The 56753-nt window shown below is 62.6% G+C and carries 53 protein-coding genes, 3 tRNA genes and 1 pseudogene (1 of these 57 running past the window's edge); 26 read left to right on the forward strand and 31 right to left on the reverse strand.

What is annotated here, in order from left to right:
* Positions 1-150 precede the first annotated feature (150 nt).
* Both CKO25_RS21765 and CKO25_RS02485 read left to right on the forward strand, forming a co-directional pair.
* Positions 151-2658 (forward strand): mechanosensitive ion channel domain-containing protein, encoded by a 2508-nt coding sequence (locus CKO25_RS21765; RefSeq protein ID WP_200386355.1) that lies wholly within the window; start codon positions 151-153, stop codon positions 2656-2658.
* Positions 2655-3581: an alpha/beta fold hydrolase gene (locus tag CKO25_RS02485; protein WP_200386356.1), complete on the forward strand. Its 927-nt coding sequence runs from the start codon at positions 2655-2657 to the stop codon at positions 3579-3581. Before CKO25_RS21765 ends, CKO25_RS02485 begins: the two co-directional genes overlap by 4 nt.
* Before the next feature lie 121 nt (positions 3582-3702).
* On the opposite strand, the gene CKO25_RS02490 is transcribed toward CKO25_RS02485, so the two are convergent.
* Complete coding sequence (locus tag CKO25_RS02490) at positions 3703-4185, reverse strand: hotdog family protein (RefSeq protein WP_200386357.1); 483 nt, start codon at positions 4183-4185, stop codon at positions 3703-3705.
* Positions 4186-4213: 28 nt separating this feature from the next.
* The gene (locus CKO25_RS02495) at positions 4214-4555 is read right to left on the reverse strand and encodes a hypothetical protein (RefSeq protein ID WP_200386358.1); all 342 of its coding nucleotides are present in this window, start codon (positions 4553-4555) and stop codon (positions 4214-4216) included.
* 209 nt (positions 4556-4764) lie between these two features.
* On the opposite strand from CKO25_RS02495, the gene CKO25_RS02500 reads away from it, so the two are divergent.
* From CKO25_RS02500 to CKO25_RS02525, 6 genes are all read left to right on the forward strand, one after another.
* On the forward strand, positions 4765-5526 hold the full coding sequence (locus CKO25_RS02500; RefSeq protein WP_200386359.1) for an MlaC/ttg2D family ABC transporter substrate-binding protein: 762 nt from the start codon (positions 4765-4767) through the stop codon (positions 5524-5526).
* A 239-nt stretch (positions 5527-5765) separates the two neighbouring features.
* Positions 5766-6305 carry a retropepsin-like aspartic protease family protein gene (locus CKO25_RS02505; RefSeq protein ID WP_200386360.1) on the forward strand — a complete coding sequence of 180 codons (540 nt, stop codon included), beginning with the start codon at positions 5766-5768 and terminating at the stop codon, positions 6303-6305.
* Between the two features lie 144 nt (positions 6306-6449).
* Complete coding sequence (locus CKO25_RS02510; RefSeq protein ID WP_200386361.1) at positions 6450-6983, forward strand: retropepsin-like aspartic protease family protein; 534 nt, start codon at positions 6450-6452, stop codon at positions 6981-6983.
* Positions 6984-7000: 17 nt separating this feature from the next.
* Positions 7001-8398, forward strand: coding sequence for a formylglycine-generating enzyme family protein (locus CKO25_RS02515; RefSeq protein ID WP_200386362.1), 1398 nt, complete (start codon positions 7001-7003; stop codon positions 8396-8398).
* Complete coding sequence (locus CKO25_RS02520; protein ID WP_242467354.1) at positions 8385-9308, forward strand: PfkB family carbohydrate kinase; 924 nt, start codon at positions 8385-8387, stop codon at positions 9306-9308. Before CKO25_RS02515 ends, CKO25_RS02520 begins: the two co-directional genes overlap by 14 nt.
* A 126-nt stretch (positions 9309-9434) precedes the next feature.
* On the forward strand, positions 9435-10457 hold the full coding sequence (locus CKO25_RS02525; protein ID WP_200386364.1) for an alpha/beta hydrolase: 1023 nt from the start codon (positions 9435-9437) through the stop codon (positions 10455-10457).
* Between the two features lie 131 nt (positions 10458-10588).
* On the opposite strand, the gene CKO25_RS20965 is transcribed toward CKO25_RS02525, so the two are convergent.
* The 3 genes and pseudogenes from CKO25_RS20965 to CKO25_RS02535 all read right to left on the reverse strand — a co-directional run bounded on the left by CKO25_RS20965 (position 10589) and on the right by CKO25_RS02535 (position 13166).
* Positions 10589-11431: a hypothetical protein gene (locus CKO25_RS20965; protein WP_242467403.1), complete on the reverse strand. Its 843-nt coding sequence runs from the start codon at positions 11429-11431 to the stop codon at positions 10589-10591.
* 191 nt (positions 11432-11622) lie between these two features.
* Positions 11623-11697: pseudogene (locus CKO25_RS21770) on the reverse strand (ATP-binding domain-containing protein); the annotation flags it as partial.
* A gap of 2 nt (positions 11698-11699) precedes the next feature.
* Positions 11700-13166: a GntP family permease gene (locus CKO25_RS02535; protein WP_200386365.1), complete on the reverse strand. Its 1467-nt coding sequence runs from the start codon at positions 13164-13166 to the stop codon at positions 11700-11702.
* A 1862-nt stretch (positions 13167-15028) separates the two neighbouring features.
* On the opposite strand from CKO25_RS02535, the gene CKO25_RS02540 reads away from it, so the two are divergent.
* A complete protein-coding gene (locus tag CKO25_RS02540; RefSeq protein WP_338115054.1) occupies positions 15029-16099 on the forward strand; it encodes a patatin-like phospholipase family protein in 1071 nt (356 codons plus the stop codon).
* On the opposite strand, the gene CKO25_RS02545 is transcribed toward CKO25_RS02540, so the two are convergent.
* From CKO25_RS02545 to CKO25_RS02565, 5 genes are all read right to left on the reverse strand, one after another.
* On the reverse strand, positions 16096-16269 hold the full coding sequence (locus tag CKO25_RS02545; RefSeq protein WP_200386367.1) for a hypothetical protein: 174 nt from the start codon (positions 16267-16269) through the stop codon (positions 16096-16098). The two genes, CKO25_RS02540 and CKO25_RS02545, sit on opposite strands and share 4 nt — an antisense overlap.
* 531 nt (positions 16270-16800) lie before the next feature.
* Positions 16801-17028 (reverse strand): DUF433 domain-containing protein, encoded by a 228-nt coding sequence (locus tag CKO25_RS02550; protein WP_200386368.1) that lies wholly within the window; start codon positions 17026-17028, stop codon positions 16801-16803.
* A 91-nt stretch (positions 17029-17119) separates the two neighbouring features.
* Complete coding sequence (locus CKO25_RS02555; protein ID WP_200386369.1) at positions 17120-17497, reverse strand: type II toxin-antitoxin system VapC family toxin; 378 nt, start codon at positions 17495-17497, stop codon at positions 17120-17122.
* On the reverse strand, positions 17481-17735 hold the full coding sequence (locus CKO25_RS02560) for a type II toxin-antitoxin system Phd/YefM family antitoxin (RefSeq protein WP_200386370.1): 255 nt from the start codon (positions 17733-17735) through the stop codon (positions 17481-17483). The genes CKO25_RS02555 and CKO25_RS02560 overlap by 17 nt, the downstream gene beginning before the upstream one ends.
* Before the next feature lie 163 nt (positions 17736-17898).
* Positions 17899-18093 carry a hypothetical protein gene (locus CKO25_RS02565; RefSeq protein ID WP_200386371.1) on the reverse strand — a complete coding sequence of 65 codons (195 nt, stop codon included), beginning with the start codon at positions 18091-18093 and terminating at the stop codon, positions 17899-17901.
* A gap of 205 nt (positions 18094-18298) precedes the next feature.
* On the opposite strand from CKO25_RS02565, the gene CKO25_RS02570 reads away from it, so the two are divergent.
* The gene (locus CKO25_RS02570; protein WP_200386372.1) at positions 18299-18442 is read left to right on the forward strand and encodes a hypothetical protein; all 144 of its coding nucleotides are present in this window, start codon (positions 18299-18301) and stop codon (positions 18440-18442) included.
* A gap of 34 nt (positions 18443-18476) precedes the next feature.
* On the opposite strand, the gene CKO25_RS02575 is transcribed toward CKO25_RS02570, so the two are convergent.
* Together CKO25_RS02575 and CKO25_RS02580 are read right to left on the reverse strand one after the other, a co-directional pair.
* Positions 18477-18552 (reverse strand) — tRNA-Glu (locus CKO25_RS02575).
* Positions 18553-18721: 169 nt separating this feature from the next.
* Positions 18722-18797: transfer RNA gene (locus CKO25_RS02580), tRNA-Ala, on the reverse strand.
* A gap of 193 nt (positions 18798-18990) precedes the next feature.
* Here CKO25_RS02580 and htpX point away from each other — a divergent pair.
* Positions 18991-19878: a protease HtpX gene (gene htpX / locus CKO25_RS02585; protein ID WP_200386373.1), complete on the forward strand. Its 888-nt coding sequence runs from the start codon at positions 18991-18993 to the stop codon at positions 19876-19878.
* A gap of 170 nt (positions 19879-20048) precedes the next feature.
* Here htpX and CKO25_RS02590 read toward each other — a convergent pair whose 3' ends face one another.
* From CKO25_RS02590 to CKO25_RS02610, 5 genes are all read right to left on the reverse strand, one after another.
* Positions 20049-20306 (reverse strand): hypothetical protein, encoded by a 258-nt coding sequence (locus tag CKO25_RS02590; RefSeq protein WP_200386374.1) that lies wholly within the window; start codon positions 20304-20306, stop codon positions 20049-20051.
* Between the two features lie 141 nt (positions 20307-20447).
* A complete protein-coding gene (locus CKO25_RS02595) occupies positions 20448-21281 on the reverse strand; it encodes an HAD-IIA family hydrolase (RefSeq protein ID WP_200386375.1) in 834 nt (277 codons plus the stop codon).
* Complete coding sequence (locus tag CKO25_RS02600; protein ID WP_200386376.1) at positions 21282-21863, reverse strand: DUF3501 family protein; 582 nt, start codon at positions 21861-21863, stop codon at positions 21282-21284.
* Complete coding sequence (locus CKO25_RS02605) at positions 21854-23227, reverse strand: heterodisulfide reductase-related iron-sulfur binding cluster (RefSeq protein WP_200386377.1); 1374 nt, start codon at positions 23225-23227, stop codon at positions 21854-21856. Before CKO25_RS02605 ends, CKO25_RS02600 begins: the two co-directional genes overlap by 10 nt.
* Before the next feature lie 191 nt (positions 23228-23418).
* Entirely contained in the window at positions 23419-23928 is a 510-nt protein-coding gene (locus CKO25_RS02610) for a glutathione peroxidase (RefSeq protein ID WP_200386378.1), read from the reverse strand.
* Between the two features lie 341 nt (positions 23929-24269).
* Between CKO25_RS02610 and CKO25_RS02615 the strand changes: the two genes are divergently transcribed.
* The 6 genes from CKO25_RS02615 (at position 24270) to CKO25_RS02640 (ending at position 31448) form a co-directional block, all read left to right on the forward strand.
* Positions 24270-25013 carry a ferredoxin--NADP reductase gene (locus tag CKO25_RS02615; RefSeq protein ID WP_200386379.1) on the forward strand — a complete coding sequence of 248 codons (744 nt, stop codon included), beginning with the start codon at positions 24270-24272 and terminating at the stop codon, positions 25011-25013.
* A gap of 233 nt (positions 25014-25246) precedes the next feature.
* Positions 25247-26830 carry an ATP-dependent DNA ligase gene (locus CKO25_RS02620; RefSeq protein ID WP_200386380.1) on the forward strand — a complete coding sequence of 528 codons (1584 nt, stop codon included), beginning with the start codon at positions 25247-25249 and terminating at the stop codon, positions 26828-26830.
* 136 nt (positions 26831-26966) lie between these two features.
* The gene (locus CKO25_RS02625) at positions 26967-28517 is read left to right on the forward strand and encodes a cryptochrome/photolyase family protein (RefSeq protein ID WP_200386381.1); all 1551 of its coding nucleotides are present in this window, start codon (positions 26967-26969) and stop codon (positions 28515-28517) included.
* A 235-nt stretch (positions 28518-28752) separates the two neighbouring features.
* A complete protein-coding gene (locus tag CKO25_RS02630; protein WP_200386382.1) occupies positions 28753-30072 on the forward strand; it encodes a protoporphyrinogen/coproporphyrinogen oxidase in 1320 nt (439 codons plus the stop codon).
* A 153-nt stretch (positions 30073-30225) separates the two neighbouring features.
* Positions 30226-30882 carry a c-type cytochrome gene (locus CKO25_RS02635; protein WP_200386383.1) on the forward strand — a complete coding sequence of 219 codons (657 nt, stop codon included), beginning with the start codon at positions 30226-30228 and terminating at the stop codon, positions 30880-30882.
* 62 nt (positions 30883-30944) lie between these two features.
* Complete coding sequence (locus tag CKO25_RS02640; protein WP_200386384.1) at positions 30945-31448, forward strand: DUF302 domain-containing protein; 504 nt, start codon at positions 30945-30947, stop codon at positions 31446-31448.
* 165 nt (positions 31449-31613) lie between these two features.
* Here the strand turns inward: CKO25_RS02640 and CKO25_RS02645 are convergent, their stop codons facing one another.
* From CKO25_RS02645 to CKO25_RS02675, 7 genes are all read right to left on the reverse strand, one after another.
* On the reverse strand, positions 31614-32471 hold the full coding sequence (locus CKO25_RS02645; protein ID WP_200386385.1) for a phosphatase PAP2 family protein: 858 nt from the start codon (positions 32469-32471) through the stop codon (positions 31614-31616).
* A gap of 121 nt (positions 32472-32592) precedes the next feature.
* Positions 32593-34212 carry an ArnT family glycosyltransferase gene (locus CKO25_RS02650; protein WP_200386386.1) on the reverse strand — a complete coding sequence of 540 codons (1620 nt, stop codon included), beginning with the start codon at positions 34210-34212 and terminating at the stop codon, positions 32593-32595.
* Positions 34209-35222 (reverse strand): glycosyltransferase family 2 protein, encoded by a 1014-nt coding sequence (locus CKO25_RS02655; RefSeq protein WP_200386629.1) that lies wholly within the window; start codon positions 35220-35222, stop codon positions 34209-34211. Before CKO25_RS02655 ends, CKO25_RS02650 begins: the two co-directional genes overlap by 4 nt.
* Before the next feature lie 172 nt (positions 35223-35394).
* Positions 35395-35985: a ribosome biogenesis factor YjgA gene (gene yjgA / locus CKO25_RS02660; protein WP_200386387.1), complete on the reverse strand. Its 591-nt coding sequence runs from the start codon at positions 35983-35985 to the stop codon at positions 35395-35397.
* Positions 35986-36213: 228 nt separating this feature from the next.
* Complete coding sequence (gene recJ / locus CKO25_RS02665; protein WP_200386388.1) at positions 36214-37965, reverse strand: single-stranded-DNA-specific exonuclease RecJ; 1752 nt, start codon at positions 37963-37965, stop codon at positions 36214-36216.
* On the reverse strand, positions 37965-39893 hold the full coding sequence (locus CKO25_RS02670; RefSeq protein WP_200386389.1) for a M48 family metallopeptidase: 1929 nt from the start codon (positions 39891-39893) through the stop codon (positions 37965-37967). Before CKO25_RS02670 ends, recJ begins: the two co-directional genes overlap by 1 nt.
* A 78-nt stretch (positions 39894-39971) precedes the next feature.
* A complete protein-coding gene (locus CKO25_RS02675) occupies positions 39972-40565 on the reverse strand; it encodes a LemA family protein (protein ID WP_200386390.1) in 594 nt (197 codons plus the stop codon).
* Between the two features lie 431 nt (positions 40566-40996).
* Between CKO25_RS02675 and CKO25_RS02680 the strand changes: the two genes are divergently transcribed.
* Positions 40997-42238, forward strand: coding sequence for a bifunctional alpha/beta hydrolase/OsmC family protein (locus CKO25_RS02680; RefSeq protein ID WP_200386391.1), 1242 nt, complete (start codon positions 40997-40999; stop codon positions 42236-42238).
* An 85-nt stretch (positions 42239-42323) separates the two neighbouring features.
* On the opposite strand, the gene CKO25_RS02685 is transcribed toward CKO25_RS02680, so the two are convergent.
* Positions 42324-43916: a glycosyltransferase family 39 protein gene (locus CKO25_RS02685; protein ID WP_371829694.1), complete on the reverse strand. Its 1593-nt coding sequence runs from the start codon at positions 43914-43916 to the stop codon at positions 42324-42326.
* Between the two features lie 444 nt (positions 43917-44360).
* On the opposite strand from CKO25_RS02685, the gene CKO25_RS02690 reads away from it, so the two are divergent.
* Together CKO25_RS02690 and CKO25_RS02695 are read left to right on the forward strand one after the other, a co-directional pair.
* Positions 44361-45485 (forward strand): glycosyltransferase family 2 protein, encoded by a 1125-nt coding sequence (locus tag CKO25_RS02690; protein WP_200386393.1) that lies wholly within the window; start codon positions 44361-44363, stop codon positions 45483-45485.
* Between the two features lie 246 nt (positions 45486-45731).
* Positions 45732-46274 (forward strand): glutathione peroxidase, encoded by a 543-nt coding sequence (locus CKO25_RS02695; RefSeq protein ID WP_200386394.1) that lies wholly within the window; start codon positions 45732-45734, stop codon positions 46272-46274.
* Between the two features lie 30 nt (positions 46275-46304).
* Here CKO25_RS02695 and ybiA read toward each other — a convergent pair whose 3' ends face one another.
* Entirely contained in the window at positions 46305-46766 is a 462-nt protein-coding gene (gene ybiA / locus CKO25_RS02700) for a riboflavin biosynthesis intermediates N-glycosidase (RefSeq protein WP_200386395.1), read from the reverse strand.
* Between the two features lie 297 nt (positions 46767-47063).
* Between ybiA and CKO25_RS02705 the strand changes: the two genes are divergently transcribed.
* A complete protein-coding gene (locus CKO25_RS02705) occupies positions 47064-50126 on the forward strand; it encodes an ATP-binding protein (protein WP_200386396.1) in 3063 nt (1020 codons plus the stop codon).
* 121 nt (positions 50127-50247) lie between these two features.
* Here the strand turns inward: CKO25_RS02705 and CKO25_RS02710 are convergent, their stop codons facing one another.
* Positions 50248-50742 (reverse strand): HdeA/HdeB family chaperone, encoded by a 495-nt coding sequence (locus CKO25_RS02710; RefSeq protein WP_200386397.1) that lies wholly within the window; start codon positions 50740-50742, stop codon positions 50248-50250.
* 139 nt (positions 50743-50881) lie between these two features.
* Positions 50882-51424: a hypothetical protein gene (locus CKO25_RS20975; RefSeq protein ID WP_242467356.1), complete on the reverse strand. Its 543-nt coding sequence runs from the start codon at positions 51422-51424 to the stop codon at positions 50882-50884.
* Between the two features lie 567 nt (positions 51425-51991).
* On the opposite strand from CKO25_RS20975, the gene CKO25_RS02720 reads away from it, so the two are divergent.
* From CKO25_RS02720 to CKO25_RS02740, 5 genes are all read left to right on the forward strand, one after another.
* A complete protein-coding gene (locus CKO25_RS02720) occupies positions 51992-53236 on the forward strand; it encodes a tyrosine-type recombinase/integrase (protein WP_200386398.1) in 1245 nt (414 codons plus the stop codon).
* Between the two features lie 120 nt (positions 53237-53356).
* Positions 53357-53557 carry a helix-turn-helix transcriptional regulator gene (locus CKO25_RS02725; protein WP_200386399.1) on the forward strand — a complete coding sequence of 67 codons (201 nt, stop codon included), beginning with the start codon at positions 53357-53359 and terminating at the stop codon, positions 53555-53557.
* Between the two features lie 9 nt (positions 53558-53566).
* Positions 53567-53878: a helix-turn-helix domain-containing protein gene (locus CKO25_RS02730; protein ID WP_200386400.1), complete on the forward strand. Its 312-nt coding sequence runs from the start codon at positions 53567-53569 to the stop codon at positions 53876-53878.
* Entirely contained in the window at positions 53871-54413 is a 543-nt protein-coding gene (locus tag CKO25_RS02735) for a hypothetical protein (RefSeq protein WP_200386401.1), read from the forward strand. Before CKO25_RS02730 ends, CKO25_RS02735 begins: the two co-directional genes overlap by 8 nt.
* A 395-nt stretch (positions 54414-54808) precedes the next feature.
* Complete coding sequence (locus CKO25_RS02740; protein ID WP_200386402.1) at positions 54809-55198, forward strand: helix-turn-helix domain-containing protein; 390 nt, start codon at positions 54809-54811, stop codon at positions 55196-55198.
* A gap of 162 nt (positions 55199-55360) precedes the next feature.
* Here the strand turns inward: CKO25_RS02740 and CKO25_RS02745 are convergent, their stop codons facing one another.
* The 3 genes from CKO25_RS02745 to tadA form a co-directional block, all read right to left on the reverse strand.
* A complete protein-coding gene (locus CKO25_RS02745; protein WP_200386403.1) occupies positions 55361-56008 on the reverse strand; it encodes a hypothetical protein in 648 nt (215 codons plus the stop codon).
* 375 nt (positions 56009-56383) lie between these two features.
* A tRNA-Ser gene (locus CKO25_RS02750) sits at positions 56384-56473 on the reverse strand.
* 121 nt (positions 56474-56594) lie between these two features.
* Positions 56595-56753, reverse strand: partial view of a tRNA adenosine(34) deaminase TadA gene (tadA, locus tag CKO25_RS02755; RefSeq protein ID WP_200386404.1) — the 3' portion only. The gene runs 294 nt beyond the window's last position; the window shows 159 of its 453 coding nt (coding positions 295-453); the start codon falls outside the window, past its right edge; it ends in the stop codon at positions 56595-56597.

Below are 56753 nucleotides of genomic sequence, written 5' to 3' on the forward strand. Positions count from 1 at the left end.
CTTGCGCCGCGCCGATCCCCGAGCCCATCAGCAGGATGACGCGTTCCGCGTCGGGTGCGCCGACATAGTCGAACAGTTGGTACTGACGCCCGGTCAGGCTGGCGAAGCGGTCCATCGTGCGCTGCTGCAACGGCGGCATCCGAGATCGCCGTGGACGTGCAGGACGATGCGTCCGGGCCGGAGTCCGACTCGCCGATCGCTTTCGACCCCGGTGAGGTCGGCTTACCCGGTTTCATCGCCGCGCGCACCAGCGCGGAGGATTATGGTGTGCTCTTCGCACTGATCGACGCGCGGATCGCCGAGATCGAAGACCTGGTTGAGGAGCGATATACACGAAGGGATGATCTTCGCCTCGCCGCTTTGTCAGAACTGAGAACCTCGTTGCAACGTGAATCGGTGCTCGCCGCGCGTCTTCGCGAACTTGACGAGAGTTTGGCGCAACTCCAGTCGGCGGTAGCAACCGACGGCGCGGCCGCAGATGGCGCGGGCCTGACGATGGACCCACCCTATCCGTTGCGCATCCTCGATGAGCTGCGGACCGAGCGCACCTTAGCCGTGCAGACCCGCGAGGATGCCAGGCGCCTGCGTCGTCAAGCGGAGCGGCGGGTCGAGTTGGCTGAACGGGCGCACGCCGCCGCAGTGCGCGAACGTCGTCAAGTGCGTGACCGGCTTGTTCAGGCGCAGTCCGATGCGACCGCGGCAGAGCTGATCGAGGCGGTCGAGCTGGAGCTGGAGATCGCACGACTGCGCGTGCTGGTGACCCTCCAGGAACGTGAATCGGCGCAGGTCGGCGTCGAGTTGGCAAAGCGGGAGGAGTCTCTCGCCGTGGCACAGCTTGAGCGCCTGGACGTGCGGACCTTGGTGGTGGCGTCCGACATCATCTTCACCCAGGAGGCCCTGGAGGAGCGGTTGGCTGATATTCGCGAGCGTGAGGAGGCAGCGCACGCTCGCATTCAGGCGGCGATCGCGGCTGGCGATGCCGCCGAGGTAACGCTGTTCGAGGCGCGTCGCCGCCTGGCGGCTGCCGATGCGGAGGAGGCTGAATACGATCTGTTGCAGGAACAGGTCTTGGCGCGCGAGGCGGAGCTGACCGCCGCGCGCAAAGGAGCCGAGTATCTGCACCAGGCCGTGCGTCTCGCCGGCGTCGCCGGCATGCTCTATGAGCGGCGTTATGACGTGCTGCAAGCGCAAGAGACGCAACAGTGGCCGAGCTGGTTGCGGGAGACCGAGGCCTTGCGTCGCGAACTGGCGGAGGAGAACGCCTTCGCACAGGCGGAACTCGATGGCTTGCGTTCGATCCAGCTCACCCTGGCGGGGCGTCTGGCCCTGCCGGATGTGAATCCGGCCGTCCGTGTCGCGATCCGCGAGCGGATCGCGGCGCTCGAGCACCAAGAGGAACATGCGCGCTTTATGTTGCTCGTGAAGGATCAAGTGCGCACTCTCGCCGCGCGGCTGCAGGAACAACTGGACCCATTGGTGAGCGAACGCACGCTGGCGCAGCGCTGGGAGTCGGCCAAGCTGGATCTCCAGTCATGGTGGGGGATGGAGCTGTTCGTGATTCAGGATCATGGGATCCAAGTCCGCGACCTGGTGATCGGGCTCTCGGTCTTCACGTTGGTGTTGGTGCTCGTGTCCTTGGTGCGGGGATTCCTGCGGCGCACCGTGCTCCCACGCCTGGTCCGTGGTTCGGAGCCAGAGCGGCGAACGTCGCACGCCTTGGTGCTCGCACTGATTCGCAACACCAATTCAGTGGTCGTGGTGATCGTCGCCTTCTACGCGGCCATGACGGTCTCGGGATTGGTGCAGGGACATCTCAGGATCTGGCTCGGGATGCTCCTGATCGTCGCGCTCTACATCCAGGTCGGTCTCTGGGCAACGGCCGGGCTGGTGGACTTCGTCCAGCGCGAGCGCAGCCGCAAGGAGCTGATGGATCCCTCGGCGGTGACCGCCTATGGCCTGATGCTCTTTTTCTTGCGTGTGGGAATCTGGATCGTGGTCGTGGTCTCGATTCTGGCGCACTTCGACTATCCGATCGCGGGGTTGATCGGCGCGCTCGGCATCGGCGGACTCGCCGTCGCCTTCGCGGTGCAGAATATCCTCTCGGATGTCTTCCATTCGATGGTTATCCTTTTGGATAAGCCCTTCAAGGTTGGTGACTTTGTGGTCACCGGTGAGACCGCTGGCGTGATCGCAAGCATCGGTGTCAAGACGACCCGTATTCGCAGTCTTTCGGGTGAGATGGTGGTGGTGTCCAATACCAGCCTGCTGAACAGCACCCTGAGAAACTTCAAACACATGCGAGAACGCCGCGTGGTGTTTCATGTGCGGGTGACCTATCAGACCACCTCCGAGCAGCTCGAGCGCATCCCGCAGATGATCGAACAGATTATTCGTGCCCAGCGCTTGACTCGTTTCGACCGGGCCCATTTTTCGACCTACGGCGAGGGTTTTCTGGACTTCGAGGTGGTCTACTATGTGATCGGTGCTGATTACACGCTCTACATGGATATCCAGCAGGCGATCAACCTGGCCATTCATCGCCAATTCAAGGAAGCCGGCATCCGGTTCGCCTACCCGACGCGAGAACTCATCCTGCACCAGGACCCGCCCCCTATCCTGGCGGCGGGCGCTGACGGGATACGCGGGGCGGGCGGGTGACGACCTGGTTGCACCCTGGGCTCTTTGTTCTGCTGGCCGCTGCCCTGGGCGGCCTCATGCCGGTTCAGGCCGTCGCCTCCGAGGTGGAACTCATGGGTTCAAACGGACCGAAGCAGATGACCGCGTTGCTCCCAATCGACGATGTCGAACTCGCCTATCAGGTCTTTGGCGCGCCCAGTCCGGCCACGCCCCTGGTTATGATCATGGGGTATGGTGGACTGATGGAGATGTGGCCGCCCACGATCATCGAGACGCTGGCTCGAGAACGCCAAGTCATCGTCTTTGACCATCGTGGGATGGGGCACAGCAGCTCATCGGATCAAGCCTACTCGATTGCACGGTTTGCCGCGGATACCCATGCCCTGCTGCAGGCTCTAGGGGTCGAGCGCGCTCAGGTGTTGGGGTGGTCGATGGGATCCTTCGTCGCACAGGAGCTGGCCTTGCAACACCCGGAGCAGGTCACAAAGCTGGTGCTGCTCTCGGGGTCTTGCGGCGGACCCAGCGCGATCTGGCCTGATCCGGAGGTGTGGGCGCGACTGCTCGATCTCTCGGGAACACTCGAGGTTCGTGTCCAGCGGATGTTCGAGAATCTCTTCCCGCCAGCCTGGTTAGCGATAACACTTGATCCGCTGCAGGTCTTTCCCCCGATCACGGCGCCGATCGAGGATGCGCATCTGCGCCGCCAGGGCGAGACCCTTCGTGCTTGGCCCGGAGTCTGTGATCGGCTCGCTGAAATCAGTGCCGAGACGCTGTTGATGACCGGCACGGACGACATCGTGATCCCGTCTGCGAACTCGCGGCTGATGGCCGAGCGTATCCAGGGTGCGTCGCTGATCCAACTGCACGGTGGTGGTCATGGATTCTTCTACCAGGAGCCGGAGCGGACCGCGCGTTTGCTCGGTGCCTTTCTCGCTGGTGAGTGACCACGAGCCGCGCAGGCCGGTGTGATCCGGCGCCGCATGCCGCGCGGCGCGCTGGTCCCGCGGCCGAGTGTGCGGTGGTGGGTCTCGCGGCCGTGGGCACTTCACTGTTGAGGGTGGCGGATCAGTTCGTGTCTTGATGCGCGATCTGGTCCTGCCACCATTGGTGATAGGCGTCATCCGGCGGCACGACCTTGGCGGTCGCCTCGGTAACGCGGTTGCCCTCGGGGTCGGCGACGCCGATCCGCATCTCAAGAATCCCACCGCGCAGGATGCGCGCGACCTCGATGGTGATCACGAGATCGTCTCCTGGATAGATGGGGCGACGCAGCCGTTCCGGCACGAAGGTCAATCCCAAGGTACCATCGCCAGGGAAGGCCGTTCCAAAGATCGCCGAGATGCGGGTTTGGATCAATCCGCCAGGGACGATAATGTCGCGTGCCTCGGGAAACCGCACCCGTGCGGCAGCCAGGTCACGATGAATGGCGTTGTGATCACCCACGAGTCGACAATAGTGCTCAACATCCTCGCGGCTGAAACTGAGACGGCTCTCATGGCGCATCCCAACCTCGATCATGGATGCCGTCAAACAGTGGGTAGCGGTCATGGGTCGCGTCTCCTCCAGCGTGGTGCCCTCAAATGACGTCCAAGGCGCGAACCAGCGCCGCGATCTCGGGATGCTCCGACAAGGCACCGCTCCAGATCTGGTAGTGGCGTGCCGTGGTTGCATCGCCGACGGTCAATTCGGTCATGAAGCCGCTTGCCCCTAGCGGTGGGTGATGTGATTTGGGCTCGCCGAGATTGGCCAGGAGACGGCTGAGTTCGCCCTCTTGGGCCGCGTTGAGCTGACCTTGACGTGGTTCATGGCTGGTGTGATCACCACTGTCGATGCGATAAGCACCAGTGGGTGTGACCTCGATTTCCAGCACATAGTCATCTTCGCCGACGACACGATAATGGATGTGGGAAAGAGACATGGGGTTCGTTAGCCTCGCGCTGAGCATAACACGGCGCCTGCTGGACGCCTTGAAAAGCCCTAGTGTATACCCGGCGCGAGCGGATGTTGTGCCGTCATGGTGCGTGCGCGGTCGGACCCTGCCAGGTGCTTGCTTTTCCGCGAGGGCGTTGGCAGGCTCCGAACGAATCGAGTTTCTCTTGCAAAACCACAATGATGAGGAATGAATCGATGATGTCTCGCTCATGGCTGTCGATGGTCGTCCTGCTCGGGACCACGGTTGGCGTGTCCGCGCAGCCTTACCCATATGGCCCGCCACCGATGGCGCCCGGTTACGGCGGTCCTGGACCCTACGCCACCCCTTATCCCGCGTTGCCGCAAGCCCCGCTGCCCATGGCCCCGCCGCGCCCGACAACCGTACCCTCGGCTCCCGCGGCGCCGCAGGCACTGCCTACGGCGCCGCGCGCGCAAGCACCGTCAGAGCAACCGCAGAACCCCGCCATGGCCGCGACGGCCGTGCTCAAGGAGGGAATGGATCAACTGCTGGCCTTCCTCGGTCAGAAGGAGGTTCCGAATCGCCTGCAGGTCGCAGCCTTCCTCGACCGCGAGATTGCGCCCTACTTCGATTTCCAGGGCATGGCGAAGTGGGCTGCCGGCCCGGCCTATGAGCGATTGAGTAACGAAGACCAGCAGGCCCTGCAGGCACAGATCGAGGCGGATTTCCTGCGTACCCTGGTGACGCAGCTGATGAACTATCAAGGCCAGCAGATTCAGGTGCAAGCGCCGCGTGTGGGTGCGCGCGGATTGGTGAGTGTGCCGGTCACGCTGACGCGGCCGGGATCCTATCCCGCGCGACTCGAGTTCCGGATGCACCAGACGGAGCAGGGCTGGCAGATCGCCGATGTTCTGGCTGATGGCCAGAGTGCCGCCGCCTATTATCGTGTGCAGTTCCAACGCATGGCCGGGCAGGGCGATCGGGCACCGTCGCGCTGATCGGGTCACGCTTGCCCTATTGCAGGGGTCTGGCAACTGTGTAGCGCGGTTCCAGGGAGCGCGCGTTGGGTTACCTGCACGCAATCCGGTGTGAGACGGCAGGGCCGCTGCGGATACCTCGGATCCACCCGGGCGAACCACTTGCTGCTGGCGGGGACAAAGTAAGGAAACCCGTCATCGGCTCAGGCCGTCCAGGGGATGTCGTTCGCAGCGGTGAGAAACAGATGATGGACGGATGGATGAAGCGTGAACCGCCCAGTGCCGACGACATGCCATCGAAGGTTGGGCGCGTCATGCTGTTCGGGGCCTGGCTCACGGGTCTCGCACTCCTGGCCATGTTTTTTAATGAACTGATCGAGCGGCGGGAAAACCCCAATCCATCGCCAGTCATGGTGTCTGATCAGGGCATTCCGGAGGTGCGTCTCGAGCGCAATCGCGCCGGTCACTATGTCACGACAGGCGCCATCAATGGTGTGTCCGTTCGTTTCTTGGTCGATACTGGTGCGACCGATGTCGCCCTGCCGTTGGCGCTCGCGCAGCGATTGTCCCTGCCCTTGCGACCGGGAGGCATGAGCAAGACCGCCAATGGGATGGTGCGGACTTGGCGCACGCAACTCGACAGCGTTGATGTCGGTGGGCTGGTGGGCCGCAACGTCCGGGCGACCGTTCTGCCCAACATGCCAGGCAATGAGGTGTTGCTCGGAATGAGCTATCTGAAACACCTCGAGATGGTACAGCGCGGGCGCGTGCTGACGCTGCGGCCTCACGTCGGCCCCTGACGCGGCCGGGCCGGCGCGGATGCTGTGGTGCGTGAGTCCTGGTATCTGCGTCGTCCTCGCCACGAGGAGTGCGGCCATGCTGATTCCACTCTTCAGTCTCTCGTCATTCGTTGGGTTTCGAGTTAAGCTCATCCCATGCTTGGGATGCGACAAATCCATCGACAGTTCTTCCCCAGGGGGCTTTCGAGGCTGCAATTTGCCGGCCTAGCCTTCATCGGTCTGTTGATCGTCCTGGTGGTGAACGATCTCCTCGCCCGCCGGGAGAATCCCAATCCGAACCCGGTTGCCTATCTCGGTGCGACCGGAATCCCACAGGTCGTGCTGAAGGAAAATCACGTCAATCAATATGTCGTGACCGGGCGCATTAATGGCCTGCCGATCGATTTCCTGATCGACACCGGTGCCGCGGACGTGGCCATGCCGTTCGAGATCGCGCAGCGTTTAGGCTTACAGTTACAACCCGGCGGCATCAGCAGAACGGGTAACGGCAACGTGCGCACTTGGGTCGCGAGCCTGGAGAGTGTCGACGTGGGCGGTTTGGTGGCCTACGGTCTCAACGCGACGGTGCTTCCCAACATGCAGGGGGACCAGGTGCTGCTCGGCATGGCCTACCTCCGGCATATGGAATTGATTCTGCGCGGAGGGGAGATGACCTTGCGGCCCTATCGGACCCATTGAGTCGCACGCGTTAGCAGATGTCCGGGGATCCCACGCGACCAATCGATGAGAGTGATCGCGCCGAGGCGGCGTCATTACGCCAGGCGCTCGGTGCGATGCGCCGCGAGGCCGAGCGCGAAGTTGCACGGATCAATCTGCAACTGCGCGAGCAATCCACTGCCGAGCGTCAAGCGGCCTCCGCGGCGGAACGTCTCGCCTTGAAGCAGGCGCTGGAAAGCCTGCAACAGACGCTCGGGACGAAGGAACAGGCACTGGAGACGATCACCCGCGAATGCCGGCGGCTTGAGGACGTGCTGGAGGATCAGCATCTCGTCTTTGATGGGCTGCGCAAGGAGGTCGAGCGGCGTGATGACTCCCTGATGCGCGCGCAGGAAGAGGTCGAGCGTCTCCGTCAGTCGCTGCTCGATCTCCAGTCGCAGGCACCGCTCGTCCCGACCACCCTCACACGCACGGAACTTGCGGAGGTTCGCCACCAACCGGGGCGTGTCGCGCGGAGTCTGTCCCCTCTGGCCGGCTTGAGCCGATGGCTGCTCATTGGTCCTGTCGTGCTCCTCTTGCTCGTCGGCGCGATCTGGTTGAGGCTGAGTGCGATCTCGGCGCCCCCGGATGAGCCTCCAATCGTTGTCGGTGATGCGGCGACCACGACCGCCGAGTCCCCGGGGGCCGCGCCCGCCACCGCTGAGCCCCAACGGCCGCCGACCACGCGGGATCGACTGCGCGATGGATCCTTCGGTCCCCTGCTTTCAAGGCTTCCCGCAGGGCAGTTCCGGATGGGGCACAGCACCATGACCGCGAATGACTTCGGCCCTGTCCGGGAGGTGACGATCGCGCCCTTCTATCTCGGGGTGTACGAAATCACCTTTGCTGAATATGATCGTTTCGCCCGTGCCACCGGTCGTGCCTTACCCAATGATTTTGGGCGTGGGCGCGACGCGATGCCGGTCGTTGGGGTGAGTTGGAATGATGCCAATGCCTATGTGAATTGGCTGGCACGTGAAAGCGGGCGCGCCTATCGGTTGCCGAGCGAGGCGGAGTGGGAATACGCCGCGCGTGCGGGTGGCCGAGGTTCCTATTGGTGGGGGTTCGGCCTGGAGCGCAATTCTGCCGTATGTTTCGATTGCGGGAGCGCTTGGGACAACCGTTCACCCGCGCCGGTCGGGAGTTTTCCAGCGAGTCCTTTCGGTCTCCATGATACGGCTGGGAATGTCATGGAGTGGGTCGCCGACTGCTATCACCCCAGCTACGAGGGTGCACCAGTCAACGGCAGCGCTCGGTTGGATGGTCGCTGCGCGGCGCGTGTCGCACGGGGTGGTGCCTTCAATCGGCCTTCGTCTTCCATGCGAGCCTATGTCCGCGATCGGTTCGAGCCCGCGACGCGACTGGACATGCTGGGATTTCGTGTTGCCCGCGATTAGTGAGTCGAGCGCATCACGAGCGGCGCTGCCCGCAGACGTTGGCGGCGTGCTGGGTGTCGGTGTTGCCGTGTTGGATCTGATCCAGGAGGTGACATCCTATCCGGGGGAGGATGAGGAAGTGCGCGCCATTGCGCAGCGGCGGGTGCGCGGCGGCAATGTCACCAACAGTCTCACGATCCTCGCGCAATTCGGCCACAGCTGCAGTTGGATCGGCACCCTCGGCGATGATGCCGCCGCGGCGGAGATCCGCATGGAGTTGGTTCGCCAGGGGATCGATGTCAGCCAGGTCGTGCAGATAGCAGGAGGCACGTCACCGCTCTCGAGCATTCTGCTGAGTCGCGCCACGGGCAGCCGGACCATCGTACATTATCGTGACCTGCCCGAATTGGATGCGGCAGCGTTCGCTGAAGTGTCCCTGGAGGGACTGGCCTGGGTCCATTTCGAAGGGCGCAATCCAGTCGAGACCGAGCAGATGATTCGCCGTGTGCGCTCCGTGGCTCCAGACGTGACCATTTCGCTCGAGCTTGAGAAGAACCGCCCCGATATCGACATTCTATTCGATGGTCCGCATGTCCTCTTGGCCGGCCAAGCCTTCGCGCGCGCGCGTGGCTGGCAGACGCCCACGGTGCTGCTTGAGGAGTTGGCCGGTCGCAGCCGCGCAGACCTTTGTGTCGTGGCCTGGGGCGAGCAGGGTGCGGCATTGCAGCGCCGGGAAGGTCCGATTCAGCAGGTTCCGGCCGTCGTTCCGCCGCGTGTTGTGGACACCCTAGGGGCCGGAGATGTCTTCAACGCTGGGGTCATGGATGGGCTGCTGCGCGGCCTGCCCGCATTGGACGCGGTCAGACATGCGGTTCGCATCGCGGGGGCCAAATGCGGACGTATGGGTCTGGACCTACGCGATCTGGCCTGACTGCAAGGGCCATCGCTCCGACGCTGTCCTGCCCTGCATCGCCTCGTTACCGCAGCGTTTTGATGCCAAACGGCCACAGCAGCACCGATCCGCCAACCCCGCGCCCGTCCGGGCAGGAGATGTTCGATGTTCGAGATCCGCAGAGATGATCGGCACCCGATTGACCATCGCACCCGGATGCGCCGAAGACTGGCGACCCTGCTCTTGGCTAGTGTCGTTGCCTTCGCCGGTGCGGCCTTTGCCTTTCCCGACGCTGATGACGCCAGCGCCTTCCCGGTGCAATCCCCAGCGGTCCGTACCCTGACGCTGACCCTCGACAACGGCGATGTCGCCGATGTCTATCTCCCGCGCATCCGCTCGCGGCTTGCAGGCTGGTTCGAGGATAGCCTGCCGTTGGTCGCTGTGCTGCAGGGGGCGCTGGTGGACAAGTCCCAGTATCGCCAGTTGGCGCTGCAGCTCGCCCGTCGGGGCCATGTGGTGGTGGTGCCGAATCACTTCCGCACCTTCCCGCCGGCCTTTCCGGACCCAGTACTGTTCAGTGAGGTGGGCGTCGTCACCGCGGTCTACACGAGCATGGTCGCTGCCGACGCGGACCCGTCCTCGCCACTGTTCCGGGTTGTCGATACCGAACACATGGCCGTGATCGGTCACTCGCTCGGTGGCCGGGTCGGACTCACCGCCCTCGCCGGAGTCTGCGAGCCCGCGATCTGCACCGCACCTGACGGCACCTATACCCCGCCCGCCGCACTGCGGACCGGTGCCTTCTACGGGACCAATCTGCTCGGCGTCGATGGTGTCGTGATCGATCTCGACACCACGGGCGCGGCGGTGGCGCTGGTGCAGGGCAGTCTTGACGGCGTCTCCACGCCGGACAAGGCCGACGCCACCTATCCGACGCTGGAGTCACCACGCGCCCGGATTGACATCGAAGGTGCCAATCACTTTGGCATCACGGATCAGAACGATCCGCCCGGTGCCTGGCCCGATCCGCTGCAGCCGACCCTGCCCCAGCCGGTGGCCAACCATTACGTCGCGCAATGGATCGGCTACTGGTTGCGCTTTCACCTACGCAACGATCCTTGGGCGGAGATCTGGCTCTACCGGATCGGCGGCTCATTCGCCGGCATCGTCGAGGTCACGATCGACTGATCGTGCCGCCGTCGCGCCCCGCCTCCGTGGCCGATCCGCCCGGAAATCTGTCGGGCATCGGTCTCCTCCCAGAAGACTATCTCCCAGAAGACCATCGCGGAGAACAGGAGTCGCCGGACAAGTCATCGTTGTCAATCGGCGGCGCTGCCCGCGAAAATCGGCGGCAGCTGCTGTGGCAGGGCCTCGAAGCCCAACCGCATCGCATTCAGGTTCGGCATCGCGAAGCCAAGCGGGCGGTCGTCAGCGTCGACATAAAGGTTGAAGGCGAGCTCGATCAGGTGCCCGGTATCCGGATGTTCCAAGACCTCGGTGAAGGCATACTGCCGGACCGCCGAGGTGGCCTCGTCCGGTGCTGTAAAGGTCCCGCTGCCGAGTTTGTGGAGACTGACTCGGCCATTGGTGAGCACCTCGTCGCGGATCAGTCCGCGGCCGATCCAATTAAAGTGCTGTACCCCTCCCGCGGCCTCATCGTATAGGCGGGTCATCGTGAACATCGGCAATGCGCTTGGAGCCATGTCGATCAGGCAGGGGTCGCAGGCGGCCGTCGCCTCCACCGGGCTGCCGCCGATGTCCGCAGTGATGGATGCCTGGCCGTCGACGATGGCGATGTCGACGACGACCGGCTGTCCCGCGTAGTCGCCGATCCCGCGCGCCGCTTGCGCCTGACCGTCGGCGCCGTAGACCCATCGGCCTTCCACGCGCCACTGGTCGACGTCGCTGCGGATGACGCTGGTCACGATGCGCTGACCTTGCGCGTCGCGGACCACCTCGAAGGCCTCTCGACGGGGACTGGAACCACCCGGGATGACGATGACGCCAGCGTCCTCGATCCGCGCGCCCGGTGCGTGCGTGAACAGGCTGGCGCGCTCGACCGCTGCCAATTCCGGTGTCGCAGCGGCCAGTGGCGCCGACAGGGCAGATGCCGGGAGCAGTGCGCACAGAAGCAACAAGGGGCGGTGAATCGTCTTGGACATGGTTTTTGGCCTCGGTCTGTTGTGGAGGAATCACGCCTGCTTGTCATCACCCCGCCATGGGCGCCCAGCCGTTCCCGTCCCCGGCGATGCGACTGGCAGCAAAGCGCGTTTGGCTGACCGCAAGTGCAACCTTCCGGATACGACCGCATGATTCTATGCGATCCGTGTCGTCGCATCGTCGGCCCTCTGTCATGCTGGATCGCCAGCGGGATGACCACCGCCGGGTACTCCGATCCCTGGGCCTTGTACACGCTGCTGGCGTAGGCGGCTAGAACGATCCGAATAGGGTTCCCAACACGATCACCGCGGCCAGCGCAATGATGGCGCCGACGATGGCGACCATGACGATGTCGAGATAGCTTTCTTTGTGGGTCGCGCCGCAGACGGCAAGCAAGGTGACCACGGCGCCGTTGTGGGGCAGGCTGTCCAGGGTGCCGGCACCGATCACCGCCACCCGATGCATCAGCGCCGGGTCGATCCCAAGCTCGGCGGCAAGCTGTATATAGGTCGGACCCAGGGCCTCCAGTGCAATGGTCAGGCCGCCGGAGGCCGAGCCGGTGAGCGCGGCCAGCACGTTGGTGGAAACCGCGAGCGAAACCAGCGGACCGCCCTCGATTCCGAGCACCCAATCGCGCACCAGTTCGAAGGCCGGCATGGCGGCAACCACGGTGCCGAATCCGACCAGACAGGCGACGCTCACCACCGGCAGGACCGAGGCATTGAGGCCGGCATCCACGGTGTCACGCAGCCGCGGCAGGCGCTTCCAGTTGAGTGCCAGCAGGGTAAGGATCGCGGCCAGCAGGGCGACGATCACGGACCAGATCCCGCCGACGGCTGACGGCGAAGTCGGACCCCAGCGGTCTTCGGCGAGATAGCTCAGATCCAGATTGGGCAGGACCAGGAAGCTCATCGCCAGATTGACCGCGACGACCACCAGCAAAGGCAGAAAGGCGATGAAGGCCGGGGGCAGATCCGGGCTGATCTGACCCTGGTGAATCTCCGGCGGGTCGAAGGTGCTGGCGACGGTGGCACGCTCGCGCACCAGCGGATCCCCGGTCGCGACAACTGCGGGGTGATCCGCAATCGCGACCGGAGCGCTCTCGTATCCGACGCCGCTGCGGCGCGCCGAAGCCTCGCCTCGTGCCAACCACCAGAGCCCGAACAGCAGCATGATCGCCGCAGCGATTAGGCCGAGACCGGGTGCCGCGAAGGGTGTGGTCCCAAAGAAGGGCATGGGGATGGCGTTCTGGACCGCAGGCGTGCCCGGCAGTGCCGTCATGGTGAAGGTCGAGGTCCCGAGTGCAATGGCGGCGGGGATCAATCGGCGCGGGATGTTCGCATCCCGGAACAACGTCTGGGCCATGGGCACCAGCACGAAAAAGGCGACGAACAGGCTCACGCCGCCGTAGGTCACCATGGCGCCGGCAAGCACCACGGCCAGAATGGCCCGGCGTGCGCCGAGACGCTCACCCATGAACCGCGCGACGGATTGGACCGAGCCGCTGTCCTCCATCAGCTTACCGAACAGCGCTCCGAGCAGGAAGATCGGAAAGAACTGGGCGATGAATCCGACCGTTCCAGTCATGAAGGTCTGGGTCCAGTGCGCCAAAAGTGGCTCGCGCGCGAACAGGGCGGCAACCAGGGCTGCGGCTGGGCCTAAGAGCAGGACGCTCCATCCACGATAAGCAAACCCAATGAGGAGCGCGAGCCCCAACAGAATACCAATGAGACCCATGGCGATAGCGCCCTCCAAAAGGCTGTTCGGATGAAAGTTCGGTGGTCACGGCCGACGGCACCGGAGCGACAGAACACCTCTTGGCGTTTCGCGACGGCTCCGCATAGATCGCCGGCACGAGGTGTGGACTGACTTCATATCGTCTTTACACGCTTCAAGCGCGCATCAATCTGACGCTGATAAGGGTGTCGAGTGGAGCGAGGGCTCGCCGCGCGAGCCTCGGGAGGATGCCGCCGGTCAAGGCCGGGAGTGTTCTCCATGCCTGTGACGCAAGCATCAACGCGTCGGAAGCCATTCTATTTTGGATGACGAGTTTATCATTATTCGCGAATAAATGGCCACTCCGATCACGGAACGATGACAGTTGCGGGGAGGTTCCGAGGTTAGTCACTCAGAACTCATAACACTGCTTGTATATCAATGTATTTCCAGGCGTCTTCAACGACTTCGCTCATTAGGTCGGCCACGCAACCTTCAAGTAATCGTATGCTCCATGACCTCAAATTTCAACGTCAAAAGAGTTTCGAGAGATTGACGATTACTAGTGTTGGTGCTGTTGATTCATCCCATGATCGCGGCTTTGAATTTGGAAAACGTCGCTTAGTATCAAGAATATGGAACTTGTTTCTTGATATGTCGCCAAAGTTGTTCGATCAAATTTAGGTTTAGTGAGTAGGATGGCAAGTCGAACCCGTTCAATTCCAAGTTGACCATCTAGAGCTTGTACAATGTTGCATTTTTGGTGGCGTGCATGATCTAGAAATATGGTCACCGTCTGACGGCGATGCTTGACCACAAGCGCTCTCAGAAGATCGCAAACACTTCACGCATTGATGTATGAATTGTTCATGATCGTTACCACTATCACGGGTGATAGCATTGAGTGCTCGAAGGACATTGAACCGCTGCCTGCCCTCTCGCTGAATAGACAACTAATCGTTGAAAGGCGACACAGATAACCGAGCAATGGTTGGAGAAGGAAATGCGCCGCATCCACAAAATAGACCTGTCAGATGCCTTCCTTTGTGTCTGAGATCATATCTCTATATTTATGATGATAAAAGATTTTTTCTTGTTTTCTGTTATCTGGTTTCCCTGGGAAGCTTCCTGTTTTTTAGTCTCAGTCCGCACGAGAGTCGGATGTGACGCACATGGGGCAGAGAAAAAGAGAGTCCTGTCAGGTGCTCGATTTCTGCTAATGCTTCTTTGAGGCTGCGTGGAAGATGCTTAGAAAAATGCGTTTCCAAGAATGCGCGATCCGACTCGCCGACTGGTGGGAGTGACGTTTCTCTTCACTAGACAGCCCGTGCTCGGTACCAGTCCGAATCGTCTTGGTGACTGTATTCGGAGACGCACGACTCATTGAGGTAAATTCATGGCGTGGTAGGCCAAGGTGCTTATGCCAAAAAGATGGTCATACGTTTCCGCGCAATCGGACCAGAATGGTGATGGTGATGGCGATGACGTTGAATGAGGCATTGATCTTCAACTGAAAATCGGAAACCTAGCAGATAGTCACCTATGACTAGATCAACAAAATAGGCGGAAAAATATTGTGGGTCTTTAGATTAAAATAAATATCAATATTTCGCGATCAATTTATTTAATCTAGGATAACAACGCTCCGCGTTGTCACGAATCCCCCGGTGCTCCGTGACACGTTCCGCGATGACCGGAATGACGAGAAATGCTTCTTCATCGATACAGTAAAAGATTGGAGCAAGTTAATTTTGATGATGACGATTTCTCCGGAATCCGGTCATTCAGCGGCCTTGCCAAGTTGCATTCAAGCGCGTCCGGCGCGTATAGTTATTTTTTATTAAGATATTACGTGTTTTCATCACACCATGACCCAATCCTACGTGAAGAAAATCGACCTCGGCCTCCAAGGCGGCGGCGCGCATGGCGCCTTCACCTGGGGTGTGCTCGACCGCTTGCTTGCCGAGGAGCGCATTGAAATCGAAGGCATCAGCGGCACCTCTGCCGGGGCAATGAACGCCGTGGTCGTTGCGGATGGCTTGGCAGCCGGCGGACGCATGGCGGCGCGTGAGGCACTCGCGCGCTTTTGGCGCGCGGTCAGCGACGCCGGGCGGAACAGCCCGATCCAGCGCACCTGGCTCGACCAGATGCTCGGCCGCTGGACGCTCGACTTCTCGCCCGGCTTCCTGACCATGGACCTGTTGAGCAGGCTGGTCTCGCCCTACGAAATGAACCCACTCAACATCAACCCGTTGCGTGACCTGCTCGCGGCCAATGTCGACTTCGATCGGGTCAACCACTGCGATCCGCTGAAGCTGTTCATCAGCGCCACCAATGTCCGCACCGGTCGTCCGCACATCTTCAAAAAGCCGAAGATCACGGTGGATTCGGTGATGGCCTCGGCCTGCCTTCCGCTGATGTTCCAAGCGGTAGAGATCGACGGGGAAGCGTATTGGGACGGCGGTTTCATGGGCAATCCGGTCCTCTATCCGCTCATCGAGGAAACCTCCTCGAGCGATCTCGTCATCGTGCAGATCAACCCTCTGGTGCGCGAGAGCCTGCCCCGAACCGCACGGGATATCCTCAATCGAATCAACGAAATCGACTTCAACTCAAGCCTAATGAAGGATCTGCGTGCGATCCTGATGCTCAAGATGCTAGGCAGCGCCCCGGAGCACCAAGACGAGCGCCTGCGCAATCTGGCCGTTCATCGCATCCACGCCGAGCAGGAGCTCGTCGACCTGGGCGTATCTTCGAAGATGAACGCCGAATGGGCATTCCTCCAATACCTGCACGACATCGGCTGGCGCACCGCCGAATCCTGGATCAACGACCACTGGGATGATCTTGGCGTGCGCTCCACCTATCCGCTCGAGCATGTCCTCTGGGGCCTGGACACCGTCATGCAGGACGCCGCCGATGCGGCAACCGCTTCGCCCGATCATGAGGTTTAAAAGGAACCGAAAAACTGACCGGTACTGATGATCGCGACGAGTGCGATCAGGGTCCCGCCGAGCATCACCACCGCGATGTCGCGATAACTGCCCTTGTGGCCGACTCCGGCGATGGCCAGCAACGTGACCACGGCGCCGTTGAGGTGGTCAATCGAAAACGGATACCCCATTCAGCCGCATCGGCCAGTTGGCCGGTTCTCTCGAACGCATCTGGACTCTGGTCGCCCAGGTACGAATGCAATCGCCGACTGTTGTGGAACATCGTGATGTCGTCGACGATGTCTGCCCAGGCTTCCTCTCGGCTCTGGTCGCTCTTCGTCCAGCTTGCGCATCAGCCGGAGCTTGAGGTCGGCGAGCATGCGGTCGACCTCGCCCCGCCCCAGCGAATCATCCGCTAGACCGGTCTGTTCGTGGATCAACCGGCGGGCCGCGTCAATCAGGGCCTGATGTCGATCGATGTCCAGCGCCTGATCCTTGAGAATGGCCTCGTGTAGGTATCCGCCTTGGTGCGGCGGTAGACCACGGCGTTGAGCCGATGGGCGTTCCTCGACCATCTCCTCGGGGCTCTCGCTGGTTGTAGCGCACACGAACCAACTTAAGCCTCCTCCCTTTAGGTCGCGCACAGCGCGGTTTGCACATCATTCTGCGCGTGTATCACCCAGCGCGCGATGGGTCGACCGCGGATAGGATTTCCAGACAGCTCATGCGACGCATAGGTTCGAGACACGGTGCTCACGGTCAGCGGGAAAGGCTAGACAAGCTAAGATGTCCTCATGCTCCAGCTCTGGATATTCATCCAGGATCTGTTCGATCGTCGGCCCACTCGCCATGAAAGCCAGCACGTCATAAACCGTGATCCGCATGTTGCGGATACAGGGTTTACCACCGCGCTTGCCTGGCTCGATCGTGATGCGTTGCCTATTGATCATGAATGATGCCTCTAGGTCTTTAGTCGCTCCGATGGGGCGTCGAATAAACACGATTCGTGAAGAAAATTCATTAAAGCGCAGCGTGCCCAACCTACTGGCGCACGAGGTGCGTCCCCGGCAGGTAGTCGTGGAACAGCCGATCATAGGTGAGGATTTGCATCCCCTCGCAACGGGCCTGCGCGATCAGCAGACGATCGAAGGGGTCTTTGTGATGCGCGGGGAGGTCGAGTACGGTCTGGGCATGGCTCGGCGTGATATTGAGCCAGCCGAATCCCTGAGCCCCGACATCCTCCACGATCCGGCGGGAGGGGAGCGTCATCTTGCCCAAGGCGTGCTTGATCGACATCTCCCAAACCGCAACGGCGCTGACGAAGGCCCCTGTCTGCTGGATCAGCGCGACCGTCTCGGGATCGCCCAGGGCATCCATCATCCAGTCGTACAGGATGCAGGTATCAAGGAGCAGGTGCATCGTCGTCGTCGTCGGCAAAGAGTCGCTCGACCGCTTGGTCGGTCTCGGCTGAACGCCACTCGGTCGAATAGGGCACTTGTCCCTTCCAGGCGCCGGGCGGTTTCACTCGGGAGGGCGCATAGGGAACGATCCGGGCAACCGGGACGCCGTTACGGGCGATCAGTACCTCCTCACCGCGTTCCGCCGCGACAATCAGGCTGGAGAGTTGGCTCTTGGCTTCCAACATGTTGACCTGCATTGGTGATCTCCGAAATCATGATTGGCTAATCTTAGCCAAGTCGATTCAGAGGCGCAAATGGTGTTGGGTTGCCGATCTTGCCAACTGATGCGGAGCCCTTTCATCCCTGCTTATCGCCTCAGCTCGATGAAGGGAACAGCCACCTCCAGGCCCTCCAGGATGCTCAATCCGCCGTGCGTGAGCGTCGCGAGTCCTGGCCTGGATCGTCGTGGTCGTGGAGCCGGTGATCGGGCCATCGGTGCCAGAAGACCCAATCCGGCTCGGAGCCGACCAGCTTGGCGCAGTCGGCCCAGGCGATGTCGACGGATTCGGTGCGCGCGCCGGGGAGCTGCTCGACGCGCAGCGTCAAGGTATTCACCTGGGTGCCCGTGCCGATGCCCTAAAACGCGGCGCTTGCGCTCGTTCCAGTTTCGAACCGCGCGCTCGGCGTCCTGTTCGCTGCGCGCCGGCGGATCATCGTGCATCGCGACCCAATGTACCGAAGCGAGCAGTTCCATGCCGTAGGGGGTTTCGAAGCGCGCGATCAGATCGCTGACCCGTTCGAGCCGCTTCAATGAATCCGGATGGCCCGCCAGCTGACCGACCGACCAGCGGACTGGCTGGTCATGATCGCGCCGGGCTGTGACGTGGACGAGGCACGGCAGGCGTTGATCGCCCGCTTCGGGATTGAACGGCTGTTACCCGTCAGCCAACCGCCAGCCAAATAAAAAGGGTTAGCGCAAGCTAACCCTTGATTCAGATTGGCGTCCCCACGGGGGTTCGAACCCCGGTTACCGCCGTGAAAGGGCGGTGTCCTAGGCCACTAGACGATGGGGACAAATTGTTGCGAGAAATTCTCGTATCGCGTCTTTCTCTGTGTTCTATTCAACCTGTTCAGAGGTCACAAGCTTGAGCGAACGACCATCTGGACGGTCCGATGGTTGGGTGGCTCGATCAACACACTCAACTCGCCGCAATGGTCGGCTTGCATCATCCGGCATTCAAATTGGTGGAGCCAGGCGGGATCGAACCGCCGACCTCAACACTGCCAGTGTTGCGCTCTCCCAGCTGAGCTATGGCCCCATGACCTTCGAGACGCGAAATACTACCGGCGGTGATTTCGTTTGTCCAGACCGATTTTGATCCTTTGTTGTCTCAAACGCGACCCAATATGGAGGGCCATGAAACCCAGGTTTGGGTGTGGTCTTGCGCCCCGGGTCTGCCCGGTGCATGGTGAAACAGGTCTCGGTAACCTTCTCTCTAGGAGTCTTAATCAATGATGCGAATCTTGTTGTTCCTGGCAACCAATGCGGCCATCCTGGTCGTCATCAGCGTCGTGTTCCGACTGCTGGGGATCGATGGCCTCTTGCTTGAAAGCGGCGGCATGAACATGGGCGCGCTGCTGATCATGGCGGCCATCATCGGCTTCAGCGGGTCCCTGATCTCGCTTTTCCTCTCCAAGACCATGGCCAAGCGTGGCATGGGCGTCCAGATCATCGAACAGCCCTCAACGCCCTTCGAGCGCTGGCTGATGGAAACGGTTGCGCGCCAATCCGAGCAGGCGGGGATCAGGATGCCCGAGGTCGGGATTTTCGACTCGCCCGAGCCGAACGCCTTTGCGACGGGTTGGAATCGGAATGATGCCTTGGTCGCCGTGAGCACCGGGCTGCTTCAGCACATGACCAAGGATGAAGTGGAGGCCGTGGTCGGTCATGAGATCAGCCACGTCGCCAACGGCGACATGGTGACCCTGGCGCTGATTCAGGGTGTGGTCAACACCTTCGTGGTGTTCCTCGCCCGCATCATCGGGCACACGGTCGACCGCGTGGTCTTCAAGAATGAAGAAGGGCATGGGATTGCCTACTTCGTGGTGTCCATCATCGCCGAGATTCTGTTGTCCTTCCTCGCGAGCATGATCGTGATGTGGTTCTCGCGGTATCGCGAGTTCCGGGCGGATGCGGGTGGCGCGCAACTGACCAGTCGAACGCAAATGGCCAATGCGTTACGTGCGCTCCAGCGCGTGCATCAACCACATGATCTGCCCGCGGGAGAGTTCGCGGCCTTTGGGATCTCCGGCAACATCGGGGATGGTCTGAAGGCACTCTTCGCCAGTCATCCGCCCTTGGAACAGCGCATCGCCGCCCTGGAGCAAGGCCGCAACTGAGCCTGAGGCAGACCTGGGACGCGGGGACCGCCAGTCACCGCGGCGCCCCAGGATGCGCCCGACGTCTGGTGAGCTGAGAAATGTCTTGACTGCAACGCCCGGCGATCGAGCCGGGCGTTGTGTTGTGTGGGCGATGCACGCCCAGGCGCAGCTCGGTGATGCCCTGCCGCTCATCCTAGCCTGGGAGTGTGACGGGCAACCAATCTGGCCTGCAAAGCAAGCTGTCGCGTGGCCTTGGCATCGAGACGATGCGTGATCGAGCTGAAGGGCATGATGACCTTCAGCGGTCCGAGCGTGACCAGCATGAGCACGAGGATTTGCGTGAATCCGAGACGGTAACCGCCCTCGTCAGCCGCGAACGCTGCTGGGGTGACCAAGATCAATGCAAGCAGTAGGAGCGAGAGCGACGTGCGTGTTCGCGGCGGCATGAGGGATTTCAGCGCATTGGTCGAGGGAAGGGACGGTGCGGTGTCGCACGCGTGTCGCTGCCATGGGTCGCACGCGACGCATGGGTATGGCGTCCATCGGCAGCCGGAATTGTAGGCTTGAACCGCCAGCGGTGGTAGCGCTTAGGAGCGGTCGCGCTCCGGGGACAGCAGGCCTGGGTGGTCGCGGTCGAGTGCGTTCATCAAGACGCTGAGGTCGTCACAGTCGTAGTCGGGCTGTGGTAATGCCGTGGGCCAGGGGCGGCCTGGTGGGTATTGACCGCTGCGCACCAGCGCCGTCCACATGCCGAGACGCTCCGCGCCGGCAATGTCGGTGTCGGGCCGGTCGCCGACCATGAGGCAGGCCCCCGCTGGGCAGTCGAGGAGCGCGAGCGCCATCTCATAGAGAAGTGGCTCGGGTTTACCGACAAAGGTGGGGGTGACCCCGGTCGCGGCCGCAAACGGCGCGACGAGGGCACCACCCCCGGGCAAGGTTACATGGCGTCCGTTGCGCACGCCATCGACGGACGGGTCGGGATTGGTCGCGACCAAGCGGGCTCCGCGGCTGAGAATGAGATTGATCCCAATGGTCAATTGCTCGAAGTCGAGGCCCGGCCCTTCCCCGATCACAACCACGTCCGCCCGTTCGCTATCCGGTTGCCCCACCCTGCGCAGTGCCGCGTCGAGGCTCCCGGCGCCAACACAGAAGTAGCGGAAGTTTTCCCGCCATTGCGCGAGCCAGCGCGCGGTTGCCAGTGCCGAGGTGATGATACGCTCGGGGTGCGGGCGCGGCAGTCCCATCGCGCCTAGCGCGTCGGCGATCTGCTCGGGAGTCCGTATGGGATTGTTGGTCACGAAGACATGCGGGGTCTCGGCGAGGCGAGTGAGCAAACGACGGGCACCCGGCAGGGGACGGTCTCCATGATAGAGGAGACCGTCCATGTCGAGCAGGAGGGCGCGCGGTTGCTCCGAGTGCATTCAGTCGGCGAGATCCTGGGTGAGTGAGGCACAGACCGCGGGGGTGGCCACGCTCTGGTAGCGGTATTCTGGATGCGCGATCCCGAGCGTGAGTGACGCGCCCTGCTTCATCGCGACCGCCATGTCCTGCGCGAGATCGAAACGCAGGAAATGGACGGCGGCGGTTTTGGTGTCATCCGTGCGTTCCAGGTCTTCGTCGGCGACGGCATAGACCCGTTCGAAGTCCTCGATCTGCATCCAGACCGAGTCTTCGATCCCACGCAGGCGGGCCAAGGCGTCACGCCGCTCGGCGATGTTCTCAAACTCGATCATGAAGGTCGCCTTCCAGTTGCGCCCGTCGGGGATCAATGGATTGTAGGCATCGAGTTCGGCTTGAATCTCGGCGGTCTCGAAGAGGCGCTCGGCGCGCAGCATCTCCTGGACTTGATACTGCATGGTCAGGCGATCCTCGAAATAGAGGGTCGTGTGCGAGCCGATGGCAACCCGTCGGTGTTGCTTGTGCGCCATCACCTTGGCTCTGAACTCACGTCGGATCCCTGCGTAGTCCTCGAGACTGTAGAGGTCAGTGCGGGTCAACGGCATGGTGAGGCTCCTTGCGGGTGTGTGTCGATCCCGTAGGCCATGCGGAGCAGGCTCAGCGGGTGTTTCTGCTGCCCGTCCCGGCCGAGCGCATGCGCGATGTGCGCACCCGCCATCGGGCAATCGCTGCCGAAATGATCCGGTGCGGCCTGTTCGACACGTTTGGCCACGGGGCGGGCGATTTTCATCGCGGCGTCATGGAACTCCTGCTTCACGGCGTAGGTGCCGTCATGGCCTGAGCAGCGCTCGATGATCTCCACGGTCGTGTTGGGTACCAAGGCCAGCACCTCGCGCGTCTTTTGACCGATATTCTGAACGCGTTGATGACAGGATGCTTGATAGACCACGGTGCCGAGCGATTGTTTGAAGTCGGTCGCGAGGAGACCCTGGCGGTGGCGCAGCAACAAATATTCAAACGGATCAAAAATCCGTGCTTTGACTGCGTGGACCTCGTCATCCTCGGGGAACATCAAGGGCAGCACTTGCTTGAACATCAGCACGCACGACGGGACCACGGCGACGATGTCCCAGCCCGCGTCGACCAGCCCTTTCAGGATCGGGATGTTCGCGTCCCTGGCCGCCTTAACGGCAGCGAGATCACCCAACTCCATCCGCGGCATCCCGCAACATTGCTCGCTCGCGGGCAAGGTCACCACCAGAGCGGAATGCTCGAAGACCGCGATCAGATCGGCGTTCAACTCTGGTTCATTGTAGTTGCCATAGCAGGTGGTGAAGAGTGCGACCCGGCCGGTCGTGGGCCCCGCCGCTTGTCCGGCTGCCGCGTGGCGGATCCGCCCCCGCTCACGCGTGCGAAATGGCCTGCTCGAGTAGGCTGGCAGCGTCGCATCCGGGTGGATGCCGAGGAGGTTTGCGATGACTTTGCGCCCCAAGGCGTTGGTGCGCGTCGCATTGACCACCGCGTTCACCACCGGGATGCCGGCCAGTGTGCCGACCGCATCGGTACGGCTCAGCACGCGATCACGTAGCCTGGTCTGGCCTTGCCGGAACTTCACCGCCTTTGCACGCAGCATCAAATGAGGGAAGTCGAGATTCCACTCATGCGGGGGCACGTAGGGGCATTTCGTCATGTAGCAGAGGTCGCACAAATAGCACTGATCGACCACCTTTCCGTAGTCGGCTTTCGCAACCCCGTCGACTTCCAAGGTCTCAGCGGCGTCAACGAGATCGAACAGGGTTGGAAAGGCCTGGCACAGATTCACACAGCGCCGGCAACCGTGGCAGATCTCGAAGACGCGCTCCAGTTCCGCGGCGAGTGCATGCGGGTCGTGGAAGGCGGCGGTCTGCCAAGCCAATGGGTGCCGGGTCGGTGCCTCCAGGCTGCCCTCGCAGATCGGTGTCACGGCCATCGCGCTTCCTCGTCGTCACCTCGTTCTCAAATCGATGCCTGGGGCTCTCCGGCGTCGCGTCTTCTGCTGGCCGCAATCGCTTCAGCCTGTTGTAGCGCGTCGCGTGAAACAGCCGCAGGTCGACCTCGTCACGACCCCGCACGTGGGCGGTGGTGTGACGGCGGTTGTCCGATGCGCGGAGCAGGCTTCATTCAGAGCAATTTTTCGATGGCCCGCACAATCTTGCGGTCGTCTGGCTTGGTGAAGCTGACATAATGGTCGACCAAACGACCCTCGCGGTCGATGAGATACTTGTAGAAATTCCACTTCGGGTAGGGCGCCCCGGCGTCGGCGAGGCGTTGAAAGAGCGGCGAGGCCGCGCCGCGTTTGACATGGACCTTTTCGAACATGGGGAACTCGACGGAATAGGTGAGACGGCAGAATTGCTCGATCTCTTCCTCGTTGCCCGGCTCCTGATTGGCGAAGTCGTTCGATGGAAACCCCAGAACCACGAGCCCTTGATCCTGATAGCGACGATAGAGTGCCTCGAGTCCCTCGTATTGCGAGGTGAAACCGCAGCGACTGGCTGTGTTCACGATTAGGATCACTTGGCCCTGGTAGGACTCGCAGAGGTTCACGACCTCATCACTGGCGAGTCGGCGGGTCTCGATGTCAAGCAGGTGCGAGCAGGTTTCCGGGGCGGCTTGAGGTGTGGTGGTCATCACAAACAGTCCTATGAGGAAAAGGAAGACTTGGATCATGTCGATTGCGTTACAGTTGAGGTGATGGAGAATTCGGTGAAAACAATCGTGCGGCGCGCTGGAAGCGCAAGCCCCGGCGGTCATCGATGTCCGTCACTGACCGTTCCCTGCATGACTGCGTCACAGGGGGGCGGATTGCACCGGCGCCATCAGAATTGATGTGCACGACATGGTGGCGGGAATTGGAAAACCGACGCCCCACACCAACGATGTTCTCTGCTATCGCGAACGCGCTCGGAGCGACCTGGCAACAGCTGACGGTTGCGCGCGGGGATCCATGATCAAGAAGGGCAGGAGTGGCTATGAATGATTGGGTGAAGGCGACGGTGGTTGGCAAGCATGCCTGGACCGAGGGTCTCTACAGTATGCAGTTCGACGGACCTGTCGCCGACTTCAAGGCCGGGCAATACATCAAGGTTGCGCTCGACATCGAGGGTGATCGGGTTGGGCGACCCTATTCGTTGGTGAATGCGCCCCAGGAGCGCCCGATCGAAATCTACTTCAACGAAGTGCCAGAGGGGCCCCTGACGCCGCGCCTCTCGGATCTGAATCTGGGCGACACCGTCTGGCTTTCCGCCAAGCCCGGGGGAATTTTCACGCTGGAGACAGTGGCGCCGGCACCGACCCTGTGGCTGCTTGCGACTGGGACCGCCCTCGGGGTCTATCTGTCCATCCTGCGATCGCCAGACCCATGGGAACGGTTCGAGCGTGTCGTCTTGGTCCATGGGGTGCGTCACGGCGCGGACCTGGCCTATGACGAAACCATCGCGGCGATCGGAGCGCGCTATGGCGATCGTTTTGCGTTCGTCCCGGCGGTGACCCGCGAGGAACGGCCGGGGGCACTGCCGGGCCGGATTAGTGACCTCTTGACGGACGGGCGACTGGAAGCACGCCTTGGTCAGCGGATCACTGCGGAGACGAGCCACGTGATGTTGTGTGGCAATTCGGCAATGATCAAGGATGTGAAGGTGATCCTTGAGAATCGGGGGCTGGTGCGCCATCGACGCCATGTCCCGGGTCAGTACACGACCGAGCAATATCATTGACGAGGATCAGGATACTGGCGGTCGGGTGATGCGCGCGGCGGTGCGAGCAAAGGCGGCTTGACGCTCGGCGCGGCCGGCCACGGCGGCACTCCGTTCGCGCTGGCCCAGGTTCAGGCTGGCGTTAGGCGTCGGCAGGTTTGGTGCGAACAGGATCCCTATCGAGGGATGCGCCTCATGCCGTGCGCTCAATCCGCCGATCACATCGATCCTGTTGCAACGGTCTCGAGGACATCATGTCTGAGCACACCGACCCGCCACGCGCCATCAGTTTCACCCGCTTCGAGATCCTGGTCCAAACCGCCGCCGCCGTCGCGAGCCGTTCATCGCGAAACGATAAGATCACCTTGATCGCAGCCCTCTTGGGGCGTTTGACCAGCGACGAGGCCGCGTCAGCCGCGAGCTTCATGTCGGGCGAGATCCGACAGGGTGCGCTTGGTGTCGGGCGGGCCTTGCTCAACGGCCTCAACGGCGTGACGCCGAGTCCGCAAGCCCGTTTGACGATTGGTGAGGTTGACGGCTTCTTCGAGCGGTTGCGGGCGCTAGGCGGGGCTGGTTCCCAGCAGCAGCGACGTCTGCTCCTGGAACAACTGTTCGGGCAAGCCACGCGCGATGAGCAGCGTTTCCTCGCGCGTCTCCTCGTCGGTGAATTACGCCAAGGCGCGGTCATCGGGGTGGTGATGGAGGCCGTGGCCCAGGCCGCCGCCCTGAGCCCGACACTGGTACGGCGCGCCTTGATGCTGTGTGGCGAGACGGAGCGCGTGACCCGGGTGGCCTTCGAGCGCGGGGAGCCAGGATTGCGTGCGATCGGACTCGAGCTCTTTCGTCCGATTCGCCCCATGTTGGCGCACCCCGCCGACAGTCTCGATCATGCACTGTCCGCATTCGCGCATCCGCACCTCGAGGTCAAGCTCGATGGCGCGCGCGTGCAGGTCCACAAACTGGGGCGCGATGTGCGGGTCTTCAGCCGTCAAGGCCATGACGTCACCGCAGCGGTGCCGGAGGTTCCGGAATTGGTTGCGGGTCTGGGCGTCCATGACCTGGTGCTGGACGGCGAGGTTCTGGCGATGCGCGCCGACGGGCGCCCCTATCCGTTTCAAACGAGCATGCGGCGGTTCGGCCGTCGTGTCGACGTCGAAAGCCTGCGTGCCGAACTCTCGATGACGCCCTTCTTTTTCGACTGTATGCAATGCGATGGCGAGCTCCTGATCGATGCCCCGGCAAGCGAGCGGTTCGCGCGGCTCGAGGAGGTGGTCCCGGAGCGTTTTCAGGTGCCGCGAATCGTCCCCGCGGATGCCGAACAGGCGCATGACTTCCTCGCGCGCACGCTCGCGGCCGGTCACGAGGGCGTGATGGTGAAGGATCCGTCGGCGCCCTACGAAGCGGGTGTGAGATGTCGCCACTGGCTGAAGATCAAGCAGTCGGAGACCCTGGATCTCGTGGTACTGGCGGCTGAGTGGGGCAGCGGCCGGCGCAGCGGCTGGTTGAGCAATCTGCATCTCGGCGCGCGCGACCCCAGTGGCGGTTTCGTGATGTTGGGCAAGACCTTCAAGGGTCTGACCGACGAGATGCTGGTTTGGCAGACCGCGCGGCTATCCGCTCTGCGCGTGAGCGAAGCGGGCGGGCTTGTCACGGTGCGCCCCGAACTGGTGGTCGAGGTGGCCTTCAACGAGATCCAGCGCAGTCCGCAATATCCCGCGGGGTTGGCCCTGCGCTTCGCTCGTGTCAAACAACACCGGCCGGATAAACGGGCAGAGGAGGCGGACGAGATCGCGCGGGTCTGGATGCTGTTCGAGCGGCAGCTCGCCTACTTGCCATGAGTGAGCGCCACGCAGGTGTGCATCGATTCGTGCTCGCGGGCTCTCAACCCGTCAAGCGCTTGCGTCCTGCGCGCACCCCCACCCGCCGGCCTCTCCTCAACATCAGGGTGAGGGACCGGCAGGGATCACCGATCCGATGGTCATGAGCTGTCGTCACCTCGTTTTGGTGCTCGGCGATCAACTCGATCGCCAGTCGTCGGCCTTTCAGGATTTTGATCCGGCTCTCGATTGGGTCTGGATGTGCGAAGCACTCGAAGAGTCGATGTTGGTTCCGGTGCATCGGGCACGCATCCTCTTGTTCCTCGCGGCAATGCGGCAATTTCGGGCCGCACTGGAGGACGCGGGATGGCGTGTCCATTACCGGTCGCTGGAGGTCCAGGGTGATCCGTCGCTCGGTGCTGGTCTGGAGGCGGCGATCGCGTTATTCCGGCCGCGGCGACTGATCCTGACCGAGCCGGGCGAGCATCGGGTCAGCGCCGCTCTGCAGGCCGTCGCCGCGGCGGCCAATATCCCGCTCGAGTGCCGCCCCGATCACCACTTTCTCTGCTCGCGTGAGTCCTTCAGCGACTGGGCAAGCGGGCGCAAGGTCCTGCGTCTGGAACATTTCTATCGTCATCAGCGTCAGCATCATGCCATTCTCATGACCGCGGGCCCGACTGGAATGGAGCCGGTCGGCGGGCGCTGGAATCTTGATGCGGAGAACCGCAAGGCGTTCGGTCGCAAGGGCCCCGGCCTGGTGCCACGCCCACTCGGTTTCACGCCGGACCAGGGGACGCGTGACCTGATGCGGCATATCGAGCGGATCTTTCCGACCGCGCCGGGCCGCCTGGCACACTTCGATTGGCCCCTGAATGCCGATCAGGCCAATGCCGCGCTTGATGACTTCATCCGCCACCGCCTCGCGGCCTTTGGTCCCTGGCAAGACGCCATGTGGAGCCATGAGCCCTATCTTTACCATGCACGCCTCTCGGCGGCCTTGAATCTGAAATTACTCGATCCCCGCCAAGTCATCGCGGCGGCGGTCACCGCCTTCGAGACCCAGCAGGCCCCGCTCGCCTCGGTCGAAGGCCTGGTGCGGCAGATCCTGGGCTGGCGTGAGTATGTGCGCGGCGTCTATTGGCTCGAAGGTCCCGCCTATCTGGAGTCGAACGCCCTCGACGCTCACCAACCGCTGCCGGACTTTTACTGGACTGGCCAAACCGACTACGCTTGTCTGGGTGCATCGATCGGTCAGGTGCTGGAGCTGGGGTATGGTCATCATATTCAACGATTGATGGTGACGGGGCTGTTCGCCCTGCTGCTCGGAGTGGCGCCGCGCGCGCTGCAGGCTTGGTATTTAGCGATGTTCGTTGACGCGGTGGAATGGGTCGAGGCACCGAACGTGATTGGCATGAGTCAGTACGCCGATCACGGGCGTCTGGCCTCGAAGCCCTATGTGGCGACCGGTCAATACATCGCGCGGATGAGCAACTATTGTCATCAGTGTCGCTATGATCCTAAAGCATCGCTCGGCGACCGGGCTTGCCCCTTCACGACGCTCTATTGGGATTTTCTCGCGCGCCATGCTGGGCGCTTCGCCTCGCACCCGCGCACGGCGTTACAGTGGCGCAATCTGGCGCGTCTGGACGCGGAGCGACTGACCGCCATCCGCCGGGGTGCCGACGCGCTGCGTCGGTCACTCGCCTGATGCACTCGCCTGATGCACCCGCTGGCGGCGAGCCGTGACCGGCCCGGCAGGCGGACGCTGCCATGGTGCTGTTTCTGCGCGGAGGGTCCGTGATGACGGTGTGGCGTGCCGCGACGACCCGGCAGGACCTCGGTAGGGCGTGTCAAGGTGGTCAAGGCGAGAGTGGTTGGGAGTGTGATGGCATTCAGCGCGCCACGCAGTGGCCTGGGGTGCGTCCCCTAGAGGAGGGATCGGCATGAGTGAAGAGGTGATTGTCGTCGGTGCTGGCCTCAGTGGATTGGCTTGTGCCCGCTCACTCTGTGAGCAAGGGCTCAACCCGTTGGTCCTAGAGGCATCCGATGCCATCGGTGGACGGGTCCGAACCGACGCGCAAGAGGGGTTTCTGCTGGACCGTGGCTTTCAAGTACTCCAGACCTGGTATCCCGAGGCGCGCCGGGCCTTGGATACTGACGCCCTGGATCTGCGCCCCTTCTATCCTGGAGCGCTGGTGCGAGCCGAGGGGCGAACGCATCGGGTCAGTGACATTTGGCGTCGCCCCCTGCGCCTTCCGGAAATGTTGGTCTCCCCGGTCGGGAGTCTGGGCGATAAGCTGAGGCTCTTGTCGCTACGCCGGCGTTGTCTCCGGGGCGACCTCCAGGATCTCTACGCGCAGTCCGAGTCGGAGGCGGCGATCTGGTTGCGTGATCTCGGGTTTTCCCCGCGCATGATCGAGCGGTTTTTTAAGCCGTTCTTCAGTGGCGTCTTCTTCGAGCCTGAGCTGAATGTGTCCTCCCGGGCCTTGGCGTTCGTGTTCCGGGCCTTCGCCCTTGGGGACACCGCGTTACCCGCGCATGGCATGGGCGAGATACCAGCGCAGTTGGCACGGACGATCCCGGCCGATCGCATCCGTCTCAATGCCCGCGTGGAGCGGATCCTGGACCAGCAGGTCATGCTTGAACACGGCGAGCGGCTGCGCGCGCGCTATGTGATGATTGCGACCGAGGGCAGCGAAACGGCACGTTTACTGGGTCGGCCGAACAGTCTCGCCGTCTCCGGACGCGGGACGACCGCCTTGTATTTCAGGGCTGAGACCGCGCCCTTTGCCGGGCCGTATCTCATGGTCAATGGCGAGGGCCATGGACGCATCAACAGCCTCTTGTGTCCAAGCAATCTCTCCGAGCACTATGCACCCGCTGGCACGAGTTTGGTCACGGTCAATGTTCATGGCGCCGATGAGCATCCCGATCTGCTCGAAACCGAGGTGCGCCGTGAACTGACGCAGTGGTTCGGTGATGGCGTGCGTTCCTGGCGACGCTTGGCCGTCTATCGGATTCCACGTGCCTTGCCGGTCCAAACCCCGCCGGTGCGTTACCCCGGGACGAGCCGACTGCGTCGCAGTGATTGGTTATGGACCTGTGGGGAGTATGAGTCCGCGCCCTCGATCCAGTGGGCGCTGCACTCTGGGCGGCGCGCGGCGGAGGAGGTTCTGCACCATCGGCTCGGTGCCCCGGAGGTGCCCGCGCCCGAGCCAGTCCCGTCCAGCGCGACCCTGGCGGTGCCTGAGTCTCACGGATGAACCGAACATCGGGGTGCGAAGGTGCCGAAGAGTACGCATCACAGCCCCGTTGAATCGAGAAAAACCCAGATACGTGAATGGGTTGCACACCCGCAACGGATCTCCTATCGTAGCGGTTCACGATAACGATCATCACTACCCGGAGTTTGGAGCATGAGATCTTCGATGGTGCGTACACTGGCTCTTTCCGTTGCCGCAGTGGGCTTCCTGGCGGCACTCCCCTCCCTTGCCGTGGCGACAGCGAATGAGCCGGAACTCGAGATCGATCTCGAACTTGGCCAGCGTCTGCACCGCCAGTGCGCGCTGTGTCATGGTCAGTTTTCTCAGGGTATTCTCGGCGGTAAGTATCCACGCCTGGCCGGCCAGCACGACTACTATCTGCTGAAATCCTTAGTCGACTACCGTGATGGCAACCGTGAGCATGCCGCGATGGTGGTGGTTGGTGGGATGCGCGGTCTGTCCGATTCCGATCTTGCGAGCCTCGCCGCCTACATTGCGGCGATTGATCTCGACGAGGTTCATCCGCTGATTGTGCCCACGCCCGAAGGCGCGGATGTCGACAACGGCTCCTCGCTCTACCGCAGCGATTGTCGCACCTGTCATGGTCGCGAAGCCGAGGGGAATCCACGTCGGGAGAGTCCGCGGCTGTCCGGTCAGTATGATGGGTACCTGTTCCGGCAGATCGAGAAATTCAAGGCGGGTCAGCGCGTGCATGCCAATGATCCAGAAGACGAGACGTTCGCGGCCTACAGCGACCAGCAGATTCTCGATATCGTGGGATTTCTGACGACGCTTGACGACAAGGACTGAGGGTTGGCATCGCACACGAGGAGTCGAATAACAACTGATTATAATGGCTTGAGGATCGAAGAATGAAACAGCTAATGCTTGTCGCCGTGCTTGCCCTGGTCGTGAGTGCCCCGCTGGTTGCCGAACAAGAGTTACCAGAGGTGAGGATGTCCGATGTCGAGCATTCCGTGCTCAAGCTCGGTTTGGCGCCTGGCGTGACGGCGGACGATGCCGGACAGGCCATGTTATCGAAGGCGGTCGAGCTCAACATGCGCCTGGTGGCGCACTTGAACGTGGGCCAGGAGGTTGGGTCCCGCGGGCTCGAGACCATGCGGCTCGAGATCTTCCAATTCTGCAATCCAGAAGACGCCGTGAAGATGGCGCGTTTCAACACCATCTTCGCCGCCTACATGCCCTGCAGTATTGCCTTGGTTGAAGATGAGGACGGCCGGATTTGGCTGCAGATGTTGAATCTTGACATGTTGATCAGCGCCTACGATCTGCCGCCGGAGTTACAAGCACTCGCCCTGACGGTGAACGGGCAGATGCTCGACATTATCGCAGCGGGGGCAACCGGCGAATTCTGAGCGAGGAGTCCGGGCCAGGCGGGTGCTGATGTCCCTATGATCGGCTGCCCAGCGGGGTGAACCGGGCCCATGTCGGCTCGGTTCGGCAGACAGGAGTCGGGCGCCCATGACGGTTTGGCGACTGTATGTGCGCCGCCATCCACCCGCGGGTCCGTGTTCCGGTCTCTAATACAGCGCCTGTCGATAACGCTGCCAGGGGCCGATCAGGTACTGAGCGATCAGGATCAGGAGCACGCCAACGGCAATTAGCATTTGGAGCCCGGCCGCGGCCGGATAGCCTCCATCCGAAAAAAAGAGCGTGAGGGTTAGGATCACGCCGACCACGACGATGAAGAGGTGTACCCCGCGATTCGTCGCTGGCCCGGGCCAATGGGCCGCCAATCTTAGTCCGACCCAAGCCGCCACGGCGCCGATGGCCAAACCAGCGGCCACGTCGATGGGCCAGTGTACGCCGACCGCGACGCGACTGATGCCCACCACGATGGCGAGCAGGACCAGGATCAGGCGCGTCTTCCAGGTGCCCGCGATCGACAACAAGGCCCCGAAGAAGACCGCGGCGGTTGTGGTATGCCCGGACGGAAAGCTGGTGCGGCTGCGACTCGCACCGATGAGGTTGAAGCTGTCGGCGGCGAGCACGGCTGGCGGACGGGCTGAATCGACCCAGATCTTTAGGCCGCGACTGATCAGCGCGGCGATCACGGCCCCGATCAACAGAGCCCAGAGGAGCCGCGGATAGCGCCAGGCGAAGAGCAATGCCAAGGCGAAGGCCACGCGCTCATCGCCCAATACGGTCAACCATTGCCACAACCAGTCCGGGGCGACCGCCGCCGCTTGGTTGATCCGCGTAAACCCTGCCTCGTACCCGTAAGCGCCATAGAGCAGGACTCCCACGGTGAGTGCGACGAGGGCCCCAGGCAAGAGCCAAGCCACCCCACTCACGGAACTGGTGCGGTTGGTTTCGGCATGACGGATCAGGGTCTGACCGAGATCGCGTCGCCAGAATTCAAGCCAGTCTCCCGACATCTATCATTCTCCCGCTGGGTTCCTTGGATCAGACGACCGCGCGTCCCCCACCGGCATCATCTTGCACAGTGGGCGCGTGGGGATGGTGAGTCAGTGCCAGCCAACCGCTTGGCATCAGGCATCAGGGATCAGGGCGTTGTTCATCACTGGTCATGACCAGCGCGACCGGGCCGCGTCGGTAAACGACATCCTGTTGGAGTTCGGGGAATGCCGCCGCCAGATCCTTCAGTTTATCCACCCGCACGAACACCAACTCACCCGGCACGGGCGCACGTTGAGGGGTGATGGCGTCGCGATACACGCTGAAACTGGGCATCGAGGTGCGATAAACCACGGTTGGCAAATCGAGCCGTTTGGCAAGCAGACCTGCCTCCTTGACCGGTGCTTGCATCACCTCGAGGACGCGCGGAACCAAGACACCATAGACGATAAGGGTCTGCAGCACACCCGCCAGCACCAGCCGCTGCCAGAGTGCGGGTCGCGACCAGAGCGCAAGGGCCAGCGTCGCCGCCAGACCAATGAAGACGGTAACGAGATAACCAGCGCCGAGTTGCGACTGGGCATCCTGGAACATGGCGAGCTCGTGCGCCTTGCGGGCCGAGGACTCGGCGAGGTCGACGAGCAACGGCAGCGTCAGGAGAAGCGCCAGAAAGAGCAGGGGTGGGGCGAAGGCCAGCCAGGTTTGAGTCAAACGCTGACGATGCTTGGCCATCAGGATAAAGAGCGGTGTGGCACCGTAGAGCAGGTAATGCGGCAGTTTGGTGCCCGAGAAGGAGAAGAACACGAAGACGCTGAGGAACCAGATCCAAAGAAAGCGTTCGAGTGGGTCGGACCAGGCGGCGCGCAGATCGGGAAGAAGCCGCAGGAACCAGCCGGTGAAGGGGAGCAGGATGAGCGGCAGCATCACGACGTAATATCCCGGAAATCCGGCATGGCCATGCATGGCCTCGCCGAAACGGCCAACATTGTGTTCGAGAAAGAAGCTGCGAAAGAAGCCCGCGCCATCGTCGAGATAGACCGCCAGATACCAGGGCAGGGTAATCGCGAGCCAGAGCAGCCAGCCGCTGGGTGCGAATGCGGCCCTCAACCAGCGTTGCCAGGCGCCCTGCGACCAGAAAAACAGCAGGCTGACCAGGACCGGAAACAGCATCGCGACCGGCCCCTTGGTGAGAAAGCCGAGCGCCATCCAGAGAAAGGCACGTCGGACCAAGCGCCGAGCGCGCGTGGGTTCGCTCTCCAGAAAATACCGATAGATCTCGAAAAAGGTCAGTGCGATAAAGAGGTTGAGTAGGGCGTCGGCCACGGCGGCCTTGCCGATCAAGGACACTTGCAGACTCAGGGCCATCACCAGACCGGCGACGACCGCGGTGTCAGCATCCAATCGTGCACGCACGAAGCCCCAGACGGCCATCACCCACAGGGTCGCGGCCACCGCGGAGGGGAGTCGTAGTGCGAATTCATTGAACCCGAGGAGCTGAGTCGAGGCGGCCTGGAGCCAGTAGATGAGAATCGGTTTGTCGTAGCGTGGCTCCCCATCCTTGTGTGGCGTGATGTAATTGCCGCTGGCCAGCATCTCGCGGGTCGCCTCGGTGAAGGCGCCCTCGTCGAGGTCATACAGCGGGCTTGCGCCGAGTTGCCAAAAGAAACTCAAGAGCACGACCGCCGCCAGCAGCCAGGGGGATGTGAACAGGCGGCTGAAGCGTTGTCCGGGTTGAGGCTCGGCTGAGGTTGGCGGGGTCATCTCGGTTGTTTCCAAACGGCTGTCGTTGGGTCCGACTCCCAGCGAACGCGATGATGGGTGCGCGCGCCCGAGGCATAGAAGATTCGTGTCAACATCTCCGCCAGGACTCCAGTGGTGAGGAATTGAATTGCCGCGACCAGGAAGAGGATGGAGATGACGAGCATGGGGCGGGCGCCGATGTGCTGCGACAGGACGAACTTGGCCCACAGCAGGTCTGCCATCATGAGCGCTCCGATGGTGCCGAAAATGAGTCCGATGCTGCCGAAGAAATGACCGGGCCGCGCACCGAACCGCAGGAAGAAAAAGGCCGCGAGCAGATCGATCATGACCCGAAAGGTTCGCGAGATCCCATACTTGGAGGTCCCGAAACGGCGTGCCTGATGCGTGACCTCTGTCTCGCCGATGCGGTGCGGGGCGGTCACGCTCGCGACCCACACGGGGATGAAGCGGTGCATTTCGCCCAGTAAGGTGACTTCCTTGATGACCTCCGCGCGATAGATCTTGAGACTGCAGCCGTAATCGTGAAGCGCTAAGCCAGTAACTTTTCCAATCAATGCGTTGGCGATCCTGGAGGGGAGTTTCCGCATGACCACGGCGTCTTGGCGCCGGCGTCGCCAGCCTTGTAACAGATCCAGATCGCGTTCCAGCAGTTCATCAACCATGCGGGGGATGTCGGCGGGGTCGTTCTGCAGATCGCCATCGAGGGTGGCGATCAGCGTTCCACGCGCCACATCGAAGCCGGCCTGCATGGCGGCCGTCTGTCCAAAGTTTCGTCGCAGGATCAGCACGCGCACATGGCGACCATACTGCAGCGCGCTGGCCTGCAACCGCGCACCGGTCCCATCGCGACTCCCGTCATCGACGAGGATCAACTCCCACGGGCCGCCGTAGCCGGCGAGCGCCTCATGCACCCGGGCGAGCAGGGGATCGATGCTGTCGATCTCCTGATAGAGAGGAATGATCACCGACAGGGGCGGGCGCTCTTCGCCGGGCCCTGTGCGAGACACCATTGGAGCGGATGGCTGCGAGGGTGAAGGCGGCAGGTCGGTTGCGTTTGGCATGGATGGTGGTTTCCGGCTCGTTCAGGCCAACAGAGCAATACACCAAAGGCGATCGGCGATGGTGTGTTGGAGCCTCGTGCGCGAGGATAACAGGCCGCGCCGCCAAGGCGTGTGCGGATGGTTAGGACGCGGACGCAGGTGGCGTCGCGGATGCTTCAAGGGAATCGTCGGATGCACCCTGAAGGGCGTCGCGCAGAAACCTGAAGAGCTTGCGGGGCGCATCGGCTCGCCCACGGTTCTGATCGCGCTGGGCGGCACGGATCAGCGTGCGCAATTGTTGGCGATCCACCTCGGGGCACGCCGTGATGAAGTCGCTGAGGGCACCCTCCTCATCCGCGATCAAGCGTTCCCGCCAACGCTCAAGGGTGTGGAGTTGATCCGCGGCGGCGCGTGCGCGGGCATCGGAGTCCTCCATCAGCGCGTGCACGGCGCTCATGTCTTCGCGTTCTAGGAGATTCGCGATCCGTTTCCAATGGCGGCCACGGGCACGGACGTCCTTGATGCGGGAGGTTTCATCGAGTGCGCTCCAGGTCGCGGCACTGAGTCCGAGTTGTTCGAGTTCGACCCGCGGCATCCCCGCTAAGCGCTCGGCGAGTGCTTGCAGCGCATGCTTCTCGCGCTTGCGCTGGCTTTTGCTCGGTCCGCGTTCCTCGTCCTGGTCGGCGTCGTAGAGGTCGGGGGCGTCAAGGTCGTCGTCGTTCAGGTCCGTCATGATCGGGGTATCAGGTGGATATTGGAGGGGTTCGATCGGGTCGCGCACGCTCCGGTCCTCGGTGCCTGCGTCCCTGGACGCTGTCATCGCCCATCGTCGAGCTCCGACTAGTATACCCAGGACGCGGGCCGGCACCGCAGCGCTGATTCGCGACTCAAGTCGCGGTCGTCGCCGTGCCGGTCGGGCTGTGGCAGCGGTGCGTGCTGGGTGCCCCTTGTGCCCATGATGCTAGGTGGGCGTCGGCTCGAGATGTTCCAGGATGAACTGAGCGGAGTGGGCGCCGCGATAGGTGTTCACATCGAGCCGATAGGCCAGGTGAACGGCACCGACAGCTTCGCTGTGCTGGTCGCCCAGATGGAAGCCGATCGCGTCGATGGGGCCTGGGTTCGGCGCCGCGGTCTCACCTTGATCGATGGGGGCGGCGAGTCGCAGCTTGAGATGGCGTTCGCCGACCACGCGGGCTTCGAGAACCTCGAAGGTGCCATCGAAGCGGGGCTCGGCGAAATCCTTGCCCCAGGGCCCCGCAACCCGCACGGCCTCGGCCGTCTCCAGGGTCATCAGGTGCGCGGGCAGGGCGCCGTCGGAGCAGATCTCCGGTGTGGGCGGGTGATCGCCGAGGAGCTCGCGCACGGCGGCGTCGAAGGCGGACTCGAACGCTGGGAGCGCGACCGCACGCAGACTCAGGCCAGCGGCCATGGCGTGTCCGCCGAACCGCTCGATCAGGCCGGGATGCTGGTGGTCCACGCGGGCGATCAGGTCGCGCATGTGGACCCCGGGGATGGAGCGGGCGGAGCCACGCAGCATGCCATCACCACCAGGGGCGAATACGACTACGGGACGGTGATGGCGCTCACGAATGCGAGCCGCGAGGATCCCGGAGACCCCTTGATGCCAATCCGCTCCAAAGAGACACAGACCGCATGGAAGGTGCGTCCCGTCGAGCGCGAGCGCGTCAAGGTGTGCCTCGGCCTGATCACGCATGGCCACCTCGATTTCGCGGCGGGTGCGATTCATGGTATCGAGGCTGCGCGCAAGGGTCATGGCGTGCTCGGGATCCTCCGCGAGGAGACACTCGACCCCCACCGACATGTCCTGAATGCGTCCGGCCGCGTTCAACCGCGGGCCGACATGGAAGGCCAGGTCGTTCGCCGTGGCGCGGCGCGGATCCCGTCCCGCGATCCGCAGCAGGGCCAACACTCCAGCACTGCAACGGCCGGCACGAATGCGTCTCAGACCTTGCTCGACCAGGATACGATTGTTGCGATCCAGCGTGACCACGTCGGCGACCGTGCCGAGGGCAACCAGATCCAACAGGTCAGCCAAATTGGGCTCCGGGCGCATGGCACCGAACCAACCCTCGGCACGCAGCGCGGCCCGCGTTGCCATCAGGAGATAGAAAATTACCCCAACACCAGCAAGGTGTTTGCTGGGGAAGGCGCAGTCTGGCTGATTCGGATTGAGGATAGCGGCCGCGGCGGGGAGCCGTGGCCCGGGCAGGTGATGGTCCGTGACCAACACCGGGATGCCGAGGCTCCGCGCGTGCGCGACCCCGCTCAGACTGGCGATGCCATTGTCGACCGTGATGAGGAGATCCGGTTGATGGTGCGTCGCGGCATCCACCACCGCGGGACTCAGCCCATAGCCGAAGGCAAATCGGCTCGGTACCAGATAGGAGACCCGGCGGGCGCCCAAGGCGCGCAAGCCGCGGACCGCGGTCGCACCGCCCGTGGCTCCGTCGGCGTCGTAATCGGCGACGACCAAGAGATGGCTGCCACGGCGCAGGTGGTCGGTCAGGAGTGCGACCGCCTGATCGATGCCCAGTAGGCTGGAAGCCGGATGCAATGACGCCAGGCCAGGCGCGGCGGCTTCGGTTTCCGCCAGGCCCCGCTGGAGATAGAGTTTCGACAAGAGCTCGGCAGGTGTCCGGGCCGACGCGAGGCTCCCGGCGCGCGGCGCGCGGCGAATGCGTGGTCTCACCATCAGCTCAGGACGGGCATCGGGACATGCAGGGCAGCGGAGATGGCGCGCAGGAGTTCGAGCTCGGTCGGATTCACACCGGCATATTGCGCGCAGGCCAAGAGTGCGCGCAGCAGTTGCTCCTTCTCGTCCATGCGCAGGCGGTCCAGCCGCGCAAGGGCCCGATCGAGACGATCGGGCCAATCCACCGCCCGAATCGGCTCGTGCGTTTGCGGCCGCATGTTGAGCGCCGCGAGGCCAGCCGCAAAGGCGGCGCGCGCGGCCGTTGGCTCGCGGTTGCCGTGGATGGCCAGGATCAGCAAGACATCATGGATAGCAGCCGGCTCTTGGCGCAGGCGCGTCCCCCCCGCATGGCTGACGCGGCTCGGTGCCATGGCGTCCTGGATCTGCAGGCTCAGGAGCCGCGCCAGGACATACTCGAAGACTTCGACGCGGCCGTCCGCATGGATCAGTTGATCGACTAGGGTCATCAATTGTTCGAGTTCGGACTCCGGGCGCCGCCGCAGACTGGGGAAGGCAATCTCCAGCAGCGGAATACGCAGATCCGCCGCGAGGCTTGGAACCGTGCTCAACAGCGTGCCCACGTGGCGTTCGCTCTCCGCGCCGAGCGTGCTCGCAATCATCAGCAGTTGGTTGTCGCGGATCTCGGGTTCGGCGTCAATCAGGAGATAACAGACCAATGGCACGACCCACTCGGTGGAACGGGCGGCGCGTGCCAAGGGTTCCGGGAGGGCACGGGTGAGCCGCGCGGCGGCCTCGATCTGACTCGTGTCGGGGCGTCCGATCCGGTCGATCAACTGGCTGGCATCACGGCTCGATTCGGGTTCCACCCCCGGCTGGCTGGACGCCGTGAAGCCGGCGCTGCTCGCGATGGCCGCTGCGCCCGCCGAAGACGGGGTCGCGGCACGCGCGCCCGGGTGCGCGAGACTGGAGCGTAAGGTTTTGAGTTCGGACGGGTCAAAGTTAGGTTCGATGGCCCGAATGCGGTCCAGTAAGGGCGGATGGGTGGCGAGCAGCCGGTTGGAGAGCCCCGCGGCGAAGAGCATGTGCCCCACCTCCTCGCTGTCGCTCTGTAAAGTCGAACCGGCCTGTAAGGCACCGATCTTCTTCAATGCGCCGGCGATGCCCGCCGGGTCACGGGTGAATTGCACTGCCGAGGCGTCGGCGAGAAATTCACGTTGCCGCGAGACCGAGGCGCGGATCAGGCGCCCGAAGAACAGACCGATGTAGCCGGTGATGACCAGGGCGAGGCCGACGGCCACGACGACGGCGGTCTCGCGACTAGCGCGCGCGCGCCGCGCCGCCAGCAACAGCCGGCCCAGCATCGCCAGCGCCAGGATCCCGAACAGAATGCCGATTAAGCGAACATTCAGACGCATGTCGCCGTTGAGGATATGCGAGAACTCGTGGGCGATGACCCCCTGCAACTCGGCGCGACTCAGAGTCTCGAGCGTGCCACGGGTGACCGCGACCGCCGCATCGGCAGGCGAATAACCCGCCGCGAAGGCATTGATGCCGGCCTCTTGCTCAAGCACATAGATCTGGGGGACGGGCACCCCGGCGGCAATCGACATCTCCTCGACCACGTTGCGCAGGCGGAGCAGTTGTGGGTCCGTGGTATCGGGTGGCACCAAGACCCCACCCAGTCCCTGCGCGACCTGACCGCCACCACCCCGCAGGGTCAGAATGCGAAAGAGACTCGCCAACGCGATCGCGCCCGCGGTGAGGAACGAGATCCAGACCAACATCCAGCCGTGCTCGCGCAGCACGTCTGGCGAGACGAGTCGCCCTTGCGGATCGGTGCCCAGGCCGAGGACGGCCAGCGCGGCGAGGTTGATGGTCAGGATGATACTGATGACGGCCAGCGCGAACAGCACGACGAGGAGTCGTGTGCGCCGTCGGGCCTGATCTTGGCGCTCGAAGAAATTCATCGATACGATCGTCCGCGACTGGTTGCTGCGTGCCTCACCCCGCGCTGGCGCGGGGTGATGATGACGAGCCGGGTCGGGTTAGAACGAAACTTGGACGGCTTCACGTTTCTCGGGCGCCTCGATCTCCAACAACTGTGCCCGTGTGAAACCGAATCGTTGCGCGATCAGATTGTTCGGGAAGACCTCGCGCAGGTTGTTATACCCCATGACGGCATCGTTGAAGGCCTGGCGTGCGAAGGCAACCCGGTTCTCCGTGCTCACCAGTTCCTCGGACAGTTGCATCATGTTCTGGTTGGCCTTGAGATCCGGGTAGGCCTCGGAGAGCGCGAACAGCCGTCCGAGCGCACCCGCGACGCCTTGCTCAGCCTGAGCGAGCATCTGCACGGCCGCGGCATCCCCGGGATCGGCCGAGACCTGCTTGAGGCTGCTCACTGCCTGATTGCGCGCTTGGATGACCGCCTCGAGGGTTTCGCGCTCGTGGGTCATATAGCGCTCGGCGACCTTCACCAGGTTCGGGATGAGATCGTAGCGGCGCGTGAGTTGCACGTCGATCTGCGCGAAGGCGTTCTGATAGCGATTGCGACCGGCGATCAGTCGGTTGTAGATCAGGACGGCAAAGATCACCAACACGATGATCAAGCCGAGTAACACCCATCCCCAGCTGAAGCTCATGGTTCACACCCCCCGTTCGTTATCTCTGTCGGTTGAAGCCTTTGGTGCATAGGGTTCGCGCCCCGATGCAGGATCGGCTGGCCTGGCGCCAGGATCACCAGCCCCACTGATCGACCTCTTGTGGGGCGGCCGGCCATGGGCGCGGCGGGGCTCTGTTCACCGCGATCCCCGGTCTCGCGCGGCGACGCGCTCAGAATCGAAACAACCGCTTGAGCGCGTCCTAGCCAGCGCGAGCGCCCGCTACTGGTTGATGATGAGAAGACAAGGCTAGCACAATCACACCAGGGTCGGTCGAGTCGGGCGCCGTGACGCGGCTGCGCCATCCGTCCGAGGGCGCGGTCGTATCCCAGATGACGACCGGATTGACTCCGGCTGCGCCCGCGTCCAGCATCCTGTGGAAATCATCGAAGCGATCGACTCTGAGGACCGGTATGGCACGCATCAGACTCGCATTTCCGAATGCCGAGGGGCAGACCCTGGTCGGGCTGCTAGAGACGCCGCCTGAGCGGGTGGCGACGGCGCGTTACGCCCTCTTCGCGCACTGTTTCACCTGCAGTAAGGACATTGCCGCGGCAACCCGGATCAGCCGCGCCTTGGCGGCCCGTGGCATCGCCGTGTTGCGGTTCGACTTCACCGGCCTTGGCAACAGCGACGGTGATTTCGCCAACACCAACTTCTCCTCGAATGTCGCCGACCTGCTGGCGGCCGCGCGCAAACTGGAACAGGATTACGCCGCGCCGGCCCTGCTGATTGGTCATAGCCTCGGCGGCGCCGCCGTCCTGGCCGCCGTGCATCAGTTGCCGTCAGTCGAGGCGGTGGTGACCATCGCCGCTCCAGCGACCGCGGCGCATGTGCAACACCTCTTCAGTGGGGCGCGCGGCCAGTTGCAGGAGGTCGGGGAAGCCGAGGTGCAGATTGGTCTGCGCCGCTTTCGCATCCGCAAGCAACTGCTCGAAGACTTGGACCAATACGCCTCGGCCGATCACATCCGGCACCTCAATCGGGCCCTGCTGGTGTTTCATTCGCCACTCGACACCGTTGTCTCGATCGAGGAGGCGGCGAAGATCTATCGTGCCGCGCGCCATCCCAAGAGCTTCATCTCGCTCGACAAGGCCGATCATCTGCTCACCAATCGCGAGGACGCCGAATATGTCGCCGAGACCCTCGTTGCCTGGGCGAGCCGCTACCTGGATCTTGCCCGTCATGAGTTCGAGCAGAGTACCGGCACGGCGCCGAAGGTGGTGCCCGGGGAGGTCCTCGTCACCGAGTTGGAGAGCCAATTCCTACGCGGGCTCTACACGGAACGCCACCAATGGTTGGCCGATGAGCCCAGGGCTCTGGGCGGGACGGATCAGGGACCCAACCCCTACGAACTCCTGTTGATGGCGCTTGGTGCCTGCATCTCGATGACCTTGCGTCAGGAGGCCACGCGTCAGGGATTCGCCGTCGATGACATCGAGGTCCGACTCAGTCACACGCGCACGCATGCCCGGGATTGCGAGCACTGCGAACGCGACGACAGCGCCCTCGATCAGATCCGCATCGGCTTGAACCTCCACGGTGCCCTGAGCCGCGAACAGCGTGCGCGTCTTCTTGAGATTGCCAAGCGTTCTCCAGTCTATCGCTCGCTTGTTTCGGGGCCGCGGATCAGTCTCGCGTTCGAGCCAGATTGACGGGGGGTGCTCGTCGGTCGCGGTCACGCGCGCGCCGGGTGCCGAGCGGGTTACCGGGCGCGGTGATGCCGGGGCGTCGGTGTGATCAGCGCGCTGACGGTGCCTGCACAATCGTGTGGCGAGGCGTGGCGCCGTCTGCGGTGTCCACGCCCCGTTTGGGGCGGTAGCGGTGCAGATGCCAGACATGCAGCGGGCGGGCGCAAGGCGCGACGGGTCCCTCGCTGAGTGGGGCGCCCGCGCAATCGAAGAGCGTGCGGCTGGTTTCGCTGGAGAATCCAGTGATGGTTGGTGGATTCCCCGCGACGGTGACCAGCCAAAAGGGTGTTGCGTCTTCTCGAGGATCAATGCGGGGCGCGATCCGGCCTCGCAGATATTCCGATGGGCGTGTGAGCCCGGGCCACTGCGTTGTGTCGAGATCGGGCGCATAAAAACGCAACATCGCGGTCGTCTGATAGCGGTCGGCATGGACGGGAGCGTCGAGATCACGCGCCAGCAGGGCGAGTTCGCGAAATCCATGAGTCTCGCGCAGCACGCGGTTCTGGTGATCGCTCAGCGGGAGTGCCGCGGTCGCGGCATGGACGGCATAGAGGGTCAGCAGGAGCAGGTTGCCCAGGGCGGCGAGCACGACCCAGCGGCGGCGCTCGCGCAGAGGTCCAGTCAGGAGCGCCGCGGCCGTGAGCAGGTAGACGGCCGGCCAGTTGGCCTCGACTTCGCCAATCGTCGCGACCAGGGCAAAGAAGCCGAGCGGCACTAAGGTGGCCGCCCAAAGTAGCGGGCGGGCGTGCGGCTGCGGGATGAGGGTCGCGGTCACGGTTCGCTGCTCCGATGCCAGCCTCAGTCCCGGTGCTGGTCCGCGGGTGGCCCTGATCCGCCATGGCGCGCCGATGCGCTCGCCGAGCACGACGAGAAGGGGTAGTGCGATCAAACCCCAAAGTGCGATCTGGGTGCCGAGATACCCGATGACGGCGCCGAGCCGAGAGGTGAGCGTGCGCGCGTCGCTGCGCGGCGCGCTCGCCGGGTCCGCGCTCACCGGGACGCCGAAGTCCGTCGCGAAACCATGGCCGAGTTGAAAGCGCATGGTCAGCCAGTCGTGCTGGAGGTTCCAGATGATGTTAGGCGCGAAGACCAGCAGGGCGACCAGCGCGCCCAGATAGGGCCAGGGGGTTCTGAGTGCGCGTCGATCGCTGCGCCAGAGGGCCCAGAGCAGCACCGGGGCGATCAGCACCATGGTGTATTTCCCGAGCAAGCCAAACCCCACGGCGAGTCCAGCGCTCAGCCAGCGACGGCGTTGACCAGCCAAGGCTCGTTCACTCTCATGCAGCGCGAGTGCCCAAGCGAGTGCAAGTCCGGTGTCTGGCGTGGTGATGACACCGCCGGTGAATCCGGGCAGGGTGGCATAGAGCAGAATGAGTGCGAGCGCCAGATCGGATGGCCTGGTGAGGCCACAATGGTGGAAAAAGCGCGCCATCACGATCAAGGTGAGTAAACCGGCGACCAGCGTGCCTAAGCGGGCGGCGAGGGCTGATCCTGGGGCCAGCCAAGTCCCAATGCTGAGCAGGGCCACGCCAGGGGGATGGTCGAAATAGCCCCAGGCCAAGCTGCGCGCCCAGTCGGCGTAATAGGCCTCGTCCTGCGTGATGGGAAGTAGCGCGGCGATGACGACCCGCCACAGGACCATCGCCGTGATCAAGATGAGCAGCAGACGCCCACTGTCATCCGACGCAAGTCGAGTGTGCAGGCGACCGTTCGCTGGGATGAGGTTGGGGATGGACATGAGTCTGTGCGCGCGTGATCCGACGTGGTCCGATAGGAGCAGCCCGGTGCGAGTCGTGCGATGACCACGCTGCGGAGGCGTGGCCCGATTGCCATGCCATGCCATGCCATGCCATGCCGACTGCCCGCTGCGATCAGGAATGCGATTGAGTGTCAGCGCGGTGCGCACTAGACTACGGCGCCCGGGCGTTCCGAAACCGGCGCGGGGTGATGCCGGTCGCCGCCACAATGGCCCGGCAGTTTAACCGAAAAGCCCAGAGAGCGGGTCGGTCGGCATGCGTGCCGCGTGATCTGGCCAACCTCTGATCACGCCCAGCTTCGATGTGTCGAGTGACGTCCCGCGGATGCCATGATGGATTCTCTCCCTTGCCCGGCACCGCGTTTGGCGGTGATCGTCCCCACTTACCAAGAGCGTGACTCGATTGATGCGGTGGTCGATCGTGTCGCCACGGTCCTCCAGGGGATCGCTTGGGAACTGATCTTCGTCGATGACGATTCGCCCGACGGGACCGCCGATCGGGTCCGCGCCATCGCGCAACGCGACCCGCGGGTGCGGTTACTCCACCGGATCGGTCGCCGCGGTCTGTCCTCGGCGTGTATCGAGGGGATGATGGCCAGCACCGCGCCGATCCTAGCGGTGATGGACGGCGATCTGCAGCACGATGAGACACTCCTGCCGCACATGCTCGCGGTGCTCGAGCGCGAGCAACTCGATCTCGTCGTTGGCAGTCGTTATGTCGAAGGGGGCGGGGTTGGGGAGTGGGCGGCACAGCGCCAGTCCATGAGTCGGTTGGCGACGCGTCTCGGCCAGGTCCTCCTGCGTGCCGATCTGAAGGATCCGATGAGCGGCTTTTTCATGGTGCGGGCCGTGGTGGTCCAGGCCTGCGTGCGGCGCATGAGCGGGGTTGGCTTCAAGATTCTGCTGGATCTCTTCTCGGCCGCCGAGCAGCCATTGCGGTTTCGTGAGTTGCCTTACCGCTTTCGTCCGCGCGCGGTGGGGCGGAGCAAACTTGACCATGCCGTGGTTTGGGAATACCTGCTGATGCTGGCGCAAAAAATCGTCGGCCCCGTCATTCCGGTGCGTTTCATCGCCTTCTCGGTCATCGGTGGCTTTGGGGTGTTCGTTCATCTCGCCGTCCTTTGGCCCATCCTGCGGATCATGGGGACCGATGCCTTCCTGCTGGGACAGACCGTGGCCACTCTCGTCGCGATGACGAGTAACTTCTTCCTGAACAACCTGCTGACCTACCGGGATATGCGCTTGCGTGGGCGACAGTTGCTCTGGGGTTGGTTTTCCTTCGTGCTGGCATGCAGCATTGGCGCTCTGGCGAATGTTGGGATTGCGAATTATCTCTTCCAGGGAGGGCATTCTGGGTGGTTTTTCTCGGCCCTGGCGGGGATTCTGGTCGGCGCGGTTTGGAATTATGCCGTCACCGCGGTCTATACCTGGAAGCGGCCGCGGGCCTCGGCCTGATGTAATCCCGGAGCCACACGGGCCTCTGCGAGCCAGTGCGAGCATCGGTGATGCGCCCCCGACTCACTGTCGAGTCAAGGCCCCGCGGCTGGCGGTGACCCCTGCCCCTGCTTGAGGGCCTCCCGGGTCTGCTCATGGCGCGGGGTTGGCGACCAGATGGCGGGGTTGATGGGCTTGTGTCAGAGCCAAAATTGCCGCATCTCTCGTTTGTCAACCGAATGAACAACAAAACGAGATGATTTGAACATGAAAAGATCAGTCTTTGTCCTGCTCTTGGCGGGATGGCTCGCACCCCACACGCTCTTTGCCGCCTGTGCGCCGGCTCTTGATTTCGAGATGCGTCGGCTTGCCAGCGACGAGACGGTGCGTCTCTGTGATGCCTATCAGGGACAGGTGATCCTCGCCGTGAATACGGCGAGCAAGTGCGGTTTCACGAGCCAGTACGAGGGGCTAGAAAACCTCTATCGCACCTATGGTGAACGCGGGTTGGTGGTCTTGGGCTTCCCCTCGAATGACTTTGCCAATCAGGAGCCCGGAACCGAGGAGGAGATTGAAGAATTCTGCCGTCTAACCTACTCGGTTGAATTCCCGATGTTCGAGAAGGTGCATGTCCGCAAGGGGCCGGCGAGCCCCTTCTATAAGAATCTCGCGAGTGCCACGGGCGTCTATCCCCAGTGGAATTTTTACAAGTATCTGATTGATCGTGACGGAAACGTGGTCGAGAGCTTCAGCAATCGGACCACGCCCGAGAGTCAAGCCATGATCGATGCGATCGAACGTCTCCTCTGAGGCGCCGCTGCACCGCGATCGCATCCGACCTCATGCATGCGTTCGCGCCTCCTCGCGCAACCGCTCGCGCACATCCATTAGGACCTCACCATAGGTGTTGTGGCCGCGGCCGTCGCGGCCACAACCCCAGTAGTAATCGTAGAGGCTGCTCTCGATAATCTGCTTGTCCCCGGTTTGTAGAAGTGCGCTGGCGGCCTCGGGGTGGGTCTGGCAGCGGGTGTAGATTGCGCGGGTCATGTAGAGACGGCGCACCGCTTCCCAATCCGGTCGCCGCTTGCGTTTGTGACGTTTGAATTGTTTATGGGCCTCTGCTGGATCGGCCGCGGTCCGAATCGCCTCGCGGGGCTCCGGGTCTTCGAACAGCATGGCGAGCATATAGTGCTCAGCCGTTGGCCAGTCGAACTCGTCGAGCCTGAAGGGTTGCGAGATCACGCTTGAGAGCGGATTCGCAGCATCGGACATGGAGATATAGAGGCGTGTGTCGTCGCGCATTCCGCTTCCCCCTCGCGTCCGACGCGGGACCGGTGACCCTGGCTACTGATTGGCTCGCGCGGGGCAGTCCACCCGCTCTACCGGCAAGCCGTTGGTGCCCGAATCGGGATTCAGGGCCTTGCACGTCAGCATAGCAAGATCGTGCCCGGGGCCGCACCCATGGCCGGATGCTAACCGCATGGGGAGTCGCGGTGCGGGCGGGTGTTCCCATCGAGCACTTTGCTCCCGCGCCAGCATGCAACACGCGCTATCCTGCATGCCCCAGTCGAACCGGCGTGCAGTCCTCGGGGGTGATGTTTGAAGCGTTTTCTGATCCTCTATCTCCCCGCGGTTGCCTTGGTCGGGCTGGTCACGGTTGGCGTCAGCCTCACCCTCGAACAAATCCATCTTGACAAGTTGCAGGCCGCCTCCGCGAACTTCATCACCAATGGAACCGAGGTGTTGCTCGGCACCCTGGATACACCCTTGGGCCATTTGCGCGGCTTGATCCGCGAGCCGGCGATTCAGCGCGCATTCTCGGTGGATGAATCCGAAGCCCGGATGCTCATGGCGGAGCATCTCCAAACCTTGCTCTACCGCAACGCCGTCTACCAACAGGCGCGCTGGCTGAGTGAGGATGGGGAGGAACTGGTGCGGATCAACCAGGCCGAGGAGGGGCCGGTCGTGTCGCTCTCGGTGTTGCCGGAACCCTCTGCACCCATTGAGATGAGGCGCCTGTCCGAGTTGCAACCAGGCCAGATCGATGTCGCGCGGCTCCTGCTCCCGGCCCCGGGCGCCGTGGCCTCCGACGGCGGCCCGGCCGAGCCGATCCTGCGTCTCATGATCCGCCTGCCGGTCGTCATGGGACGCAGTCAGGGTGCCCTCGCGCTCGATCTCAAGGCCCAGCCTCTCCTAGACCGATTGCGCGCGGGCATCCCCGTGGGTCACGAGCAATACGCAATGCTGCTGAACCAGGATGGCGACTGGCTGCTTGCCCCGCAGGCTGAAATGATCCGGGAGGGCCGCAGCAGGCCCCCGCTGGTGGAGCGTTTTCCCCATGAATGGGCGCGGATCAATGCCGAATCCGCGGGGCAGATCCAGACCAGCAGCGGCTTGTGGAGTTGGTCACGGGTCGACCCTGGCGCTCGGCATCCCGGGCAGGTGCAAACGGCAGAGACCTGGACGCTGGTCTCCCACGTGTCCGCCGCCGCACTTTGGCAGATGCGCTGGCAACAGTGGTGGCCACTGATCCTGATCGCCACCAGCGCCCTCGTCTTGCTCGGCGTGGGCGTGCATTTCTATCGCAAGCTGCTGCTCGAGAAAGAGCTGCGAGAGGCCGAACTGGTCTTGGTGACGGCACAACAACGGGCCGAGGCACAACTCCAGTTCAGCGAGGAACGGTTACGCCTCGCCACCGATGCCGCCGACATCGGTGTCTGGTATCTGGACACGCGCACCGATCGTTTGGAGTGGTCCGAGCGCTGCCGAGTGCATCTGGAACTGCCTCCAGCGCCGGAGTCCTCTCTTCAGGACTTCTACGACCGACTGCACCCGGATGATTGCGTGCGTGTCGAGGCGCTGATCGACACAACAGTGCGTCAACGCACCGACTTCGCGGCCGAATACCGAATTGTCCAGGGCGATGGTCGGCTGCGCTGGATCAGCGCCTTCGGGCGACCCTATATCAACCCGCAGGGCGCTCTGCTCGGTCTGGGCGGTGTCACGTTGGATATCACGCAGCGCAAGCAGGCGGAAGCGAATCTGCGCGAGAGCGAGCGCCGCTTTCGTGAACTCTTCGAAAATCTGCCGATCGCCTACCAGGCAGTCAATGCGCAGGGTCGGTGGCTGGATGCCAATCAGAAGATGGCCGATCTGCTCGGCTTCGAGACGCCCGAGGGGATGCTCGGCCGCAGTTTCCTTGACCATCTCGACGTATCGCTGCGGGAACGCTTCAATGCCGATTACCGGCGCCTCGCGGAGGAACTCGGCATTGATGGCGAGGTGACGCTGCACCGGCGCGATGGCATCGTCCTGACCGCGCTGCTGGCCGGCCGTGTTCAGCGTGACCGCCAGGGCCGCTTCCTGCGCCTGCATTGTCTCCTCATCGACATCACCGAACGGCGTGCCATGGCGGATGAGATCCTGGCCCTCAACGTGGATCTGGAGGCTCGGGTCGCGGCGCGCACGGCCGAGGCCGAGGCGGCCAGCCGGGCGAAGAGCCAGTTCCTCGCCCAAATGAGCCACGAGATCCGCACCCCAATGAATGCAGTCCTGGGGCTGGCGCAACTGCTCGCGCACGAACCGCTCGCCCCCGACCAGCATGAGATGGTGAACCGGATTCAGGGTGCGGGTCAGTCCTTGCTGGGGATCATCAACGACATCCTCGATATCTCCAAGATCGAATCCGGGCAGCTGCGGATCGAGTGGCGTCTGTTCCATCTCGACCGGCTGCTCGCTCGTATCGATAGCCTGCTCCGTTCCACCGCAATCGCCAAGGGTCTGGAACTGCACCTCAGCGTGCCCGATGACACCTTCGGTCAAGTGCTCGGGGACGCATTGCGTTTGGAACAGATCCTCGTCAATCTGATCGGTAATGCCATTAAATTCACCGAACAGGGACGGGTTTCCGTCGCGGTGACCATTCTGAGTCTGACCACTCGCCAAGCGCGCTTGCGCTTCGCGGTTTCGGACACTGGGATCGGCATTGCCGCCGAGGGGCTCGACCAACTTTTCGAGCCCTTCACGCAGGCCGACACGAGCATCAGTCGGCGTTTCGGCGGGACGGGTTTGGGTCTATCCATCAGCCAGCGTTTGGTGGCGCTAATGGGCGGAACCATCCGCGTCGAGAGTACGCCAGGGGTTGGGAGTCGCTTCTGGTTCGATCTCAGCTTCGAGCGCGCCGAAGCCACGATGTCGGAAGCTCCGTCACCCACGGTCACCGCCGTGAGCAGCGGCCCGCGTTTAAGCGGCGTCCGGGTGCTGGCCGTCGACGACAGCGCCTTGAATCGTGATCTGGTGGAGCGCGCACTGACTCGGGAAGGTGCCCAGGTCACCCTCGCCAACGATGGGCAGCAAGCGCTCGATCTGCTGAGGGCTCACGACCATCACTTCGATCTGGTATTGATGGATGTGCAGATGCCCGTGCTGGACGGGCTCGCCACTACCCGCCTCATCCGCGCCGATCCTGATCTGCGGGCACTCCCTGTCATTGCGTTGACGGCCGGGGTGCTCCCCGAGGAGCAGCAGGCGATTCACGAGGCTGGAGCGGATGCTTTCCTACCCAAGCCACTCCATCTGCGTGGGCTTGTCGACACCTTGCAACGGTTCGTCCCCGCGCGCGATCCACCGGTTGGAACAGCGGGTGCGGCACCGCCACCATGACGCCGGTCGCTCCCGTCGGATTCGGACCTGCCACGCGGGAAATCGAGGACGGAGCAAGCGGAAGGTTACCCGATCCGCGAGCACGGATCGGGCATCATCCACTTTGATCTTAGCGCTGAACTTAGAGCTTCTTCATCTCGGCCTTGACCTTCTGCCAGAAGGTTTCCTTGGGCGCCTTCTTGCACTCCTCGATCACGAAGGGGATCACCGTCTCGATCCCCTCGACGTCCACGGACTCGGCCACGGGATCGCCCTCGGCATCATAGGCCACGGCCCAGGACACGGCTTCGGGCTGGAAGCTCTCGTCCAGACCCAGGAACTCCTCGCAGGTCGTCTTGGCGCTCACCTTGTGAGACGAGGAATGTGCACCCGCGTGCGCGTCGCCGGAGGCGATCTTCAGCTTTTCGCCGGTCTTGACCACGTCGGAGGTCAGGTTGTTCGCGGCCTTGAGTGCATCGACCGAGACCTTGAAACGCTGGCCGATCGCGAACAGGTCATCGCCTTCGACCACCACATAGGTTGAGGTGGCCGCGTCATACTTGCCTTCGGCGTGGGCGCGCGGGCCCGTGTCCGCCGCCTGGACGCTTCCAAACGCCAGACAGAGGGTCAGCGCCACGACCGAACCGGCCGTTTTCAGTGCGGATTGACGGGAGGGAGTTTGCGTCTGCTGCATTGCTTTTTTCACCTTGGGTTGCGTTGACGGGGTATGGGTCTTGAGGCGGGAGGCGATGTCGACCGGTCCTGATAGCCGTGGCTCAATAGATCACGGCACGGCGGCAGGTGCGCCGACGCACGCCGGCGAAGGACACCGGGGTGAGTGGCATGCCGATGATGTCGATGAAGAGCGACGCTGCTCCAGCCGCGGCGGGAAGCGTACCCTCCAAAACCCGAACTTGGTAGCTCAGATCATCCCCGACGAGCTCCGGCGCCTGGAGCAGGACCACGTCCTCCATGTCCCGATCCTCGATCCGCCTGGTCCACAACGCCGACCGGATCACCCTCAACGGCGAGTCGATGCGCAAACGCCACGCCCGGACATTGATGCCGAACACTCCCGCCACGTCACCATGCCATACCTGCGTCGCTTTGCTTCGACCGCCCCGGCCGAATGACCGTGGCACGGGTGGCCGAATGCCGGTGGAATCGCCGGCCTGATGTTGGTGGAACAGGTGGCTGAATGGTGTGGAATAGGCAGTGAAGTCCGGAATCAGCTTGTTGTCGATGGTCAGGCTGGGCGCCAGCACGAAAAAGTTGTCGCTGCCGTGGGCCTGATGCAGATAGCTGATGAAGGCACCCATGGAGCGGGGTCTTGCCCACGCCGGTCGCGAGCGCGAAGCACAGCGAGGGGAAGTCCCGCTCGAAATTCGCGACCGAAGGAAACTCGCCGCGGATGATGTCCAGTAGGGAGTTCTGCAGGGGCGTGGCGGTGAGCAGCAGCTTGGGCCGGCCAAGGCCAGATTTAGGGCCAGTCTGGCGATCACCCGGTTCCTGTCGCTCGCTTGTTGGCGCAGATTCGGAGTATTCACGCTCAGCCAAAGGGCGTTGAGGTGAGCAAGGCCCCAAACTGAGCGTGGTGAAGCCGAGGGCGAGAGCCGAAAAGCAGTCTCGGATCGTCGATGCCAATTGCATCCCAGATGGCGGGGCGCAACAAAAAACGCGCCTGAAGGCGCGTCATGGCTGGGCAGCTGGCGGAGAGGGTGTCCGCTATCACACCGTCAAGGATGTCTCTTGCTGTCTTCCTGATGTCATCAAGTCCATGATCTAGCTAGGCTAGGTGTCCGCCATCATCCAACATCGTCTACACTAAGCCATGTCAGAGTGTGGGACGAAGTGTGGGATGACTCGAAACTAGCGCAGAGGATGACATGGCAAAATTGACGGCACGCACCATCACGACCGCAAAGCCGGGTCGCCATTCTGATGGCGGCGGTCTGCTCTTACAGGTGTCACCGACTGGTGTGCGCAAATGGATATTGAGATACCAGATCAGTGGTAGGCGACGCGATCTGGTTATGGGCCACTATCCCGAGGTCACCCTAGCGGCGGCACGCGCGAAGGCGGCGCAGCTGCGCTCCATGGCACGATCAGGTCAAGATCCTGCGATCCAACCCGCCACTCCCCTTGCAACCCCGACCTTCACGCAAGCAGCGGCGCGCTACATCCGCTCCCACCGACATGGTTGGAAGAATCGAAAACATGCTCGGCAATGGGTCGCCACGATGAAGACCTATGCAAGACCTATCATCGGCGCGAAGGCGGTCGATGCGGTCACGACCGAGGATATTCTCGCCATCCTCAAAGCCATCTGGACGACGAAGACCGAGACAGCGAAACGGGTTCAAGGCCGCGTCGAGAACATTCTCGACTGGTGCGCGGCGCGGCAGTATCGCGACCAGAGCAACCCGGCACGCTGGCGCGGCCATCTCGATCATCTTCTCCCGAAGCCGACGAAGGTGCGGCGCGTGCAGCATCACCCTGCAATGCCTTATACCGAGGTCCCGCGCTTCCTGGTCGAGCTGGCGGCGGTCGAAGGCGTGGCGGCACTGGCGCTCCGCTTCGCCATCCTGACCGCAACCCGCACCGGAGAGACTCTCGGCGCTCGGTGGGAGGAAATCGACCTTGAGGCGGCGGTCTGGACGATTCCCGCCGAACGGATGAAGGCCGCTCGCGAGCATCGTGTTCCACTGACCGAGGCGGCGCTGTCCATTCTGCGAGCACTCCCGCAAGTATCTGGTGAGGTCTGGGTCTTCCCGGGTGCGCGGCAAGGTCGACCGCTCTCGGCTATGGCGCTCCTCATGACCATGCGGCGGCTCGGCTATGGCGTCAATGGCACGCGCGGCGCCTATGTTCCGCATGGCTTCCGATCGAGCTTTCGAGACTGGTGCGGAGAGGTTTCGAGCTATCCGCGTGAGGTCGCAGAGGCGGCGCTCGCACACGTCAACGCTGATAAGGTCGAATCAGCCTACGCCAGAGGCGACCTATTCATGAAGCGGCGCCGATTGATGGCGGCATGGTCTGACTGGTGCGCGCGATCACCCGCCAGCGTGAGCAATTTCTCGAATCGCGCGCGTGGCACATCAAGATCGCATCAAGGCAACAATCGCACTTAGCACAAAATGTTGTGGCGCGCAAATCTGGCGCGCACAAGGGCTTGTGTCTATTGGAATGGAGCATAATCTGTTTACTGATATGGTAGGCGCACATCGTGTTCATAGGGCGCCTGACATATCATGTCCGCAACAACCCGCTTCATCCGCATCGCGCAAGTCTGCGACCGCGTCGGTCTGAAACGCGCGTGCATCTACCGATACATCAAACTCGGCAAGTTTCCGGCACCCGTCAAACTCGGGCCGCGCGCATCGGCATGGGTCGAGTCTGAGGTCGAAGACTGGCAGAAACAGCAAGTCATCGGCTCGCGCAAGGCCGCGTGAGGTGATTTCATGGCTGAGAGCAACCCAGACGAAAAGGCCGCGCTCGGTGCTGATCCGAGACGCGGCTCACAGAATGGTTTAGCAGAACGGTATTGTCCCGCACCATCACGTAGTTCGCAATGCGCGCGCTTGCTGCGGTATCTGCAGCACAAGGGGAGAGCGGACACCCGCGACATCCGCTCGGCGCTCGCCATCATGTCACCAGCGGCGCGTGTCTATGATCTGCGCCATCGGCACGGCCATGACATCACCTCAGTCCGCGACCGCATCACCGGCATTGCGACCTATGTGCTGATGGTGGGAGGTCGCAGCAATGCCTAGCGACGACCGACGCAGGGCCAAAGGCCGCAAGATCACCGGCACCTTTACCGCTCTCCCGCACCATGTCTTTCGGTCAAGCGGCGGCGCTTCTCCTCCTGTGGCGGTCTTGAGCAAAATGGCTCGGCTGCTCCTGATCGACGTGGCTCATCAATTCAACGGCAGCAATAACGGCAATCTGTCGATGGCGCCGAAAACGCTGGCGCCATATGGCTGGCGGAGTCGCGGCACGCTGGATAAGGCGATCGTTGAGTTAGTCGCGAAGGGCTTCCTGATGCAGACGCGACAAGGCGGTCGCAATCGCTGCAGTCTGTTCGCTATGACTTGGCACGGTATCGACCCAGGGCCACATGAGGCGCAGACCGATCCGGTCCCGTCTCGACTGTGGCTCTCCGATCGCGAACATTTGCGTGACCCGATCTTCGTCAGGCGCTGGCAGCAAGTGAAGACACGCGCCACCGAGGAAAAAAAGGCTTCCCGCGTGGCGGACAAGGCTTCCCGGGTCGCGGACAAGTCAGCCAAAAAGAAGGCCGCTTGAATGGCTAGCTTCCCGCGTGGCGGACAAGTCAAGGCGCTTAGTGAGGTTTGGCTTCCCGCGTGGCGGACACCTTTATAGCGGTACCATGTCTGTCCCAACGAACGTCAGTGAAGGTGGGACAGACATATCAACCCATAATCAGGGTCGCGGAGGTCCGAACGGGTCCCTGCTCCACCATCACCATGCGGTCAACGAAGCGACCGTAAAAAGCCGCTAGGCCCGCTCGGCGCGTCATATGCCACTACCCCACCATTGGCGCGTGACATCGGCTCAGAGAGACTGAAACAGCGCGCTATGGGTCCTCCTGGTATTACTCACGCGCCACTAATTTAGCCTGCGCACAATGGCCAGCCAGAAAAAAATGGTGCGATCTTGAATCTTGCAGAGGGTAATGCATGACCGACGCAATCGACATCACAAGCGGACTGACCGAGGCGCAGACCGAGGCGGCGAATCTGATCGCTCAAGGCGTCAAGGCTGTCGATGTCGCAGAGGCGGTCGGCGTCGATGAGTCGACCGTCTCACGCTGGCGGCGCAAGGCACCATTCGCGGCGCTGGTGCAGAGGATCAACAGCGAAGCGCATCTTGAGGTGATTGGTCGCATGACCGACCTGACGAATCGTGCTCTCGATGTCCTCGAAGATCTGCTCGATTATCGCCACGACCCGGGAGTCAAACTGCGCGCGGCAATCGCCATCGTCAACGCCAGTGGCATCACCCGCATGACCCGGGCATCGGCTCACGCTGCAGAGGCGGTCGAGCCTGATGGGGCGTCGATGACCTAAGCGGGTCCTCTTGGCAATTTTCAGGTGACCGATTTTTCCCGCCGTGTCGCGCGATCGTTTTCCGGTCTGCTATGGCTTGTTGAGAATTGCAGCGTTCCCAAATTTCCGAGGTTCCGCTCTTTTGGCAGATTCTCGCTGACTATGACAGGCAACATAGAGGGCTTACCTCAGAGGGCGATCTAGTTTCAGGTTGCCAAAAGCGTAGTGTCCCAAGCGCTTCCGATCTCGGCTGTCAAAGAAAAACACCATTTCTGCGTTAGGATGAGTCTGCTTGTTCCACTCCAGAAACGCCACGGCGATAACCCTTTTATACTCGAAGTCCATTTCGTGAAACTTGGGAGCGACATAGAGGCTAATCGAGCGTTGATCCTGTTCAAACCTCCTGACAACACCTTCACTGATGGATAACTGCACTATTTCTGAGAGGGGATCTGACGACAACTGTGATGCTGGCGTCTGGGCAGCGGTCGAGGACTGTGCTCGAGGTGAGTCTGAATTTGATCGCTGCGACTGAGGCTGTGTAGGCGCCGAAGATTGCGCGGTTGTTTGTGGAAGTCTGGGGCCACGTACAAGCGCTGCTCCATCGGGACATTCCTGTTCCGAAAAAAACCTCACCCCATCGGTGCGCTCGCAAACCCAGAGCCGACCTGTCAGCGGCGCATTGATAAACGTGGTTCCAACGGGACACCCAACCGTCTCCGCAAAAAACCGCGTGCCATCCTCCTCGCAGATCCAGACACGCTCTTGGGCTTGAAGTCCAGGTGATGCTGTCAACGCGTATATACCTACAGCACTCAGCAATTTTTTCATCTGGCAACCTCCATGATGTCTGCACAGCAAGCAAAAACGCGCTCCCAGGGAGTCAGGGAGTCAGGGAGTCAGGGAGTCAGGGAGTCAGGGAGTCAGGGAGTCACGCGTGGAGAATCTGAAGTTTTCTGTACCAGCATAATCGTGCACATCGCGCGCGCATGGAAACAAGATTTTCATCAGCGCCCGCGCTCCCAGAGCATCTGGTGCGATCTGCGATGGTTCGCACCGAGGTGTGCAGTGTCGATGCAGACTCTCCGACGAACGGCAGATCCCGCGAAAACGGGTCAAGCGCTGTCAGAGTGTGGGGCGAAGTGTGGGATGACTCACACTCCGATCTTGAAAAAATGTTTACGATTAGGATGTTGCAATTTTTTTTGGCGGAGAGGGTGGGATTCGAACCCACGGTACGCTCGCGCGTACACCTGATTTCGAGTCAGGCCCGTTCGGCCACTCCGGCACCTCTCCCGTGGCATCGGGTGGTTGAACGAAACGACCCAGTTGCCAAGCACGCTAGTGTATGCGGCTGCGATCTCCTTGTCCATGGTGACGCGCCTGTGCAGGCGCAATCACCGAGCCTCATCAGGGGTCAGCGGCGAGCGCGGAAGAAGGCGCGCAGCAGTTCGCCACAGGATTCCGCACCGACACCGCCACGGCAGCCGGTGCGGTGATTGAAGCGTTCATCCGATGGTAGGAGGTCGAAGCGACTGCCGCAGGCCCCAGCCTTCGGGTCAGGTGCCCCAAAGAC

Source organism: Thiocapsa imhoffii, from assembly GCF_016583985.1.
GTDB classification, from domain to species: Bacteria; Pseudomonadota; Gammaproteobacteria; order Chromatiales; family Chromatiaceae; genus Thiocapsa; species Thiocapsa imhoffii.

Excerpts from the sequence above, each read along its gene's own strand:
- CKO25_RS02490 (WP_200386357.1), bottom strand. The coding sequence starts at position 4,185 with ATGACCGCTACCCACTGTTTGACGGCATCCATGATCGAGGTTGGGATG.
- CKO25_RS02495 (WP_200386358.1), bottom strand. The coding sequence starts at position 4,555 with ATGTCTCTTTCCCACATCCATTATCGTGTCGTCGGCGAAGATGACTAT.
- CKO25_RS02500 (WP_200386359.1), top strand. The coding sequence starts at position 4,765 with ATGATGTCTCGCTCATGGCTGTCGATGGTCGTCCTGCTCGGGACCACG.
- CKO25_RS02505 (WP_200386360.1), top strand. The coding sequence starts at position 5,766 with ATGAAGCGTGAACCGCCCAGTGCCGACGACATGCCATCGAAGGTTGGG.
- CKO25_RS02510 (WP_200386361.1), top strand. The coding sequence starts at position 6,450 with ATGCGACAAATCCATCGACAGTTCTTCCCCAGGGGGCTTTCGAGGCTG.
- CKO25_RS02515 (WP_200386362.1), top strand. The coding sequence starts at position 7,001 with ATGTCCGGGGATCCCACGCGACCAATCGATGAGAGTGATCGCGCCGAG.
- CKO25_RS02525 (WP_200386364.1), top strand. The coding sequence starts at position 9,435 with ATGTTCGAGATCCGCAGAGATGATCGGCACCCGATTGACCATCGCACC.
- CKO25_RS20965 (WP_242467403.1), bottom strand. The coding sequence starts at position 11,431 with ATGTCCAAGACGATTCACCGCCCCTTGTTGCTTCTGTGCGCACTGCTC.
- CKO25_RS02535 (WP_200386365.1), bottom strand. The coding sequence starts at position 13,166 with ATGGGTCTCATTGGTATTCTGTTGGGGCTCGCGCTCCTCATTGGGTTT.
- CKO25_RS02545 (WP_200386367.1), bottom strand. The coding sequence starts at position 16,269 with ATGGGGTATCCGTTTTCGATTGACCACCTCAACGGCGCCGTGGTCACG.
- CKO25_RS02550 (WP_200386368.1), bottom strand. The coding sequence starts at position 17,028 with ATGATCAATAGGCAACGCATCACGATCGAGCCAGGCAAGCGCGGTGGT.
- CKO25_RS02555 (WP_200386369.1), bottom strand. The coding sequence starts at position 17,497 with ATGCACCTGCTCCTTGATACCTGCATCCTGTACGACTGGATGATGGAT.
- CKO25_RS02560 (WP_200386370.1), bottom strand. The coding sequence starts at position 17,735 with ATGCAGGTCAACATGTTGGAAGCCAAGAGCCAACTCTCCAGCCTGATT.
- CKO25_RS02570 (WP_200386372.1), top strand. The coding sequence starts at position 18,299 with ATGGCCCGCCAGCTGACCGACCGACCAGCGGACTGGCTGGTCATGATC.
- htpX (WP_200386373.1), top strand. The coding sequence starts at position 18,991 with ATGATGCGAATCTTGTTGTTCCTGGCAACCAATGCGGCCATCCTGGTC.
- CKO25_RS02590 (WP_200386374.1), bottom strand. The coding sequence starts at position 20,306 with ATGCCGCCGCGAACACGCACGTCGCTCTCGCTCCTACTGCTTGCATTG.
- CKO25_RS02595 (WP_200386375.1), bottom strand. The coding sequence starts at position 21,281 with ATGCACTCGGAGCAACCGCGCGCCCTCCTGCTCGACATGGACGGTCTC.
- CKO25_RS02600 (WP_200386376.1), bottom strand. The coding sequence starts at position 21,863 with ATGCCGTTGACCCGCACTGACCTCTACAGTCTCGAGGACTACGCAGGG.
- CKO25_RS02605 (WP_200386377.1), bottom strand. The coding sequence starts at position 23,227 with ATGGCCGTGACACCGATCTGCGAGGGCAGCCTGGAGGCACCGACCCGG.
- CKO25_RS02610 (WP_200386378.1), bottom strand. The coding sequence starts at position 23,928 with ATGACCACCACACCTCAAGCCGCCCCGGAAACCTGCTCGCACCTGCTT.
- CKO25_RS02615 (WP_200386379.1), top strand. The coding sequence starts at position 24,270 with ATGAATGATTGGGTGAAGGCGACGGTGGTTGGCAAGCATGCCTGGACC.
- CKO25_RS02620 (WP_200386380.1), top strand. The coding sequence starts at position 25,247 with ATGTCTGAGCACACCGACCCGCCACGCGCCATCAGTTTCACCCGCTTC.
- CKO25_RS02625 (WP_200386381.1), top strand. The coding sequence starts at position 26,967 with ATGGTCATGAGCTGTCGTCACCTCGTTTTGGTGCTCGGCGATCAACTC.
- CKO25_RS02630 (WP_200386382.1), top strand. The coding sequence starts at position 28,753 with ATGAGTGAAGAGGTGATTGTCGTCGGTGCTGGCCTCAGTGGATTGGCT.
- CKO25_RS02635 (WP_200386383.1), top strand. The coding sequence starts at position 30,226 with ATGAGATCTTCGATGGTGCGTACACTGGCTCTTTCCGTTGCCGCAGTG.
- CKO25_RS02640 (WP_200386384.1), top strand. The coding sequence starts at position 30,945 with ATGAAACAGCTAATGCTTGTCGCCGTGCTTGCCCTGGTCGTGAGTGCC.
- CKO25_RS02645 (WP_200386385.1), bottom strand. The coding sequence starts at position 32,471 with ATGTCGGGAGACTGGCTTGAATTCTGGCGACGCGATCTCGGTCAGACC.
- CKO25_RS02650 (WP_200386386.1), bottom strand. The coding sequence starts at position 34,212 with ATGACCCCGCCAACCTCAGCCGAGCCTCAACCCGGACAACGCTTCAGC.
- CKO25_RS02655 (WP_200386629.1), bottom strand. The coding sequence starts at position 35,222 with ATGGTGTCTCGCACAGGGCCCGGCGAAGAGCGCCCGCCCCTGTCGGTG.
- yjgA (WP_200386387.1), bottom strand. The coding sequence starts at position 35,985 with ATGACGGACCTGAACGACGACGACCTTGACGCCCCCGACCTCTACGAC.
- recJ (WP_200386388.1), bottom strand. The coding sequence starts at position 37,965 with ATGGTGAGACCACGCATTCGCCGCGCGCCGCGCGCCGGGAGCCTCGCG.
- CKO25_RS02670 (WP_200386389.1), bottom strand. The coding sequence starts at position 39,893 with ATGAATTTCTTCGAGCGCCAAGATCAGGCCCGACGGCGCACACGACTC.
- CKO25_RS02675 (WP_200386390.1), bottom strand. The coding sequence starts at position 40,565 with ATGAGCTTCAGCTGGGGATGGGTGTTACTCGGCTTGATCATCGTGTTG.
- CKO25_RS02680 (WP_200386391.1), top strand. The coding sequence starts at position 40,997 with ATGGCACGCATCAGACTCGCATTTCCGAATGCCGAGGGGCAGACCCTG.
- CKO25_RS02685 (WP_371829694.1), bottom strand. The coding sequence starts at position 43,916 with ATGGTCCTGTGGCGGGTCGTCATCGCCGCGCTACTTCCCATCACGCAG.
- CKO25_RS02690 (WP_200386393.1), top strand. The coding sequence starts at position 44,361 with ATGATGGATTCTCTCCCTTGCCCGGCACCGCGTTTGGCGGTGATCGTC.
- CKO25_RS02695 (WP_200386394.1), top strand. The coding sequence starts at position 45,732 with ATGAAAAGATCAGTCTTTGTCCTGCTCTTGGCGGGATGGCTCGCACCC.
- ybiA (WP_200386395.1), bottom strand. The coding sequence starts at position 46,766 with ATGCGCGACGACACACGCCTCTATATCTCCATGTCCGATGCTGCGAAT.
- CKO25_RS20975 (WP_242467356.1), bottom strand. The coding sequence starts at position 51,424 with ATGGGTGCCTTCATCAGCTATCTGCATCAGGCCCACGGCAGCGACAAC.
- CKO25_RS02720 (WP_200386398.1), top strand. The coding sequence starts at position 51,992 with ATGGCAAAATTGACGGCACGCACCATCACGACCGCAAAGCCGGGTCGC.
- CKO25_RS02725 (WP_200386399.1), top strand. The coding sequence starts at position 53,357 with ATGTCCGCAACAACCCGCTTCATCCGCATCGCGCAAGTCTGCGACCGC.
- CKO25_RS02730 (WP_200386400.1), top strand. The coding sequence starts at position 53,567 with ATGGCTGAGAGCAACCCAGACGAAAAGGCCGCGCTCGGTGCTGATCCG.
- CKO25_RS02735 (WP_200386401.1), top strand. The coding sequence starts at position 53,871 with ATGCCTAGCGACGACCGACGCAGGGCCAAAGGCCGCAAGATCACCGGC.
- CKO25_RS02740 (WP_200386402.1), top strand. The coding sequence starts at position 54,809 with ATGACCGACGCAATCGACATCACAAGCGGACTGACCGAGGCGCAGACC.
- CKO25_RS02745 (WP_200386403.1), bottom strand. The coding sequence starts at position 56,008 with ATGAAAAAATTGCTGAGTGCTGTAGGTATATACGCGTTGACAGCATCA.